Source organism: Flavobacterium cheongpyeongense (assembly GCF_003202435.1).
In the GTDB taxonomy this organism is placed as follows: Bacteria; Bacteroidota; Bacteroidia; order Flavobacteriales; family Flavobacteriaceae; genus Flavobacterium; species Flavobacterium cheongpyeongense.
Map to the genome: position 1 here is coordinate 1 of NZ_QJHK01000026.1, position 57,671 is coordinate 57,671.

The 57,671-nt window shown below is 33.0% G+C and carries 50 protein-coding genes and 2 tRNA genes (1 of these 52 running past the window's edge); 21 read left to right on the top strand and 31 right to left on the bottom strand.

Annotation, left to right across the window (positions count from 1 at the left end):
• Together DMB65_RS19720 and DMB65_RS19725 are read left to right on the top strand one after the other, a co-directional pair.
• Positions 1–873: T9SS type A sorting domain-containing protein (locus tag DMB65_RS19720; protein WP_133249521.1), on the top strand; the 873-nt coding region annotated here is incomplete at its 5' end.
• A gap of 166 nt (positions 874–1,039) precedes the next feature.
• Positions 1,040–1,873, top strand: coding sequence for an outer membrane beta-barrel protein (locus tag DMB65_RS19725; protein ID WP_110308353.1), 834 nt, complete (start codon positions 1,040–1,042; stop codon positions 1,871–1,873).
• A 252-nt stretch (positions 1,874–2,125) separates the two neighbouring features.
• Here the strand turns inward: DMB65_RS19725 and DMB65_RS19730 are convergent, their stop codons facing one another.
• The 3 genes from DMB65_RS19730 to DMB65_RS19740 all read right to left on the bottom strand — a co-directional run bounded on the left by DMB65_RS19730 (position 2,126) and on the right by DMB65_RS19740 (position 3,241).
• Positions 2,126–2,833 (bottom strand): transposase, encoded by a 708-nt coding sequence (locus DMB65_RS19730; RefSeq protein ID WP_123955369.1) that lies wholly within the window; start codon positions 2,831–2,833, stop codon positions 2,126–2,128.
• A gap of 170 nt (positions 2,834–3,003) precedes the next feature.
• A tRNA-Tyr gene (locus DMB65_RS19735) sits at positions 3,004–3,084 on the bottom strand.
• Between the two features lie 79 nt (positions 3,085–3,163).
• A tRNA-Val gene (locus tag DMB65_RS19740) sits at positions 3,164–3,241 on the bottom strand.
• A 265-nt stretch (positions 3,242–3,506) separates the two neighbouring features.
• Between DMB65_RS19740 and DMB65_RS19745 the strand changes: the two genes are divergently transcribed.
• The 6 genes from DMB65_RS19745 (at position 3,507) to pheT (ending at position 14,998) form a co-directional block, all read left to right on the top strand.
• On the top strand, positions 3,507–5,297 hold the full coding sequence (locus DMB65_RS19745) for an ABC transporter ATP-binding protein (protein ID WP_110308355.1): 1,791 nt from the start codon (positions 3,507–3,509) through the stop codon (positions 5,295–5,297).
• A gap of 401 nt (positions 5,298–5,698) precedes the next feature.
• Positions 5,699–6,757: an efflux RND transporter periplasmic adaptor subunit gene (locus DMB65_RS19750; protein WP_110308356.1), complete on the top strand. Its 1,059-nt coding sequence runs from the start codon at positions 5,699–5,701 to the stop codon at positions 6,755–6,757.
• Positions 6,758–6,864: 107 nt separating this feature from the next.
• Positions 6,865–9,963 carry an efflux RND transporter permease subunit gene (locus tag DMB65_RS19755; protein WP_110308357.1) on the top strand — a complete coding sequence of 1,033 codons (3,099 nt, stop codon included), beginning with the start codon at positions 6,865–6,867 and terminating at the stop codon, positions 9,961–9,963.
• Positions 9,964–10,042: 79 nt separating this feature from the next.
• Positions 10,043–11,353: a TolC family protein gene (locus DMB65_RS19760; RefSeq protein ID WP_110308358.1), complete on the top strand. Its 1,311-nt coding sequence runs from the start codon at positions 10,043–10,045 to the stop codon at positions 11,351–11,353.
• Between the two features lie 25 nt (positions 11,354–11,378).
• Positions 11,379–12,242, top strand: coding sequence for a bestrophin family protein (locus tag DMB65_RS19765; RefSeq protein ID WP_110308359.1), 864 nt, complete (start codon positions 11,379–11,381; stop codon positions 12,240–12,242).
• Positions 12,243–12,577: 335 nt separating this feature from the next.
• Positions 12,578–14,998: a phenylalanine--tRNA ligase subunit beta gene (gene pheT / locus DMB65_RS19770; RefSeq protein WP_110308360.1), complete on the top strand. Its 2,421-nt coding sequence runs from the start codon at positions 12,578–12,580 to the stop codon at positions 14,996–14,998.
• 58 nt (positions 14,999–15,056) lie between these two features.
• Here the strand turns inward: pheT and DMB65_RS19775 are convergent, their stop codons facing one another.
• The 4 genes from DMB65_RS19775 to clpB form a co-directional block, all read right to left on the bottom strand.
• Positions 15,057–15,938 carry a DUF808 domain-containing protein gene (locus DMB65_RS19775; protein ID WP_110308361.1) on the bottom strand — a complete coding sequence of 294 codons (882 nt, stop codon included), beginning with the start codon at positions 15,936–15,938 and terminating at the stop codon, positions 15,057–15,059.
• A 379-nt stretch (positions 15,939–16,317) separates the two neighbouring features.
• Complete coding sequence (locus DMB65_RS19780) at positions 16,318–17,352, bottom strand: hypothetical protein (RefSeq protein WP_110308362.1); 1,035 nt, start codon at positions 17,350–17,352, stop codon at positions 16,318–16,320.
• A gap of 21 nt (positions 17,353–17,373) precedes the next feature.
• Complete coding sequence (locus DMB65_RS19785) at positions 17,374–17,862, bottom strand: T9SS type A sorting domain-containing protein (protein ID WP_110308363.1); 489 nt, start codon at positions 17,860–17,862, stop codon at positions 17,374–17,376.
• A gap of 192 nt (positions 17,863–18,054) precedes the next feature.
• Positions 18,055–20,661 (bottom strand): ATP-dependent chaperone ClpB, encoded by a 2,607-nt coding sequence (gene clpB / locus DMB65_RS19790; protein WP_110308364.1) that lies wholly within the window; start codon positions 20,659–20,661, stop codon positions 18,055–18,057.
• A 204-nt stretch (positions 20,662–20,865) separates the two neighbouring features.
• Here clpB and ytxJ point away from each other — a divergent pair, with 204 nt between their 5' ends.
• The 7 genes from ytxJ to DMB65_RS19825 all read left to right on the top strand — a co-directional run bounded on the left by ytxJ (position 20,866) and on the right by DMB65_RS19825 (position 29,701).
• The gene (ytxJ, locus tag DMB65_RS19795) at positions 20,866–21,255 is read left to right on the top strand and encodes a bacillithiol system redox-active protein YtxJ (protein ID WP_110308365.1); all 390 of its coding nucleotides are present in this window, start codon (positions 20,866–20,868) and stop codon (positions 21,253–21,255) included.
• 233 nt (positions 21,256–21,488) lie between these two features.
• The gene (locus DMB65_RS19800; RefSeq protein ID WP_110308366.1) at positions 21,489–23,156 is read left to right on the top strand and encodes an OstA-like protein; all 1,668 of its coding nucleotides are present in this window, start codon (positions 21,489–21,491) and stop codon (positions 23,154–23,156) included.
• Between the two features lie 77 nt (positions 23,157–23,233).
• On the top strand, positions 23,234–24,433 hold the full coding sequence (locus tag DMB65_RS19805; RefSeq protein ID WP_110308367.1) for an aspartate aminotransferase family protein: 1,200 nt from the start codon (positions 23,234–23,236) through the stop codon (positions 24,431–24,433).
• Positions 24,434–24,701: 268 nt separating this feature from the next.
• Positions 24,702–26,099, top strand: coding sequence for a tetratricopeptide repeat protein (locus DMB65_RS19810; protein WP_110308368.1), 1,398 nt, complete (start codon positions 24,702–24,704; stop codon positions 26,097–26,099).
• Complete coding sequence (locus tag DMB65_RS19815) at positions 26,099–26,848, top strand: shikimate dehydrogenase family protein (RefSeq protein ID WP_110308369.1); 750 nt, start codon at positions 26,099–26,101, stop codon at positions 26,846–26,848. Before DMB65_RS19810 ends, DMB65_RS19815 begins: the two co-directional genes overlap by 1 nt.
• A gap of 259 nt (positions 26,849–27,107) precedes the next feature.
• Entirely contained in the window at positions 27,108–29,096 is a 1,989-nt protein-coding gene (locus DMB65_RS19820) for a DUF349 domain-containing protein (protein WP_110308370.1), read from the top strand.
• Positions 29,097–29,284: 188 nt separating this feature from the next.
• The gene (locus DMB65_RS19825) at positions 29,285–29,701 is read left to right on the top strand and encodes an OsmC family peroxiredoxin (protein ID WP_110308371.1); all 417 of its coding nucleotides are present in this window, start codon (positions 29,285–29,287) and stop codon (positions 29,699–29,701) included.
• 60 nt (positions 29,702–29,761) lie between these two features.
• Here DMB65_RS19825 and DMB65_RS19830 read toward each other — a convergent pair whose 3' ends face one another.
• From DMB65_RS19830 to DMB65_RS19890, 13 genes are all read right to left on the bottom strand, one after another.
• Positions 29,762–30,481, bottom strand: a complete 720-nt coding sequence (locus DMB65_RS19830) for a response regulator transcription factor (RefSeq protein ID WP_110308372.1) — start codon at positions 30,479–30,481, stop codon at positions 29,762–29,764.
• A 3-nt stretch (positions 30,482–30,484) separates the two neighbouring features.
• Positions 30,485–32,074: a sensor histidine kinase gene (locus DMB65_RS19835; protein ID WP_110308373.1), complete on the bottom strand. Its 1,590-nt coding sequence runs from the start codon at positions 32,072–32,074 to the stop codon at positions 30,485–30,487.
• A 59-nt stretch (positions 32,075–32,133) separates the two neighbouring features.
• The gene (gene coaE / locus DMB65_RS19840) at positions 32,134–32,730 is read right to left on the bottom strand and encodes a dephospho-CoA kinase (protein ID WP_110308374.1); all 597 of its coding nucleotides are present in this window, start codon (positions 32,728–32,730) and stop codon (positions 32,134–32,136) included.
• A gap of 1 nt (position 32,731) precedes the next feature.
• The gene (locus DMB65_RS19845; protein ID WP_110308375.1) at positions 32,732–33,730 is read right to left on the bottom strand and encodes a glycosyltransferase; all 999 of its coding nucleotides are present in this window, start codon (positions 33,728–33,730) and stop codon (positions 32,732–32,734) included.
• Positions 33,731–33,853: 123 nt separating this feature from the next.
• Positions 33,854–35,044: an enoyl-ACP reductase FabV gene (fabV, locus tag DMB65_RS19850; protein WP_110308376.1), complete on the bottom strand. Its 1,191-nt coding sequence runs from the start codon at positions 35,042–35,044 to the stop codon at positions 33,854–33,856.
• Positions 35,045–35,065: 21 nt separating this feature from the next.
• The gene (locus DMB65_RS19855) at positions 35,066–35,587 is read right to left on the bottom strand and encodes a hypothetical protein (protein ID WP_110308377.1); all 522 of its coding nucleotides are present in this window, start codon (positions 35,585–35,587) and stop codon (positions 35,066–35,068) included.
• Between the two features lie 8 nt (positions 35,588–35,595).
• Positions 35,596–37,248 carry a DNA repair protein RecN gene (recN, locus tag DMB65_RS19860; protein ID WP_110308378.1) on the bottom strand — a complete coding sequence of 551 codons (1,653 nt, stop codon included), beginning with the start codon at positions 37,246–37,248 and terminating at the stop codon, positions 35,596–35,598.
• A 51-nt stretch (positions 37,249–37,299) separates the two neighbouring features.
• The gene (porD, locus tag DMB65_RS19865) at positions 37,300–38,184 is read right to left on the bottom strand and encodes a type IX secretion system protein PorD (protein ID WP_110308379.1); all 885 of its coding nucleotides are present in this window, start codon (positions 38,182–38,184) and stop codon (positions 37,300–37,302) included.
• The gene (gene coaBC / locus DMB65_RS19870) at positions 38,177–39,388 is read right to left on the bottom strand and encodes a bifunctional phosphopantothenoylcysteine decarboxylase/phosphopantothenate--cysteine ligase CoaBC (RefSeq protein WP_110308380.1); all 1,212 of its coding nucleotides are present in this window, start codon (positions 39,386–39,388) and stop codon (positions 38,177–38,179) included. The genes porD and coaBC overlap by 8 nt, the downstream gene beginning before the upstream one ends.
• Before the next feature lie 7 nt (positions 39,389–39,395).
• Positions 39,396–39,713: a DNA-directed RNA polymerase subunit omega gene (locus DMB65_RS19875; RefSeq protein ID WP_007807938.1), complete on the bottom strand. Its 318-nt coding sequence runs from the start codon at positions 39,711–39,713 to the stop codon at positions 39,396–39,398.
• An 8-nt stretch (positions 39,714–39,721) separates the two neighbouring features.
• Positions 39,722–40,516, bottom strand: a complete 795-nt coding sequence (locus tag DMB65_RS19880) for an outer membrane protein assembly factor BamD (RefSeq protein ID WP_110308381.1) — start codon at positions 40,514–40,516, stop codon at positions 39,722–39,724.
• Positions 40,517–40,651: 135 nt separating this feature from the next.
• Positions 40,652–41,533 (bottom strand): 4-hydroxy-tetrahydrodipicolinate synthase, encoded by an 882-nt coding sequence (gene dapA, locus DMB65_RS19885; protein WP_110308382.1) that lies wholly within the window; start codon positions 41,531–41,533, stop codon positions 40,652–40,654.
• Between the two features lie 15 nt (positions 41,534–41,548).
• Complete coding sequence (locus tag DMB65_RS19890) at positions 41,549–42,061, bottom strand: DUF6913 domain-containing protein (RefSeq protein ID WP_110308383.1); 513 nt, start codon at positions 42,059–42,061, stop codon at positions 41,549–41,551.
• A 47-nt stretch (positions 42,062–42,108) separates the two neighbouring features.
• Between DMB65_RS19890 and DMB65_RS19895 the strand changes: the two genes are divergently transcribed.
• Entirely contained in the window at positions 42,109–42,885 is a 777-nt protein-coding gene (locus DMB65_RS19895) for a 5'-nucleotidase C-terminal domain-containing protein (protein WP_110308384.1), read from the top strand.
• A gap of 54 nt (positions 42,886–42,939) precedes the next feature.
• Complete coding sequence (locus DMB65_RS19900; protein WP_110308385.1) at positions 42,940–43,851, top strand: bifunctional metallophosphatase/5'-nucleotidase; 912 nt, start codon at positions 42,940–42,942, stop codon at positions 43,849–43,851.
• Positions 43,852–43,894: 43 nt separating this feature from the next.
• Here the strand turns inward: DMB65_RS19900 and ligA are convergent, their stop codons facing one another.
• The 6 genes from ligA to rpsF all read right to left on the bottom strand — a co-directional run bounded on the left by ligA (position 43,895) and on the right by rpsF (position 48,869).
• Positions 43,895–45,901 (bottom strand): NAD-dependent DNA ligase LigA, encoded by a 2,007-nt coding sequence (gene ligA, locus DMB65_RS19905; RefSeq protein WP_110308386.1) that lies wholly within the window; start codon positions 45,899–45,901, stop codon positions 43,895–43,897.
• A 194-nt stretch (positions 45,902–46,095) separates the two neighbouring features.
• Positions 46,096–46,569: a DUF6495 family protein gene (locus DMB65_RS19910; RefSeq protein WP_110308387.1), complete on the bottom strand. Its 474-nt coding sequence runs from the start codon at positions 46,567–46,569 to the stop codon at positions 46,096–46,098.
• A gap of 56 nt (positions 46,570–46,625) precedes the next feature.
• Complete coding sequence (locus DMB65_RS19915) at positions 46,626–47,597, bottom strand: hypothetical protein (protein ID WP_123955370.1); 972 nt, start codon at positions 47,595–47,597, stop codon at positions 46,626–46,628.
• A gap of 118 nt (positions 47,598–47,715) precedes the next feature.
• Entirely contained in the window at positions 47,716–48,159 is a 444-nt protein-coding gene (gene rplI, locus DMB65_RS19920; protein ID WP_110308389.1) for a 50S ribosomal protein L9, read from the bottom strand.
• Between the two features lie 66 nt (positions 48,160–48,225).
• Positions 48,226–48,522, bottom strand: a complete 297-nt coding sequence (gene rpsR, locus DMB65_RS19925; protein WP_007138295.1) for a 30S ribosomal protein S18 — start codon at positions 48,520–48,522, stop codon at positions 48,226–48,228.
• A gap of 5 nt (positions 48,523–48,527) precedes the next feature.
• Positions 48,528–48,869 (bottom strand): 30S ribosomal protein S6, encoded by a 342-nt coding sequence (rpsF, locus tag DMB65_RS19930; RefSeq protein ID WP_007810575.1) that lies wholly within the window; start codon positions 48,867–48,869, stop codon positions 48,528–48,530.
• A gap of 174 nt (positions 48,870–49,043) precedes the next feature.
• Here rpsF and DMB65_RS19935 point away from each other — a divergent pair, with 174 nt between their 5' ends.
• A complete protein-coding gene (locus tag DMB65_RS19935) occupies positions 49,044–49,742 on the top strand; it encodes a LytR/AlgR family response regulator transcription factor (protein WP_110308390.1) in 699 nt (232 codons plus the stop codon).
• Here the strand turns inward: DMB65_RS19935 and priA are convergent, their stop codons facing one another.
• From priA to nadC, 5 genes are read right to left on the bottom strand one after another with little or no spacing between them, the layout of a single operon-like run.
• Positions 49,743–52,193, bottom strand: coding sequence for a replication restart helicase PriA (gene priA, locus DMB65_RS19940; RefSeq protein ID WP_110308391.1), 2,451 nt, complete (start codon positions 52,191–52,193; stop codon positions 49,743–49,745).
• A gap of 23 nt (positions 52,194–52,216) precedes the next feature.
• Positions 52,217–52,963 carry a subclass B1 metallo-beta-lactamase gene (gene bla-B1-FLAV / locus DMB65_RS19945; protein ID WP_110308392.1) on the bottom strand — a complete coding sequence of 249 codons (747 nt, stop codon included), beginning with the start codon at positions 52,961–52,963 and terminating at the stop codon, positions 52,217–52,219.
• A gap of 14 nt (positions 52,964–52,977) precedes the next feature.
• Positions 52,978–53,409 (bottom strand): DUF2147 domain-containing protein, encoded by a 432-nt coding sequence (locus tag DMB65_RS19950; protein WP_110308393.1) that lies wholly within the window; start codon positions 53,407–53,409, stop codon positions 52,978–52,980.
• Positions 53,406–54,332 carry a YihY/virulence factor BrkB family protein gene (locus tag DMB65_RS19955; protein WP_110308394.1) on the bottom strand — a complete coding sequence of 309 codons (927 nt, stop codon included), beginning with the start codon at positions 54,330–54,332 and terminating at the stop codon, positions 53,406–53,408. Before DMB65_RS19955 ends, DMB65_RS19950 begins: the two co-directional genes overlap by 4 nt.
• A gap of 60 nt (positions 54,333–54,392) precedes the next feature.
• Complete coding sequence (nadC, locus tag DMB65_RS19960) at positions 54,393–55,250, bottom strand: carboxylating nicotinate-nucleotide diphosphorylase (protein WP_110308395.1); 858 nt, start codon at positions 55,248–55,250, stop codon at positions 54,393–54,395.
• A 156-nt stretch (positions 55,251–55,406) separates the two neighbouring features.
• On the opposite strand from nadC, the gene DMB65_RS19965 reads away from it, so the two are divergent.
• The 3 genes from DMB65_RS19965 to DMB65_RS19975 form a co-directional block, all read left to right on the top strand.
• Positions 55,407–56,507 (top strand): DNA alkylation repair protein, encoded by a 1,101-nt coding sequence (locus DMB65_RS19965; protein WP_110308396.1) that lies wholly within the window; start codon positions 55,407–55,409, stop codon positions 56,505–56,507.
• 165 nt (positions 56,508–56,672) lie between these two features.
• Positions 56,673–57,554, top strand: coding sequence for a pirin family protein (locus tag DMB65_RS19970; RefSeq protein WP_110308397.1), 882 nt, complete (start codon positions 56,673–56,675; stop codon positions 57,552–57,554).
• A gap of 2 nt (positions 57,555–57,556) precedes the next feature.
• Positions 57,557–57,671, top strand: the 5' portion of a protein-coding gene (locus tag DMB65_RS19975) for an OsmC family protein (RefSeq protein WP_110308398.1). The gene runs 281 nt beyond the window's last position; the window shows 115 of its 396 coding nt (coding positions 1–115); it begins with the start codon at positions 57,557–57,559; its stop codon lies beyond the right edge, outside the window.

Genomic DNA, 57,671 nt, shown 5'->3' on the forward strand with positions numbered 1-57,671 from the left:
AGTGGTGATTCTTTCACAGGAGCTTTAAGCAGAACTGCTGGAGAGAATGTGGGTGTTTACGCTATCACACAAGGTAATTTAAGTGCCGGTGGAAATTATACCATTATGTATAATGGCTCTAATTTTATTATTACAAAAGCAGATCAGGTAATTACCTGGAATGAGACTTTGGAATTAGGTTGTAATGGAGAGACTAGTATTGTTTTGAATGCTGTTGCTAATAGTGGTTTAGCAGTAAATTATACTTCTTCTAATACTAACATTGCTACTGTTTCAAATAATTCATTAATTTTTCAAAATTATGGGTCGGCGACTATAACAGCATCACAACCAGGCAACATGAATTACAACGCAGCTCCGGCTGTAGTTTTACCAGTAGTATCTAGTCAGCCTAACCTGATTAGAAAACAGTTTGAAGATGTTATCTTCTTTGACAATAGTTCTAAGAGTTTTAAATCGTATAGCTGGTATAAAAATGGGGTTTTAGTTCCGGGACAAACTTTACAATATTTCAAAGAAAGTGGTCCCTTGAATGGAACTTATTATGCAGTAGCAACAAAACTAGACGGAACATTAATTACAACCTGTACCTTGACTTTATCTCCAACAATAGAAGAAGAGTACATAAGAATTGTTCCAAACCCTGTTAGAAGTAATGCGACTTTCCAATTGATAACGAATGTTAGTTCAGGCAGATTACAAAATGCACGTGTTGAACTTTATAATTTAACAGGTAACTTGCTGACTACTATTACAAACCCAAGTCAAAATACTATTGACATGAGTGCTCCGAGCGTTGAAGGAATTTATATTGTAAAAATGACCTTAGCAAATGGTAAATATTTTACAAAAAACCTTCTCGTTAAAAATTAAAAATAATTTACAGAATATGACATCCTCATTTTTAATGAATGAGGATGGATTATTCTAATTTAAAAACAAGTATGAAATCGTCATTAACAACAAATTTGTGTGAACAAAAAGCAAGGAGTAAAAAGGCGATAACGTATAGGGACACTAAAAAATAAATTTTACATCTATGAAACTCAATATTAAAAACATAATTGGAACTATAGCTTTCTTAATTTCCCAAGGAATAGCTGCACAGTTTTATGTAGGTATACAGTCGGGAATAGGAAATATTCAGAGTGATATTACTGGTATACAAACAGCTAATCGCCTTGGCGGAGCCGTAAAAGCAGGTTATATCTACTCTTTAAATACTCATTTTGGTATCGGTTCAGGGCTAGAGTTCTCACAATACAAACAAGAAGTTTCTTTGTCTCAGCCTTCTGCAACACTCACTAGTTTTGAAGTTGATGCTTCCACTTCGGCATTTGTTTATAACGTTACAACCAACAATTATAGAGAAAAACAAACTTTACATGCTCTGCAAATCCCTCTTTTTGTCCAGTATAAAACAAATATTAATAAGGGGATTGATTTTAATTTTAGAGCCGGAGCTAAATATTTTTTACCTGTAAACTATAAAATTAAAGCAACAGCCGATTACGTAAATGGTAGCGCTTATTATCCAGATGTAAACCTGACTATTGATGATTTACCAGAATATGGTTTTGGTAGCCAGGATAATTATTCCTCATCAGGAGAGTATAAAACCAAAGGAATTATAATGAGTTCTTTTGAGTTAGGATTTACATTTGATGTAGGCAGAAAGAATTCGTTATATGCGGCAATGTTTCTGGAAAATGGATATGGTTCAATTTTAGACCAAAACAAGAATGAATCCTATATTGGTTATAACCCAACATCTGCATCTGATAGGGAAACTAATGGATTGTATAGTACGGATAAAGATGCTGAAATTAAACCTGTAGCTTTTGGTGTAACACTAGGATGGAATTTTAAATAATCTGTATAGTTTTTTTAGGACGGCACATTATAGTTATTTTATGACGACACACCCTTGAATTTCATGTATAGATAAGGCATAGATAAAGCATGGATAGTGCATGAATAATACATGAAAAAAAATTGTGCTTCTCTAATTGTATTTTAAGGTTTGCCGGTAATGCTTTTTCAGCAGCAATAGTAGTATATTTATAATCCGGCTTTTGTAATTGCCCAACGAATTGTTCTACTAAAATTTCTTCGGATTACTTAATCATTTCTTATGGTTTAATTTATCATTTTCCCACACGATCGGATTTTGTATAATGTAATTCGCTATTCTTTGATATTCAAAATCATTTCTGACAATATGGTCGTGGTAATTGGGTTGAAAAAAATGATTTTGTTTATTGTATTTTGGTATTGGTAAATGATGTTCGTCAATATAATCATCAATTTTGGTATTTACCGCCGATTTGAATCCGGCAATAAACGATGAAATGGATTTGGGTAATCGGACAGGACGATTCGGTTTTATGGATTGCAATTGTTGAACCACACCGTTGGGGTGTAGAACCGCACGGCCGTGCGGTTCTACAACGTACCCGTGCGGTTTTACGTTGTCGCCGTGCGATTTTACATTATCAATCAGATCGTTTGATTCATTGCCGGAATCACATATTTCCACAATCATATGTAAATGGTTAGGCATTATGATACATTCGTGCAAAAACAATTCATTACGAATTTCAAATGATTTCAAAAATTCATTTTCTACAATTTTGCCCATTTCGGATAATTGTATTTCCCCGGCGATAATATCACCCAAAACACATTCCCTGTTTTGGGTCACAATGGTAAGAAAATACAAGGCATTTGAAGAATAATCCCAATGACGTAATCGGTGTGATCCTATTCTATATTTATTCCTGAATTTAGCCATTTCAAAATGATAGTCTGCGAAAATAAATAAATTATACAAATTCTATAATCATTTATCTTACAAATCCTGATTGAAGTACTATCTAAAGTGGATTAATTGAAAGTGGAGGATTCGTAAAAAGAGTAGATAATCTGAGAAAATCTTAATCCATAAGTTTAGGAAATAAAAAAACTCCAAAATCGCAAGACTTTGGAGTTTTTGGTACTTTGTGGGGAGAGCAGGATTCGAACCTGCGAAGTTCACACAGCAGATTTACAGTCTGCCCTCGTTGGCCGCTTGAGTATCTCCCCAAATTTGAGTGTGAATCTACAATCTTTCAACACTCTGAAAATCGTAAAAAAAAACTCCTCAATTTCTTAAGGAGTTTCTTGGTGGGCGATGAGGGGTTCGAACCCCCGACCCCCTCGGTGTAAACGAGGTGCTCTGAACCAGCTGAGCTAATCGCCCTATTTTACTAGGCTGCTATCATTTTGTGATTGCGAGTGCAAATATACACCTAGAATTTGTATTTGCAAGCCTTTTTGATAAAAAATATAAAATAAAATTCACGAATACTTTTAGAAAGCTATTATTCAGCTCTTTAAAAACGAAATAAAATTGCGCCTTGTCTTAGCATTTAGTTAAAAACGAAATCCGAAAAGCTAATTTTAATTATTCCTTTTGTATTCACTTACTATAGTCATACATTTGCATACCTTAATTGTATACTCAAATGGCAAGATTTCAGGAAAATGATTTACCGAAAGCTAAATTAGACGCTAACTCCCTTCAAAAAGCAATCCGAATTTTTAAATATGCTAAAAACCACAAATGGAAATTTTTCCTCGGTCTGGTTTTTTTACTCTTAACCAGTGCTACTGCCCTCGCCTTTCCGAAATTAATGGGAATGCTGGTCGATTGTGTAACCAATAAAGATCTCGATAAAGCAAATGAAATTGCAATCGCCCTAATGGGAATTCTGGTTTTACAGGCCATATTTTCGTTTTTCAGAATTTCTCTTTTCGTCAATTTTACTGAAAATTCTCTATCCAATATTCGGTTTGCACTGTATGAAAATCTGGTCAAACTTCCCATGTCTTTTTATGCTCAAAAACGAGTGGGAGAATTGAACAGCCGGATCAGTGCTGATATTTCGCAATTGCAGGATACTTTTACTACAACAATAGCCGAGTTTCTTCGCCAGTTTATTTTAATTATTGGCGGGTTTGTTATTTTAGGAAATATTAGCCCAAAACTAACACTGATGATGTTGGCCATTGTTCCCGTTGTTGCTGTTGCTGCTGTTATATTTGGAAGGTTTATTCGCAAATACGGGAAAAAAACGCAGGACAAAGTAGCCGAAAGCCAGGTCATTGTGGAAGAAACGTTACAGGGAATCACCAATGTAAAAGCTTTTGCTAATGAATGGTACGAAATTCAGCGTTATAAAAACAAAATCAAAGAAATTGTAAAAATCGCAATCAAAGGCGGTCAGTACAGAGGTTATTTTGCTTCGTTTATTATCTTATGCCTTTTTGGATGTGTGGTTGCTGTTGTCTGGTACGGCATTACCTTAACGATAAAAGGTGAAGTTGAAGGCGTTGGTGATTTAATTTCGTTTGTACTTTATACCACATTCATTGGTGCTTCTTTTGGCGGAATAGCCGAAATGTATGCACAGATTCAAAAAGCGGTGGGAGCCACTGAACGTGTTTTTGAATTACTGGAAGAAACTCCTGAAGCGATTAATGCTAATCCAAAAGCATTTCCTATAGAAAAAATCAAAGGCAATGTAACTTTCAAAAATGTAGCTTTCAGTTATCCGTCAAGAAAAGAAGTTGAAGTTCTTAAAAATGTAAGCTTCACAGCTGGTTTTGGTCAGAAGATTGCGCTTGTAGGGCCAAGTGGCGCCGGAAAATCGACTATCTCCTCATTATTACTACGTTTCCATGATATTACTTCCGGAGAAATTTTAGTAGATGAGAAAAATATTTATGATTATGATCTGGAAAACCTTCGCGGCAATATGAGCATCGTTCCGCAGGATGTGATTTTATTTGGAGGAACCATCCGGGAAAATATTGCCTACGGAAAACCGGATGCTTCTGATGAAGAAATAATGCTGGCAGCGAAACAAGCCAATGCACTGAACTTTGTGGAAGGCTTTCCAGAAAAATTTGAAACCCTGGTGGGTGAACGTGGTGTAAAATTATCAGGTGGTCAACGTCAGCGTATTGCAATCGCAAGGGCTTTATTAAAAAACCCAAGTATTTTAATTTTGGACGAAGCTACTTCTTCTTTAGACAGTGAAAGCGAAAAATTAGTACAGGAAGCCTTAGAGGTTTTAATGGAAGGAAGAACTAGTATTATTATCGCGCACCGTCTTTCGACCATTAGAAACGCTGACAAAATTTTAGTTCTGGATAATGGAAGAATCACCGAAGAAGGAACACATCAGGAGCTGATAAATCTTGAAAACGGCATTTATAAAAACCTGAGCAATCTGCAGTTTAGCAATTCTTAGCAGGTTTCGAAAATCAGTAATTCAAATGCAACAGAACATCGACCGTTTTGTTGCATTTTTTTTCAGTTACACAAACGAAATATCAATAATAATGGCAAAACGGTAAAGGAAACAAAATCTTTTTTTGCCCCAAAAGCCCTAGCCCTGAAAGCGACATCCTTTTGTGCCGGGGTTCGGCATAAAAGATACAGCGTACAACAGGATTAGCTTTTTAAAATGATTTAAAAAAAACGATATTTCAATTAAACTTTTTTTCAAAACTTAAGTCATAAACTTTCATGTCCAAAAAACACTTGTACGTACAAGTGTTAAATAAACAGTAAGCCCTTTTGTTTTGCTACCAAAAAACTAAATTTGTAATTTCCAATTCAATACCTAAAACATATTTACCATAAATTTTCATGAAAGTAAAAAATCTAATTTACGCCTTTATAATTATAGTCCTGGGAGGATTTATCGCCTACCGTGTGATCTCTAACAAAAAGAAAAACGACGAATCTAAAAAATTTGGGGATAAAGACAAACCAACAACCGTTACCGGAGTCGTAGTTAAAACCTCTATTTTTGATAATACTTTATCTTTATCAGGATCTATCGAAGCGAATGAGCAGGTAGAAATTCACAGTGAAATTTCTGGAATTGTTGAAGGCATTTATTTTACCGAAGGTAGTTATGTAACCAAAGGTCAGGTTCTTTTTAAGGTAAATGATACTGAGTTGCGTGCACAACTCAGACAGGCTCAGACAAAAGAAGGTCTGGCGGGTGAAAATAAAAGAAGAGCCAAATTATTATTAGAAAAAGAAGCTATCAGCCAGGAAGAATTTGATGTTGCCAACGCCGATTATGCTTCCGCAAAAGCGCAGACCCAGTTAATCAGGGCTCAAATTGCCAAAACTGCTGTTAAAGCGCCTTTTTCAGGAAAAATAGGTTTACGTTCAATTTCTCCTGGAACTTATATAACTCCTACAGTTTTAGTAGCAAAACTGGTCAATACCGGCAAATTAAAAATTACCTTTTCTATTCCTGAAAAATATGCTGCTCAGGTTACATCAGGTTCTGTTATTGATTTTACAGTTTCAGGATCAGATAAAATTTATAAAGCAAAAATATATGCAATCGAACCAGAAGTAGAAGTGGCAACCCGTACTTTGAAAATACGTGCCATTGCAGAGAATACTGATGGTAAACTGTTCCCGGGAACATTTGCAGACGTAAAATTACCTTTAAATATCATTAAGGATGCAATCCTAATTCCTTCGGAAGCTATAGTTCCAATTCAGGATGGCAAAAAAGTTTATATTGCCAATATGGGCAAAGCCAAAGAAATTAAAGTGGATGCAACTACCAGAACAGATGCTTCAGTTTTAATTTTATCCGGATTAAAAGCAGGCGACACTTTAATCACAAGTGGTGTTATGTCCTTAAAAGATGAAGCTCCGATAAAAGTTAAAGTTAAGTAATTTTAAGTTATGAGTTTGGAGTTATAAGTTTTGAAATTGATATTATCATTTCAGGACTAATAATTCGTAATTCATAATTCATAACTAATATTTTATAATTCAACAAAATGAGTTTATCAACTACAAGTATAAAGAGGCCTGTTTTAACGATTGTACTGAACCTTCTGATCATTTTATTCGGTTTCATCGGGTATACTTTTTTGGGGGTTCGTGAATTTCCGTCAATTGATCCGGCGCAGGTTTCGATCAGAACCAATTATACGGGGGCTAATTCTGATATTATTGAGTCCCAAATTACTGAACCATTAGAAAAAGCTGTAAATGCAATCGACGGAATTCGAAATATTACATCATCGAGTAATCAGGGAAGCAGTACTATTACAATCGAATTTAATTTAGACAAAAATCTTGAAGAGGCTGCAAATGATGTTCGCGACAAGGTTTCGCAGGCTGTTAGAAATTTACCTCAGGATATTGATGCACCACCGGTTGTATCAAAAGCTGATGCCGATAGTGAATCTATTATTTCGATGACAGTCCAGAGTGATACCCGAAACTCATTAGAATTAAGTGATTATGCCGAAAATGTAATTTCCCAGCGTTTAGAAACTATTCCGGGAGTAAGCGGTGTTCAGATTTGGGGACAAAAACGCTACGCCATGCGTTTGTGGATAGACCCTGTAAAATTAACCGCTTATAAATGCACCGTTGCAGACGTACGTAATGCTCTGAATGCACAAAATGTAGAACTGCCTTCAGGAAAACTAACCGGTAACAATACCGAATTAACCGTAAAAACGATTGGAAACTTATCCAGTGCCGAAGCATTCAATAATATTATAGTTCGTACAGACGGAGATAAAATTGTTCGTTTAAGTGATGTTGGGGGTGCCGAATTAGGGCCTGAAAACATTGAGACGTCATTAAAATCATCAGGACTTCCGATGATTGGTATGGCCATTGTACCTATGCCGGGAGCCAATTACCTTGATATTTCATCTGAATTTTATAAAAAATACGAAACCCTTAAAAAAGACTTACCAAAAGACATCAAACTAAATATCGCTCTAGATAATACTCAGTTTGTAAAAAAATCAGTATTAGAGGTTGTCGAAACTTTGGGCATTTCTATCCTGTTAGTAATCATTATTATTTATCTTTTTTTTAGAGATTGGGCAATTGCTTTCAGACCCTTAATTGATATTCCCGTATCCCTGATTGCCACATTTTTCATTATGTGGATGCTCGGATTTTCTATAAATGTATTAACCTTGCTGGCGATTGTATTAGCAACTGGTCTTGTGGTTGATGACGGAATTGTGGTAACCGAGAATATCTTCAAAAAGGTAGAAGAGGGAATGTCACCAATTGAAGCGGCAATTAAAGGTTCTAACGAGATTTTTTATGCTGTAATCTCTATTTCTGTAACGCTGGCAGCTGTATTTTTACCTGTAATTTTTTTAGAAGGCTTCGTAGGAAGGCTTTTTAGGGAATTTGGTGTTGTCATTGGTTCTGCTGTTTTAATTTCTGCCTTTGTATCCCTCACTTTAACGCCAATGCTAAATGCTTATCTGATGAAAGGCGGTGAACAGAAAAAATCTAAATTCTACGTTAGGACTGAGCCTTTCTTTGAAAAAATGAATAGCACTTATGCAGAAAGCCTTTCTAAATTTATGGATCGAAAATGGATCAGCTTCCCAATCCTGATTGTTTGTTTCGGATTGATTTATCTGTTTTTTACCATCCTTCCAAAAGAAACAGCACCTTATGACGACCGAAGTTCTGTAACGATGCGAATGACAACTCCAGAAGGTTCTTCGTATGAATATACAGATCGTTTTATGCAGGAAATTTCAAAGCTGGCAGATGATTCTGTCCCTGAGAAAAAAGTAAGTCTGGTTGTTACGGCACCTAGCTTTGGAGCTTCTGCAACAAATACAGGGTTTATCAGACTTTCTCTTAAAGAACCTGATCAGAGAGAACGTTCTCAAAAAGACATTGCAGACAAATTAACAAAATGGACAAAACAATATCCGAATGCCAAAACATCTGTAATCCAACAACCCACAATTGCTGTTAACAGACGTGGAGGACTGCCTATTCAGTACATCATTCAGGCTCCGACTTTTGAAAAGTTACGAGAAAAAATTCCTGTTTTCATGGAGGAGGTCGGTAAAAGCGACTTATTCTCAATTACCGATGTAAATCTTAAATTTAACAAACCGGAAATAAATGTCAGTATTGATCGTGAAAAAGCAGAAAGTTTAGGGATTTCTATCATTGATATAGCCCAGACTTTACAGCTTTCCTTAAGCGGTCAGCGCTTTGGCTATTTCATTAAAAACGGAAAACAATATCAGGTTATTGGTCAGTTCGATCAAAAAGACCGTTCGAAACCATTGGATTTAACCTCTATGTTTGTAAAAAATAAAAGCGGAGAATTGATTCAGATGGATAATGTTGTAAAAATAGAGGAACAAAGTAATCCTCCGCAGCTCTACCACAATAACCGATACATGTCGGCAACTGTTTCGGCAGGTTTGGCACCCGGCAAAAGCATCAGCGACGGTATTGAAGAAATGGACAGAATTAAAGCTAAAGTCCTGGATCAGAGTTTTACCACGGATTTAAGTGGGGAATCGAGGGATTTTGTGGAAAGTAGTTCTAATACTTCATTCGCCTTTGGGTTGGCTTTACTGCTTATCTTCCTGATTTTAGCGGCTCAGTTTGAAAGTTTTATTGATCCTTTTATCATCATCCTGACAGTACCAATGGCAGTTGCGGGAGCGCTGTTCTCCTTGTGGCTCTTTGGTCAGACCTGGAATATTTTCAGTCAGATTGGTACTGTAATGCTTATTGGTCTGGTTACCAAAAATGGTATTTTGATCGTAGAATTTGCCAATCAGCTCCGCGAGCAGGGAAAATCAAAATATGATGCGATTATGGAAGCTTCGGAGGCGCGTTTGCGTCCTATTCTAATGACGAGTCTGGCTATTGCATTAGGAGCTTTACCAATCGCAATGTCGCTGGGAGCTGCTTCTACAAGCCGAATCGGAATGGGAGTTGTTATCGTAGGGGGCACCATTTTTTCTTTGGCACTGACACTTTTTGTAATTCCGGCCATTTATCTGATGTGGTCGAAAGCCCGTAAGCATTATCCGGAATTTGACCATATTGAAGCATACGAAAGAGAAAGCAAGGTATAGATTCTTAATTTTTGAAATAAAATATCAAGAGTTTTGAATTGTAGAGTTTACAATACAATTCAAAACCAAAATTTATAATATGAAAACTAAAACAATATTAAAAAGCCTTATTTTATTTTTGTTTTGTATAGCAAAAAGTAATGCTCAGGAACTCCTGACTATTGAAGAAGCGATGAAAATAGCTTTAGAAAATAATTTTGAAATTAAAATTGCCAAAAACAATTTAAAGATCAGCGAAACGAATGTTACCCTCGGAAATGCCGGAATGTTGCCAGTCGCCACTGCTTCGGTTACAGACAACAACAGTATTCAAAATTCATCCCAAACCCGTCAGGACGGAACATCTGTCTCTTTGGATAATGCTAAAAACAACAATTTAAACTATGGAGTAAGCCTTGGCTGGACTGTTTTTGACGGAATGAAAATGTTTGCCCGTTTAGATCAGCTGAAAGAGCTGCAAAAGTTAGGCGATTCAGAATTAAAAAGAACAATTTTAATTAAAATCGGTCAGGTTAATTCGGCTTATTTTGATCTAGTTCAACAGCAGCAACAACTGGCAGCCTTAGATACCACCATTGTAATTTCAAAGCAAAGATTAGAATTGGCACAAAACCGTTTCACTATTGGAAAAGCTTCAAAATTAGAAGTTCTAAATGCTCAGGTGGACTTAAATACGGATCAGGTTACTTTATTAAAACAAAAAGAAGCATACGCAAATTCTAAAATTTTACTGAACCAATATCTGGCACGTGATCCAAAAACAGTTTTTACTGTTTCTAATGTCATTACAGTTGATCATAGTCTGGTTTTAGCTGATTTGATGGATTTGGCACAAAAACAAAATCCTGCATTAGAAGCTCAGGTCATTAATAAACGAATTGCCGAATTAGAGCTAAAACAAATAAAAGCAGACCGATACCCTGTAGTAAACCTAACCTCCGGTTATAATTTTGCCGAAAGTCAGTCGAGTTTAGGATTTACAAGTCAAACCTCAGCAAGGGGTTTAAATTATGGTTTTAATGCAACTTTAAATATTTTTGACGGTTTTAATCAGCATCGAAATGAAAAAGTGGCAAAATTGGAAATTGAAAACTCACAAATCGCTATTGAACAACAAAACATGATTTTAAATACACAAATCAGCACTGCTTTTCAAACCTATCTGACCCATCTTGAATTAATTGATCTGGAAGAGGACAACGAAGCAATAGCAAAACAAAACCTGCAGATTACGCTGGATAAATTTAGAATAGGAACCATTACTACACTTGATTTCAGAGCGGCTCAATTAAATTATGTCAATGCAAAAGTGCGGTACAGCAATGCGCAATATCAGGCAAAATTATCTGAAATTGCTTTGAAAGAATTAGCAGGAAATATTCGTTTTTGACCTCAACTTAATTTAAAATTTTCATATGACTTCGTACAACCCAAAAGACTGGTTTAGTTTTATTTTTCATTTAAGTAAAGCAGATACATTTCGCAAATTAATTCCTGTAATGTTTTTTATAGGGATCTACTGTAGCGGAATTGCGTATCTCGAAATAGAATATTGGGCTTTACCAGAAGACAGTCATGTTAAAAACATCTCAATAATGCACGGAATGTTAGGTTTTGTAATTTCATTATTGTTGGCATATCGAACTAATACGGCATACGATCGATGGTGGGAAGGGAGACGTATGTGGGGAAATCTGGTAAACAGCAGCCGCAATCTGGCGATTAAACTTTCTGCCGTTTTAACAGATGAAAAAGACAGGACTTTTTTTAGAAAAATAATCCCTGGCTATGCCTCTATCTTAAATAAACATTTGAAAGACGAAGAAACAGGTAAACAACTTTTCGATGATGTTGATTTAGAAATTGATCATCATAAACACAGACCCAATCAGATAGCTAAAATAATGTACCAAAAAATACAGGATCTTTATTCTGCCAAAAAAATTTCAGGTGATCAATTAATAATCCTTAATAATGAATTAACCTCTTTTACAGATATTTGTGGTGCATGTGAACGAATCAAAAACACACCTATACCCTACTCTTACAGTGCCTTTATCAAAAAATTCATTTTTATTTATGTCCTTACATTGCCCTTTGCATATGTTTTTACCTTAGGCTATTATGTAATTCCTGTTGTGGTTTTTATTTTTTATGTTTTGGCTAGTTTAGAATTAATTGCCGAAGAAATTGAAGATCCGTTTGGTATGGATGCCAATGACTTGCCTACGCAAAAAATATCGGAAAACATCAAAAAACATGTAGAAGAATTAATTTAATCTCAAAGCAAAAAAAGACAAGACTATAAAAACAAATTTTATAAGAATCGGTACAACTTGTAACACCCCTTAAAATGCACTTGCTTAAAAGTTGGCTCTACTTTTCTATAAATTTTAATTTGGATTGTACATGACAGAATTTGTACATCCAAATAATTCAAAACCAATAAAAGTGACCATTTTGTTACTGCCTTTTTTATTAGAATTTTGAAAAACGATCTTAATCCTATTTGATTTTTAAAAAATAATACCTGCTCAAAAAACAAAAAAATAGTTTCCAACTCCCGCAATCTATCCTTATATTTACACCTTTATTTAAGAACAATAAAGTTAACATGAAAATATCTTATAACTGGTTAAAACAATTTATCAAAACAGACTGGACATCAGAACAGACATCTGAATTATTAACAGATTTAGGTTTAGAGGTTGAAATTGTCGAAAAATACCAATCAGTAAAAGGAGGCTTAGAAGGAGTTGTTGTAGGACACGTGCTTACTTGTGAAAAACATCCTGATGCTGACAGATTAAAAGTAACAACCCTAAACATTGGTTTAGAAACTCCTATACAGGTTGTTTGTGGTGCAGCAAATGTTGCGGCAGGTCAAAAAGTACCGGTAGCAACAATAGGAACCGTTTTATATGATAAAGAAGGCTCAGAATTTACTATAAAAAAGGGAAAAATTCGTGGACAGGAAAGCCATGGAATGATTTGCGCTGAAGACGAATTAGGTCTTGGTACAGGGCATGATGGGATTATGGTTCTGGATGATGCTTTTGTTCCCGGGACTCCCGCTTCTGAGGTTTTTAAAATAGCAAATGATGAAGTTTTCGAAATTGGGTTAACTCCAAATCGTGCTGATGCAATGAGCCATTTTGGTACAGCTCGTGATTTAAGAGCCGGAATGCTGCAACGTGGTGTAAATGTAGAATTAATTACGCCCTCTGTAAGCAATTTCAGAGTTGATATGCGTACCCTGAAAATTGACGTAAATGTCGAAGAGCCTCTTTTGGCACCAAGATATTGCGGCGTAACAATTTCAGGTATTACCGTAGAAGAATCCCCAGCCTGGCTGAAAGACCGCTTAAAAGCCATTGGATTAACACCAAAAAATAATATTGTTGATGTTACCAATTATGTCCTACACGAATTAGGTCAGCCTCTACATGCATTTGATGCGGCAAAAATCAACGGAAAAGTAATTGTAAAAACACTTCCGGAGGGAACTAAGTTTGTTACTTTAGATGATGTTGAAAGAACATTACACGCCGAAGATTTAATGATTTGCGATGAAAAAGGACCACTTTGTATCGCAGGTGTTTTTGGAGGAAAAAAATCAGGCGTTACTGAAGGAACTACTGCTGTATTTTTAGAAAGTGCCTATTTTGATGCCGTTAGTATTCGTAAAACAGCCAAAAGACATCAATTAAATACAGATGCTTCTTTTAGATTTGAAAGAGGCATTGATCCAACTATTACTGAATATGCATTAAAACGTGCTGCACTTTTAATTCAGGAAGTCGCAGGAGGAAAAATAACCTCTGATGTAATTGAAGTGTATCCTAAAAAGGTAGAAGACTTTTCTGTTTTCTTAAACTTTAGCCATGTGTCAAAAATCATCGGACAGGAAATCCCAAAAGATACCATTAAGAAAATACTGGTTTCTTTAGATATTAAAGTAAATAGTGTTTCTGATTCCGGTTTAGGATTGACAATTCCGGCCTATAGGGTCGATGTTCAGCGTGAAATAGATGTTATTGAAGAAATTTTAAGAGTATACGGATATAATAATATTGATTTCTCTAAAAAATTTAATGCAACAGTATCCAATTCACCAAGAACGGAAGATTATAAAGTACAAAATGTAATTGCATCACAGTTAAACTCACAAGGTTTTCATGAGATGATGGCAAATTCATTAACAACAGCTGCCTATGTAAAATTGTCAACATCGTTAAAAGAAGAACATAATGTTACGATGCTGAATCCTCTGAGCAGCGATTTGTCTACTATGCGACAATCTTTATTATTCTCTGGTTTAGAAGCGATATCATACAATATCAACCGAAGAAATTCAGATTTAAAACTGTTTGAGTTTGGAAAAACATATCATAAATACCTGAATGGTTACGAAGAACATAAACACTTGAGTTTGTTAATTTCAGGAAACAGAAACAAAGAAAGCTGGACAAGTCCACAAAAAAGCACTGATTTCTTTTTATTGAAAGGGTATGTAGCCGGTATTTTAAATCGTTTAGGAATAGACAAAATTTCAAATATCCCTGTGAAAACTGATATTTTTTCAGAAGGAATTTCAATTTGCTACAACAATGATACGCTGGTTGAACTGGGAAGTGTAAAAAAATCAATTTTAAAACATTTCGGAATAAAACAAGAGGTTTATTATGCCGATTTTAACTGGGATTTGGTTCTGAGAATAATCACCGGAAAAATTAAATATTCTGAAATCCCAAAATATCCTGAAGTTCGCAGAGATTTAGCTCTTTTGATTGATCAGCATACAACTTACGAAAGTATTTATAATTTAGCCAGACAAACAGAGAAATATCTTTTGAAAGACATCAATTTATTTGATGTTTATGAAGGTAATAAACTCCCTCAAGGCAAAAAATCGTACGCTATGAGTTTTACCATTCAGGATAATACAAAAACACTAACAGACTCGCAGATTGACAAGATTATGACCAAACTGCAACAGACTTTTGAAACTGAACTTGGAGCGACTTTAAGATAATCGGATAAAAAAAACACCAGTGATTCTGGTGTTTTTTTTATATATTACTAGATATAGCTTACGCTTTTTTTTCAAAAATCTTTTTAAAGATATTTACGATTACTAAAACGATAAGCCCTAAAACCAGTCCAATAACAAACTCTTTTATTACAGAAGGAAGTTGAATTGCGGGTACATAATGATGAAAAAACGGGATATAATGAACAAAAATCCCTCCGGCTACTAAGAGCAATGCAATTGTACCAATAACAGTTAGACTCCTGATTATTAACGGAAGTGCTTTTACCAAAATATTACCTATAAATTTTGACACACTTTTTTCTCTTTTACTAAATTTAATAAGTCTGTAACCTGCTTCATCCATTCGAACAATAAGAGCTACAATACCGTAAACACCAATTGTGGCAATTACTGCAATTATTGAAGTGACAATAATCTGCTGCATTAAAGGTTCTTCAATGACGGTACCCAAAGCAATTATTACAATTTCAACAGATAATATAAAATCAGTTATGATAGCTGATTTTATTTTTCCTTTTTCCATTTCCAAAATTTCTTCCTCCGTAAAGGTTTCCTCCGATATTCCTTCTGATTCTTCATGTGAATGCGGAAATATAAATTCATATATTTTTTCGGCACCTTCGTAGGCCAAAAATAATCCTCCCAAAACTAGAATCACAATAATAGCAACTGGTAAAAAAGCACTCAACAAAAATGCTATTGGAAGAATAATAGCTTTATTAAGTAGCGACCCTTTGCTGATTGCCCAAAGTACAGGAAGCTCTCTGGAAGATGCAAACCCAGAAGCTTTTTCAGCATTTACTGCTAAATCATCCCCTAAAATACCCGCAGTTTTCTTTGCTGCAATTTTACTCATTACTGCAACATCATCCATAATTGCTGCAATATCATCTAATAGTACGAAAAACCCTGATGCCATTATAATTTACTTTTAGTATATAAATCCATTTTTTAGTTGTGCGAATCTAATACTTTTGATTTAATTTTCCTCGAAAAATCAACTGCATTGCCCAAGAAGAAGCCAAATAATGATAAAACCAAAATAGTTTCAAAACAACCTCCATCAATTTTTTTGGCACCATAGCCTGCGATTAATCCTCTGAATATATTGTTTCATAATCTTATGTTTTTAAATTATTTTTTTTTCTAGTAATGTAAAGTTGAGAACTAAATTGAAAATAGTTTTTATATTACTTTAAAAAAAAATTGCATGATTTACGTTTTATGAATCTTCCATAAATAAAAAAACCAGCCTTATTTATGACTGGTAATTTCTAAATTTATCAATAGTTTAAATTTTAATCAGTTATAACGTTATTACCTGTATTAATTAAAGTTGTCTTATTAACAATTCCTTGTCCTGTAGGAGGAGCTGGGGGGATTTGACCTCCTATATTAATATTTTTTCCGGTCGCAGGAGTAATATTTAATATTCTGCTTAAGATCAAATTAACCTGGGAACTTGATAGTGCATTTTTATCAAAACTAATACTTCCCAATCTATAAAGGGAAGCTAATAATGGCATATCAATAGAAGAAAGAATAGAATTATTTCTAAAAAAAATCACTTGAGCTTTAGTTAATAAAGGCAAAGAAATTGATTGTAACGATGAATTACCAATAATATGAGAATCACCATTTACAGTCTTCAAAACAGGAAATAAAATTGTGTTCAGTTTTTCATTATTTCCTATGCTTAGATCGTTATAAACCTCGGTAAGACCATTTAAATTTATAGAAACTAATTTTAAATTATCACTTATATTTATATCAATTAAACTTTTAACTACACTTAAATCTAAAGTTGTCAAATTTGTTGTATTAATAACATAGACATTTTCTGTATTTGGTCCATACTCAGTTGCTATTTTTACTGTTGCTTCTGCATCTGTAATATCACCCGTTATTACAATACTTGTCTTCCCTTGGTTCTTACTACTTCCGGCATATAGTGCATAAGGCACACTTAAAAGCTGGCTTGTACCACTAATAGTATAATTACTCCCTCCTGCTGGATCAATTTCAGTCTTAATAAAATGTGATCCAGCACCCCAATCGACACCTTCAAAAGTACCTGTAACAGGTGTTCCGCCTCCTATTTCTATAGTTGCTAATCCGTTATTGTTCGTGGTGGTTGTTTGCGTTTCAACATAAGACGCTGTGCCGCTTGCTGAACCTAATAAAATACTGCTTTTTATACTTACTAAAGTATTTACAACCAATGTTCCGTCTGTTTTACGAATAACCGATTGGTAACTCATTTTCTGTGGAGCCTGAGCAAATAAAATACTAAAAGAACTTAATAATAGTAATGCAAGAGTAATTTTTTTCATATATTTTCTACGATTTAATTGTTATTTTTTTATGATTTTAAAAGTTTTTATTGTTTTGTTACCATTATTTATTGCCAGAAAATAAATTCCCTGATTCAATCCTTGCATGGATACACTTGTTTCTGAACTTGTTATTTTTAAATTTTTAGATACTATTTTTCCACTAATATCAAATAAATTATACGATAATTCATTCCATTTATCAGCTGCTACAACTAAATTAAATACATCAATAGCAGGATTTGGATAAGCAGTCATTATTAGATTAATATCAGTAAATTCATTGTTTCCTAAGGTAATGATTTCATAAGGCTGTTGAATACCTTGTAGAACATACCCATCAGCTCCGGCTAAAGTTGTATAAACTGTTTGCCCAATTGAATAACTCGAGGTACCTCCCGCACCAGTGGCACTTCCTCCGGCAACTACTACGCTCTCTTGCGAATAACTACTGAGAAATGAAATACCGGTAATAAATAAAATAAAAAAAGTTTGTTGGTTTCCTTTCATATAATTGATTTAATAGTGAATTATTTTATGTGACTCAAGATTTAATTTTATTCATTAACTTAAATCTAAAATCTAAATTTGGTCGTTCAAATATACACTAATTCTTACAGTAAAATTTTACGATAAAGAAAAGAAACATAAAAAAACACCAGCTTTACAACTGGTGTTTTCAAACTATTAAAAACCAAATATTTAGTTTTCTAATTCACCTGTCTGATTCCTGAAGACCAGTTTACCATCAAAAGCATCAATTAAAATAATACTGTCTGTTGTTATATTTCCTGCCAGAATTTCTTTAGACAATTGATTCAAAACTTCTCTCTGAATTACTCGTTTTACAGGTCTTGCACCAAACTCTGGATCATATCCTTTATCTGAAAGATATTGGATTCCCTCAGGAGTTGCATCCATCGTAATACCTTGCAATGCCAGCATTTTACTAACACTTTTAAGCTGTAAACTCACAATTCTGGATATATTGTCGACTGTTAAAGGCGTAAACATTACAATTTCATCGATACGGTTTATAAACTCTGGACGAACGGTCTGTTTCAACAAACCTAATACCTCCACTTTTGCAGCCTCAGTGGCGGCTTCGACACTTCCTTTTAGATTTTGAAACTTCTCTTGTATGATATGACTTCCCATATTAGATGTCATAATGATAATTGTATTTTTAAAATCTGCCAAACGTCCTTTGTTATCTGTCAACCGCCCTTCATCCAAAACCTGTAACAGAATATTGAATGTATCTGGATGCGCCTTTTCGATCTCGTCTAATAAAATCACAGAATACGGTTTTCTGCGCACCGCTTCTGTCAGTTGACCTCCTTCGTCATATCCAACATATCCTGGAGGTGCACCAACCAAACGACTCACACTGTGGCGTTCCTGATACTCACTCATATCGATACGTGTCATGGCATTTTCATCATCAAAAAGATATTCGGCCAATGCTTTTGCTAACTCAGTTTTACCCACTCCGGTGGTTCCCAGAAATAAAAACGTTCCAACTGGTTTTTTCATATCCTGTAACCCCGCACGGCTTCTTCGTACAGCATCACTAACAGCCTCAATAGCTTCTTCCTGCCCTACTACTCTTCTGTGCAATTCTTCTTCAAGATGCAGTAATTTTTCTCTTTCGGTCTGAAGCATTTTCATCACCGGAATTCCAGTCCATTTAGCAACAACCTCTGCAATATCTTCACGGGTCACTTCTTCTTTAATTAATGAATTCCCAGATTGATATTCCTGTAGTTGCTTTTGTAAAACATCAAGACGTTCCTGCGCCTCCTTAATTTTTCCGTAACGGATTTCGGCTACTTTTCCGTAATCCCCATCGCGTTCTGCACGTTCTGCTTCATATTTAAAGTCTTCAATTTCAAGTTTTACTGCCTGAATTCCATCTACAATATCTTTTTCAGATTTCCATTTGGTATAGATTTCGTTACGCTCTTCTTTTAAATTTGCCAAATCCATACGAAGGATTTTAAGCTTGCTTTCTTCTTTTTCTCGTTTAATAGCTTCAATTTCTATTTCCAATTGCATGATTTTACGATCCAAGACATCCAGTTCTTCTGGTTTTGAATTAATTTCCATACGTAACTTAGAAGCAGCTTCATCCATTAAGTCAATAGCTTTATCCGGCAAAAAACGATTCGTAATATAACGCTGTGAAAGCTCTACTGCAGCAATAATTGCCTCATCTTTTATCTGGACTTTGTGGTGTGTTTCATATTTTTCTTTAATTCCGCGTAAAATAGAAATCGCACTTTCAGTATCCGGCTCATCTACCAGAACTTTCTGAAAACGACGTTCCAAAGCTTTATCTTTTTCAAAGTATTTTTGATATTCATCTAAAGTGGTAGCTCCAATCGCCCTCAATTCTCCACGAGCCAAAGCCGGCTTAAGGATATTTGCTGCATCCATGGCTCCTTCGCCTCCACCTGCGCCAACTAAAGTATGAATCTCGTCAATAAATAAAACAATATCACCTTCAGCAGCCGTAACCTCTTTAACCACTGATTTTAATCGCTCTTCAAATTCTCCTTTGTATTTTGCACCAGCAATCAATGCCCCCATATCCAAAGAAAAAACAATTTTGTCTTTCAGATTTTCAGGCACATCACCATCAACAATTCGGTGCGCCAAACCTTCTGCTATCGCCGTTTTACCAACTCCTGGTTCTCCAACCAGCATTGGATTGTTTTTTGTTCTTCGTGTCAGAATCTGTAACACACGGCGAATTTCCTCATCACGTCCAATAACAGGATCCAGTTTTCCTGTACTTGCTAATTCGTTTAAATTTTTAGCATATTTATTCAGGGCATTGTAAGTTTCCTCCGCCGAAGCCGAGGTTACTCTCTCACCTTTTCTAAGTTCTTCAATAGTAGCTTTCAGACCTTTTCCGGTAACACCCTGATCTTTTAAAATTTGAGCTACTTTACTTTTCGAATCAAAAATTGCTAGTATTAAATGTTCGATCGAAACATATTCGTCATTCATTTTTTTTGCAATAATTTCAGCTTCATTCAAAGTTTTATTTGTTTCTCTGGAAAGCAAAATATCGCCTCCTGAAACTTTTGGAAAACTCTGAATAGTTGAGTCTAAAATTTGCAAAAACAAGGGCACGTTTACATTGAGTTTTTTCAAAATAAAAGGCACTACATTTTCATCGACTTCAAAAATAGCCTTAAAAATGTGTTCGTTTTCAATTTGTTGCTGTCCGTATGTTTGCGCCAGTTGCTGAGAAAGCTGGATAGCTTCCTGTGATTTCGTTGTAAATTTATTAATATTCATAGCTGTTCGATTTAGGATTGAATTTTACATTTTTTGTTTTGATACCACCAAAATTAGAATCTATTGCATTTAATTATAACTTTAAATACGATACCTTTGTACTTAATTCAAAATACATTCCATACTAAAATTACAGACAAAATGACACTTAAAACTGGCTTTAGCTATTTTTTAAACGTCAAAAAGTCATAAAACAAGCCAATTATGAGTTTTTTAAATTCAATCTTCGGAAATTCAGAGAATACAAATTCTCCCAAAAGCAATGTAAACTGGACTGAATTAACTGATATTTTACAGTTAATGGAAATTGAAGCAATATCGAACGAAAAACCGGTTATAATTTTCAAACACAGTACCAGATGCAGTATTAGCAGGATGGCCTTGAAACAATTTGAACGTGAGTTTGATTTAAACGATACTGTCGATGCGTATTTTCTCGATTTGATTGCACACCGTGACGTTTCAAATGAAATCGCCAAAAAGTTTAATGTTTATCATGAGTCACCTCAATTAATTTTGATCAAAAACGGAAAAGCTGTTTATGATGTTTCACATAGCAGCATTGATGCCGAAACTCTAAAAAACAAACTTTAATTATAGAAATATGCCCTCTTCTAAATTTACATAGTACTCAAGGTGGTTTGCCTATATTTGACTTTTTTTACAAAAAAATGATACAATTAAATTAAAAGAGTCAAAGCAGCTATTTTTCTATTATCGATTTATAAATTTGAAATAACAAATATCCCTTAACCAGGATTATAAATAAATCTTAATATGAACTAAGGTTCTTCGCTTTTTCATAAATTTGACAAAAATTAAATCAATTGAATAAATTATTCTTTTTCATATCTTATTGTTTGCTTTTGGTAAGTGTACAAGGCGTATTTGCACAGGCACCTAAAAAAATAATAGTCGAGAACTCAGACTTTTCAGATGTCAACGAAGTAGAAATTCCCGGGGCACTTTTACTTACGGGAAATGTAAAAATAAATCACGATGGCGTAGTCCTTACTTGTAATAAAGCTTATTTTTTTCAAAAAGAAAATTATATTAAAGCTTTCGGAAACGTACAACTTGTTCAGGGCGATACCTTATTTTTAAACAGCAAATATGCCGAATACAGCGGTAATGTAAAAAAAGCTTTTGCAACCGGAAATGCAGTAATGACCTCTCCAGACGCAACCTTGCAAACAGACACTATCAATTTTGACAGAAATGTACAGGAAGTTTTTTACAATACAAAGGGTACTATTGTCAACAAAGACAATACCTTAGTGAGTAAATCCGGAAGATATTATGTAGCGCAGAAAAAATTTCAGTTTTTAACCGAAGTAACGCTCACAAACCCGAAATATGTCATAAAATCTAATCACTTAGATTTTTACAGTAACTCTGGACACTCTTATTTATTTGGACCGTCAACTATTACAAGCAAAACAAATTATATCTACACCGAAAATGGTTTTTACGATACCAAGAAAAACCTCGCACACTTTCTGCGAAAATCATACATAAAATACGATGACAGGAGAATAGAAGGTGATAGTCTGTTTTACAATCGAAATACCGAATTTGCTTCAGCAACCAGAAACGTAAAAATTACCGATTCTATAAACAAAGGAATCGTAAAAGGTCATTATGCCGAATTATACAAACTAAAGGATTCTATGTTTGTAACAAAAAGGGCAGTTGCTATAAATTTGGTCGAAAAAGATTCTGTATATATTCATGGTAAAAAACTAATGGTTACCGGGAAAGAAGGAGAAAGAATCATCAGAGCTTTTAATAATGTCCGCTTTTACAAAATCGATATGAGTGGAAAATGTGATTCCCTTCATTCAAACAGTAAAACAGCATTAACAAAACTAATAGGCAATCCAATTTTATGGAATGCAGAAAGCCAGATTACCGGCGACCTCATGCATTTAATTGGAGATAATAAGACCCGGAAAATAGACTCGCTTAAAGTTTTTAACAATACCTTTCTAATATCAAAGGACACGCTCGGCACAGGATATAATCAGGTCAAAGGCCTCAACCTGTTTGGGAAATTCAGGGACGGAAAACTACATGATGTCGATATAATAAAAAATACAGAAGCGATATATTATGCACGAAATTCAGCAAACGAACTTGTGGGTATCGACAAAAGTGTAAGCAGCAGAATTAACCTTATTATAGAGAATAATAGAGTGGAAAACATCACTCTTTTTAAAAATGTTCAAAGTGATAGCTATCCTGAAGACGAATTAGCAGAAAATGACAGGAAATTAAAAGGCTTTGTCTGGCGAGGAGATGAACGCATAAAATCAAAAGATGCTATTTTCCCTGCTGAAGAAAACGAACTCAACGATAAATTAATCAAAGAAGGTAAAACGGCAGATGCCAAACCAAATGTTCCAATGAAAGTCAGGAAGGAAACGTTAAATTACGGTAAGAAGAAACCTGTAGCAAAAGCCAGCATATCGACTAAGACAAAAGCTAAAAAATAGTTTTTGGCAACAGTGGTTTTTAAGCAACCGAAAATAACTCCGAATATCAAATCTTAGTTTCTTAAAAACTCAGAAAAATGAATCCAGATTTTATAAAATACCAGGCACAAACTTCTCCTTACCCACTCGGAATGGAAGTTTCGCATGCAATCGGCTCTTACATTTACGATACTACTAATAAAAAATATTTAGATTTTGTAGCCGGCGTATCAGCCTGTACACTAGGTCACCAGCATCTTAGAGTAAATCAGGCAATAAAAGATCAGCTGGACAAATATTCACACGTAATGGTTTATGGCGAATATTCACAAAGTCCGGCCGTAGAATATTGCAAATTATTAGCTTCACTCCTACCAGATTCGTTAAACAAAACTTATTTAGTAAATTCAGGAACAGAAGCAATCGAAGGGGCACTTAAATTAGCAAAACGAACAACAGGCCGCAGTCAGCTCATTTCATGCAACAATGCCTATCACGGAAATACGATGGGCTCTATGAGTGTTATGGGATTCGAAGAACGCAAACAAGCCTTTCGCCCATTGCTACCGGATGTTGATTTTATTACATTTAACAACGAAGACGATTTACAAAAAATAACGACCAGAACAGCAGCCATTTTACTCGAAACGATTCAGGGCGGCGCTGGTTTTATTCAGCCAGAAAACAACTTTCTGCAAAAAGTACGAATACGCTGTAACGAAGTTGGTGCGATGATGATCGTAGATGAAATTCAGCCTGGATTTGGCCGGACCGGAAAATTATTCGGTTTTCAAAACTACGATGTTATTCCTGATATTGTTGTAATGGGAAAAGGCATGGGTGGCGGAATGCCGGTAGGTGCTTTTACGGCAGCTGCTGAAAAAATGGATCTTTTAATGGCGAACCCAAAATTAGGACATATCACCACTTTTGGAGGTCATCCTGTCATTGCGGCAGCCTGTCTGGCAACTTTGAAAGAATTAACTGAGACTAATCTGATGCAGGAAACTTTAGCCAAAGAAAAACTCTTCAGATCACTTTTGGTACACCCTTTGATAACAGAAATCAGAGGAAAAGGATTAATGCTTGCCGCGATGACTGAAACTGCCGAAATAACCAATGAGGTAATTTTAAACTGTAAGGACAAAGGACTCATTTTATTCTGGCTGCTGTTTGAAGGATGTGCCATACGGATAACACCTCCATTAACCATTTCTGAAGAAGAAATAAAAGAAGGCTGCTCCATAATTCTAGAAGTTATGGATGAAATTTTAAAAAAGGACAAAAAGTATAATTAGGAGCCATTTCCAGCTATCCACTTTATCTTTTGTTTTTTAAAGAAAAAAATAAAAGGATATCGTTTCTATCTGGGCTAACAGATGAATTTTAAAAAAAAAATCAGAATAACAGACAAATCATCTTTTATATCAGAAGATTATAATTTAAAAACAGCATCAAATTCTGTCCATATTGTTAATTAAATTGTTCAAAACAATTCATTTCCTTTACTAACTAAATAATATGGTTACCTAAATTTATAACAGGCTAATTTCAAAAACACAAAGTATGCAATTAAGCAACGAAGAAGAAGATTATAACCTATCCCTATCCAAATTTGAGTCGATGTTAAAAACTAACAAAGTACTCTTTTTTGATTCTGAAGAGTTCGAAGAAATTATTCTTCATTATTTAGACATAGGCAAGGCTAATTTAGCAAAAAAAGCCTTAAAACTTGCATTAGACCAACACCCAAAATCTACAGGCTTAAAATTAGTACAAGTAGAAATGCTGGTTTACGACGACAAATTAGAAATCGCCGAAAAACTTTTAAACGAGTTATATGCAATCGAACCCAATAACGAGGAAATTTACATCCAGAAAGCCAATATCTGCTCTAAAAGAGACCAGCACGAAAAAGCAGTAGAATTACTTAAAATTGCCTTAAAATATACTGACGATTTCGCTGATGTGTACAACTTAATCGGAATGGAGTATCTTTTTATGGACAATCTGGAGATGGCCAAAGACAGCTTTATCAAATGCCTTGAAGAAGATTTAGAAGACCAGTCAGCTTTATATAATGTGGTTTATTGTTTTGAATTTTTAGATCAAAATCAGCAAGCCATTGTATACCTTCAGGATTATATCAATAAAAACCCATATAGTGAAATTGCCTGGCACCAGCTGGGACGCTTACATTACGGCATAAAAGAATACGAAAATGCCATTCGCGCTTTTGACTATGCAACCCTGATTGACGAAGAATTTTTAGGGGCATTCATGGAAAAAGCAAAAGCTTATGAACGACTCAAAAAATATACTGAAGCAATAGAAAGTTATAACCGTACTATCGAATTAGATGATGCAACTTCCTATGCTTTATTGCGTATTGGTAAATGTTATGAAAAATTAGGAAATACCGTTTTAGCCCTTAAATATTATAACCAAACCGTTCATGAAGACCCTCTTCTGGACAAAGGCTGGATTGCTATTACCGACTTTTATGTTCGTCAGAAAAACTTTCAGAAAGCTTTATTTTTTGTCAATAAAGCACTAGCAATAGATAATCAAAATCGTTTGTACTGGAAACGTTATGCTACTATAAATAAACAAATGAATTTTTTTGAAGAAGCTGAGTTTGGTTATAGAAAAGCAGTAGAATTTGGCGATTATGCATTAGATACCTGGTTATTCTGGGTAGATATTTTGCAATTTTTAGGAGAATTTGACAGTGCCGTTCAAACTTTACTGCAGGCTTCTGAATATTTCCCGGAAGAAAATGAAATCGAGTATCGTCTTGCCGGATTGTATTTTATGATTCAGGACAATACAAAAGCTAAATTCCATTTAAGTAACGCATTACGTTTAAACTTTGATAATTACATTTTAATTGAAGATTTATTCCCTGTAGTCTGGACAAAAAAAACAGTAAAAAATTATATTGAAAAACACAGAAAACAATAATGATTCATAATATAAGAAGACGATTTGGTTTATTAGGCCGTAACATTAGCTATTCATTTTCAAAAGGATATTTTACAGAAAAATTTAATGATGAAGTTTTCGCAGGCAACAGTTATGAAAATTTCGATATTTCGGAAATTAATTATTTTACTGAATTAGTAAAAAACAACCCCGATCTAAAAGGTCTTAATGTTACGATTCCCTACAAAGAACAGGTAATACCATTTTTAGATAAACTTTCAAAAAAAGCAACTTTAATTGGTGCAGTAAACACTATTAAGTTTACCAAAAAAGGAAAATTAAAAGGATACAATACAGACTATTACGGTTTCAAAAAATCATTAAAACCATTATTAGAACCACATCATAAAAAAGCACTTATTTTAGGAACTGGTGGAGCTTCAAAAGGTGTTGCTTTTGCTTTAGATGAACTGGATATTCCTTATACTTTTGTTTCCAGGGAAGCCAAAGAAAATATTATTGACTATAGTTTAATTAATGCAACTACTTTTGATAATTTTCAAATCATAATTAATTGTACTCCTGTCGGAACCAGCCCAAATACTGAAGCCTGCCCAGATCTTCCGTACGATTTTTTTACCGAAAAACATATTGCCTATGACTTAATTTACAATCCTGCTGAAACTCAATTTTTAAAAAATGCCAAAGAAAGAGGTGCAGTAATAAAAAATGGTCTTGATATGCTTATTTTCCAGGCAGAAAAAGCATGGAAAATCTGGAATAAATAATTCTTCGTAAAACAATTATAATTTGAGGCTGTCCGAAAAGTATGGACAGCCTCTTTTTTATACTAAAATAGTTGGACTCCTTCAGAAAACCAAGCCCAACATTTACTAAAAAATGAATTCATTAGATTTAAATAAGTTTAAAGATTAAATAATGTAAGATTTTAAATCAAAAAAACATATAAACAAACGATTTATTTTGTATTTAGAAACACCTTTACTATCTTTCGCAATCTTTAAATAAAAACCTTATACATTTAAAATGTTAGAAGAAAAGAATGATAACCTGCAGGAAGCAGATGGAAAATCAGGAATCGACGTAAATGATTCTTTACAAAATAATGAAATAGAAACATCTATTTCTGAAACGACAACAGAAGATAAAATTTCTCTTCCTGAGAATGGAACAGAAAATATTCAGGTCGAACAAACAAGTCATCAGGAAGCATTAGATGCAATAACAAATTCTAATGCTGAAGAAAGCGAGGACGAAACATTAAAAGAGCGTCATGATATTCCTATGCAGGATTATGATACATTCTCATTAGACACACTTGTCGATGAATTAAGAAAACTTGTAAATACAGACAAAGTGATGTCTGTAAAAGATCATATTGAAGAAATTAAAAAATCTTTTTTAATCCAGTTTAATCATCTCATTGAGGAGAAAAAGGAAGAATTTAATGCAACAAATCAGGACCCAAATGAAGATTTTCAATACCATTCTCCTTTAAAGTCAAAATTCGATGAATATTATAACATTTTTCGAGAAAAGAGAAATGCTCATTTTAAAAATCTGCAAAGCAATTTAAAATCAAATTTAGAAAACCGACTTGCTATCGTTGACGAGCTAAAAGAACTTATAAATCCGCAGGAAAACATCAAAGACACACTTAAACATTTTAATGAATTAAGAGAAAGATGGAAAAATGCCGGAGCAATTCCAAAAGATAAATACAATCACGTTTGGAATAATTACCACTTTCATGTTGAAAATTTCTATGATTATCTGCATTTAGACCGTGAAGCAAGAGATTTGGATTTCAAATATAATCTGGAACAAAAACAAAAAATAATTACCCGTGTTGAAGAATTAGTAAATGAAACCGACATTAGTAAAGCATTTCGCGAATTACAGGATTTACACAGAATCTGGAAAGAGGATATCGGCCCTGTATCTAAAGAATATCGGGATGTAATCTGGAATAAATTTAGCGAGCTAACAAAAAAGATTCATGATAAGAGAGAACTTTTATTTGAAAGCCAAAGAGCGAACGAAGAACAAAATCTTGAAATTAAAAAAGGGATTATCGCTACTATTGAACTTTTAGCTACAGAAAAAGTGGGTTCTCATTCGCAATGGCTGGTACAAATACAAAAAGTTGAAGCACTTAGAAATGATTTTTTTGCTGCTGGAAAAGTTCCAAGTGATGTTAACGAACAGACTTGGGCAGCATTTAAAACTGCAGTGAGAAACTTTAATTCTTTTAAAAATTCTTTTTATAAAGACATTAAAAAAGACCAAAACGAGAATTTAAATAAAAAAATAGCTTTAGTTGCAAAGGCTAAAGAACTACAGGAAAACACAGATTTTGCTGCTACTACTCCAATAATGAAACAAATTCAGGAAGAGTGGAAACAAATTGGTCATGTTCCTAAAAAATACTCAGACAAAATCTGGAAAGAGTTTAAAGATGCCTGCAACCATTATTTTGACAAATTAAAAGAACACAAATCTGAAGAAAACGAAGAAGAAGTTGCTGCATTTGACAATAAAAAAGCATACTTAGACACCTTAAGAGCATTCGAACTTACAGGAGATCATAAAACAGATTTGGACGCTATTAAATTACATATTGAAACATGGAAAGGATTTGGAAAAGTTCCTTTTTCAAGACGTCATATTGAAGGTAAATTCAACAAAATCTTAGACGCTCTTTTTGAAAAATTAAGCCTGAGTAAAAAGGACACTGAAATGATGCGTTTTTCGAACAGAATAGATTCTTTATCTGAAAGTAATGATACGCGAAAATTAGATAATGAAAAGATTTTCATAATTCGTAAAATCGAAGAAGTTCAAAATGAAATATTCCAATTAGAAAATAATATCCAGTTTTTTACTAATACAAAAAATGCAAAAAAAGAAAACTCTATAGTGCTTGAAGTTCGTAAAAATATTGCTATTCATAAAGAAAGTCTGGAAGTATGGAAAGACAAACTGAAACAATTGCGTAATTTAAACCAGGAATAAGGCTTTAAAAGCCATAATTTAAGAAAGGGTGTAATGATAATTTCCATTACACCCTTTTTTATTTATTTTTTATTTCAGGACAAATTGATACAACAAAACCACAAAATAATAACTATATTTGAGCAACACATTACCAACTGATAATCAACAATATATCAGTTCAATTATAAATTTTAATAACAACGAAAATGAAATTCACAAGAAAAGCCAACGCCAACTGGAAAGGAACAGGTATGGAAGGAACAGGAACTATAACGACACAAAGTACAACCTTAAATAATGCACAATTATCTTTTAAAACAAGATTTGCAGACGGAGTAGGAACCAATCCGGAAGAACTTATTGCTGCGGCTCATTCCGGCTGCTTTACCATGCAATTAAGTTTCCTATTAAACGAAGGCGGATTTGTTGCTGATGATTTGTCTACAGAAGCCACAGTTACTTTTGAAGATGGTTCTATCACTTTAATCCACTTAGAACTCAAAGGAAAGGTGCCTTCAATAACAGCCGAAAAATTTGTAGAAATTGCAACAAAAGCAAAAGAAATTTGTCCAATTTCAAAGTTATTGAAAACCGAAATTACATTGGGAATTAATTTAGTTTAGAAATCCTTTTAACCCTCATCCATAAAAAAAGCTCCGATATGACTCGGAGCTTTTTGTTATTTATTCTGATACAGATTTGCTTTTTACTACTAGTCTAAAACCTTCTCCGTGAATGTTTAAAATCTCAACATCCTCATCAGCTTTCAGATATTTTCTAAGTTTTGCAATGTAAACATCCATACTTCTTGAAGTAAAGTAGTTGTCATCTCTCCAAATTTTTGTCAACGCCAATTCTCTGGGCATCAGATCATTTTCATGTAGAATTAACATTTTAAGCAATTCATTCTCTTTTGGAGATAATTTTATTGGTTCATCATTTTCAAATGTCAAAAATCTTAGTTTTGAATTTAAATGAAATTTACCAATATTGAATTCAAACTGAATCTGTTCTGCTTTTGTATCAGATGATTTTCTTTGAATGATCGCCTTGATTTTCATCAATAATACTTCAGAATCAAAAGGTTTGTTCAGATAATCATCAGCACCTGCTTTGTATCCTTTCAAAACATCCTCTTTCATTGATTTAGCTGTCAAAAAAATAATAGGAACTTCACTATTCTTTTCTCTGATTTCTTTTGCTAAAGTATACCCATCTTTATAAGGCATCATCACATCAAGAATGCATAAATCATAAACATCCTTTTTGAACTTTTCGAAACCTTCCATTCCATTTTTTGCCAAAGTGACATCAAAGTCGTTAAGCATCAAATAATCTTTAAGAACTGCACCAAAATTAAGGTCATCTTCTACTAAAAGTATTCTTTTATTAATATTTTCCATATTTTAATTTATTAGTGGTATTTTTATTATGAAGGTACTACCTTTTCCCTTTTCGCTTTCTACATAAACCTGACCATTGTGATCTTCTACAATTCTTTTTACATAAGCAAGACCTAAACCATGTCCTTTTACATTATGTAAGTCTCCGGTATGTTCTCTGTAAAATTTCTCAAAAACTCTTTTTTGAGCCACTTTACTCATTCCTAATCCATTATCTTTTATTTTTATAAGAATCATGTCCTTTACATTCTCCGTAAACACCTCTATTTCAGGAATATCCGGCGAATATTTTATAGCATTTTCTAATATATTAACCAAAACATTTGTAAAATGCACTTCATTAATTAGAGAAGTAGTTCTTGCTGCATTCAAATGTTTTACAATAGTACCCTTTTTATCTTCTAAAATCAGGTTTACATGTTCTATAGCATCTTCAATTACATCATGAATTACACTTGGTTCCTTACTGATATCAAGTTCTTTTTTCTCTAGTTTTGAAATTCTTAGTACATTTTCAACCTGAGCATGCATTCTTTTGTTCTCATCTCTAATCATTTGCAGATAACGAAATACTTTCTCCTTATCTTCAATAATTTTGGGGTTTCTAATTGCATCAAGAGCTAAATTTATTGTCGCAATTGGTGTTTTAAACTCATGCGTCATATTGTTTATAAAATCGGTTTTAATTTCAGATATTTGTTTCTGACGTATTAACTGATTTAGAGCACTTGTATAAGCAATAATTATGATAAGCGTAAAAATTATCGAAAGGATAGTAATACTAACCAGTTGGGATAATAGAAATTTCTTTTTGTGCGGAAAAGTAACTAATAATTCATATTTACTATTTCCCTCAATATCTTTAAAAACCGGAATATTATAAGTGGCTTCCTTATCATACAGAAAACCATCAGATTTTATTTTCGTAGGAACGTTATTACTGTATATACCAAATTCAAATTTAGTTTTTATCCCATGTTCAGCAAGTTCCTTTTTCAGGAGGCCTCTTAATTTCTCTTGTGTAACCCTTTCGTCAATAGGCAATATAGCAGCTATATCTTTATATGAAATTTTTAATTGTGCCTCATTCAAAATATCAAGGTTCCCGTCTTTTTCAATTTTGATGTCAGGAATACTACTCTGCGTTAAGGATGAATTATCAATGATATTGTTATTGTTGTAAATCTCTGTTAGCCTTTTTGAACTAAACCTTTTAAATCCATCCGAGTTAAATTTTTTATTAAAAAGTGACGAATTATTTATATCGTATTTTTCAGAGGTTATACTATTTTTATAAACAATAGTTTTGTTTGTTTTCGTATTTCTTTGCACAAATAAAATCTCCAGTAAATCTTCCTTTTGAGGAATCTTACCCGTACTATCTTTTATACGATTAATTTTATCCGAATAGAGATACTCTTCTTGTTTTTCAAGCTTATCTGAAACATCGCTAATTACCTGGGTAACATGATATTTAAACTGCTCATCATTATTTTCCAAAGAAGAATTGAACCAATACACCTGAACAAGAATTATCCCTATTAAGGACAAACTCATTAGCAAAACAAGTATTCTAAAAAATAATTTATTCATCGAAACAAAATTAATATTTTAACAATATACTGAATAATACATTAACCAAATATTAACATTTAAGACTGATTTTGTTTAATATTTAAAATTTTAAGAATTTTAACAACCTCCTCTTTTGCTTTTTCAATATGTTCATTATTTATAATAAAATTACTCTTATGAATGCGTTCTTCGTCTTTCCACTGCATTTTTATCCTGTTTAAGACTTCTTTTCTACTTGTGTTATCACGTTTAATAACTCTTTCAATTCTTACTTCTTCAGGTGCTGTTACTGTTATAACAATATCACAATCTTTATATCTGCCGCTTTCAAACAAAATTGCAGCTTCATAAATGACATAATTATACTTTTTATTTTCCTGCAGCCATAATTCAAAATCTTTTTTAACTGCCGGATGTATGATTGTATTTAACTGATTTAATTTATCACTATTTGTAAAAACAATTTCTGCCAACTTCGATCTGTTAAGAACTTCATTTTCAAACACATCTTTTCCAAAAACTGATTTAATATCTTCAATTATAGACTTTGACTGCATTATTTTTTTTGCCTCATCATCAGCAATATAAACAGGAACCCCCATTTCCTTAAAATACTTTGCTATTGTTGTTTTACCGCTTCCTATTCCGCCGGTCAGTCCAATAATCTTTGCCATATTATATTTTAAAAAACATTTGAGGAAAAACTTCCTGAGGTTTTTTCTTTAAAAGAATAATTTTCACAAATGATTCTAAGAAACCTGTTCCGTAACCATAAAATTGTTTCCAAACAGCAATTACAGAAAGATATCCAATTTTAACACTCTTATTCCCAATGCTGGATGTAAGAAAAATTATAACGAAATATACAAAATATATTTGTAATAAAAGATCAAAATTAAAAATTAACAATAAAAAAGCTAATAATAACCCCAACATAAAGAATGTAGGGAAGAAATAAGTCAATTTATTATACTCTGGATACCAGCTATTTAATATCGGTCTTGCTTTACCAAATTTATTAACCTGAACAGAAAATTTTTCCCAATCTATCCGACGTTTATGATAAACATAAGCATTAGGAAACAATCTTGTTTCAAAACCCAAATTCCATAGTCTGATAGATAAATCAGGATCTTCACCAGGATGAATATTTCCGAAACCTTTGGATGCTTCAAAAGCTTTTTTTGAAATCCCCATATTAAAACTTCTGGGCTGAAATTTATCAATTTTCTCAGATCCTCCCCGAATTCCGCCTGTTGTTAAAAAGGAAGTCATTGCAAAATTAATTGCCTTCTGTATATTCGAAAAACTATCCAAAGCTTTATCCGGACCACCAAAACAATCCACATATTGTCTGTCTAATTCTTTCCTGACTTCTGTTAAATAATTTGAAGGAATTATACAATCTGAATCAAAAATAATAAAGTAATTGCCTACCGCATTTATCATTCCAAAATTCCTTGAATCTCCTGGTCCGGAGTTTGGTTTAAAGTAATAGGATATATTTAGTTTTCCCTGATAGCTCTTCACGACTTCTTTACATGGAATTGATGACCCATCTTCAACAAGAACAATCTCAAAAGCTTCATTATAATCAGATTTTGACAAACTTTCCAAAAGTTCATCAACTTCATCAGGGCGATTATACACGGGTATAATTAAAGAAAAAACCATAATAGAATATGTGGTATTAAGAAGGTAATTTTGTGAATTTCAAATTTCGTGCAAAGATATGTTATATTCATAAAAAAACCATCAACTTTTGGTTGATGGTTTTGATTTATAATGATTCAGTTATTAGCTGATACTTTCTATTTCAACCACTTCATTTGCTTCTGCATTATAATCAACTCCTGAGAATTCAAATCCGAAAAGGTTCAAAAAATCATTTCTATATCCTGCTAAATCTCCGATTTCCGATAAGTTTTCTGTAGTTGCTTCCATCCACAATTCAGCTACTTTTGCCTGTACATCTTCACGCATCTCCCAGTCATCAATCCTGATTCTTCCTTTTTCATCTACAGGAACCTCAGAACCTATGTATAATCTATCCTTGAATAAACGCTGAATTTGCTCAATACAACCTTCATGAATTCCTTTTTCTTTCATAATTTTATATAAAAGTGATATATACAACGGAATAACCGGAATTGCTGAACTCGCCTGTGTAACAAGTGCCTTATTTACAGAAACATAAGCTTTTCCTCCTATTGATTTTAAACTATCCGTAATTGTAAATGCAGTAGCCTCTAAATCATCTTTTGCACGGCCAATTGTACCTTTACGGTAAACTGCTTCTGTCAATGATGGGCCAATGTATGAATACGCCACCGTTGTTGCTCCATCTGCCAATAAATTTTCAGATTTAAGAGCTTCAATCCACATAGCCCAGTCTTCTCCACCCATAACGGCAACTGTGTTATCAATATCTTCATCATTAGCAGGAGCTATTGAAACCTCAGAGACTTTTCCTGTATGAAAATCAACTGTTTTATTTGTAAAAGTCTGACCGATTGGTTTTAGAACAGAACGATGAGTCACTCCGGTATTAGGATTTGTACGCACTGGAGAGGCTAAACTGTAAATCACAAGATCAACCTGACCTAAGTCAGCTTTAATCAAATCTAAAGTTTCTCTTTTTATTTCGTTTGAAAAAGCATCACCGTTGATACTTTTTGCATATAAACCTGCTGTGTGCGCCTCATTTTCAAAAGCTGCTGAATTGTACCAGCCCGGAGAAGCTGTTTTTCCCTCAACTGGTGGTTTTTCAAAAAACACTCCAATTGTTGCCGCATCAGACCCAAAAGCACTGGTAATTCTTGAAGCCAAGCCAAAACCTGTTGATGCACCAATTACCAAAACTTTTTTTGCTCCCTCGATAGGACCTTTTGATTTTATATATTCAATTTGATTTTTAACATTTTGCTCTGCTCCTTTTGGGTGGGCTGTCAAACAAATAAATCCTCTCATTCTAGGTTCTATAATCATCTTGTAATTATTTTTTTTGTATTATTTCAATTTCAGTTTTAATTTTTCAAAAATAGACATTTTATCTTTAACCCTTTTCATATTGGCCTTCATATTGTCAATAAAATTTGGGTTTAAAGCATTCTTTTTTGCTAAATTATAATATTTGTAAGCAGCTATATAGTTATTCTCATACTCCGCCATCCTTCCTAATTCACTATTATAAGATGAGGAATCAAAATTTTCCAGCGTCTGCATGGTAAAGCTAATATGCTCTTTCGCTTCTTCATACCTTCCAATATCAATAAGAAGGTAAGTATAATTTAAATAAGGTGCAGGATATTTAGGTTCAAATTTCATCGCTAATTTATAGTGATAAATGCCTTTTTCGTAATCACTTAATTTATTGTAGTAAATCCACCCTAAATGGTTATGGGCCTTACCAAAATCAGGATATTGCGACAAAATTTCTTCCAAAAGTTCTTTTGCATCTGCAGAATTACCTTCAGAAATTAATGAATCTGCTTTTATAAACTGATTCTCATAAAAACTCAAACTCTCCATAAATATATTTAATTCAACAATTGTTTTGCGTGGTTTAATGCTGAATCAGAAATATTAGCTCCGGAAAGCATCTGAGCAATTTCTATAACCCTTTCATCCTGAGCCAAAAGCTTTAATTCTGATTGTGTATCATCATTGGTTGTAGACTTAAATACCTTAAAATGTGAATCACCTTTAGCGGCGATCTGAGGTAAATGCGTAATAGCAAATATTTGCATTTTTGTACTCATCTCTTTCATAATTTCTCCCATTCTAATGGCAATTTCACCGGAAACCCCTGTATCAATCTCATCAAAAATTAGCGTTGGCAATTTAGAATATTGCGCCAAAATAGCTTTAACTGCAAGCATTATGCGTGACATTTCTCCACCTGAGGCTACTTTTTTAAGCAATCCAAAATCAGTTCCTTTATTGGCAGAAAATAAAAATTGTAATTCGTCTTTCCCGTTTATAAAATAGGTTTCTGATTGTAACAGTTCCATTTTAAACCGAACATTTGGCATTCCTAAAGTTTCTAATATAGAAATTAACTGACCTGATAAAACTGGAATTGCTTCTTGTCTGTTTTGATGAATTTTTGCTGAAAGAGTGTCTAACTCTTTTGTTTTTTCTTCAATTGATTTTGATAAAACAGTAATTTCTTCTTCGATGTTACCTAATTCTAAAACTGAATTTTCCAGATTAACCTGAATTTGTAACAATTCATCTACTGTAGTAACCTGATGTTTTTTCTGTAGATTATAAATAAGCTGCAATTTCTGATTGGTCAACTCTAATTTTTCAGGATCGTTTAATAATTTTTCAGAAGCATTTTGTAACTCTCTTGAAATATCATCAAATTCAATTGTCACACTTGTAATCCTCTCAAACAAACTTTGGTATTCTGATGAAAAAGTCGCGATTTTTTGCAATGAAGTCTTAATTTCATTCAAGTTATGAAAAACACCAAATTGCTCTTCATTGCCAATTAACAATGCTTTATCAATTGATTCTTTTATAATTTCAACATTATTTAACTTCTCAAAATCTGCTTCAAGTTCTTCTTGTTCTCCAGTTTTTAATTTAGCGGCAAACAGTTCGTTTAATAAAAAACTGTTATACTCCTGCTCTTTTCCTGCATCACTTTGTTTTTTAAGTAATACATTTAATTTTGACTTATCTGATTTGTATCGTTTCAGAACATTTTGATAAGAATCAATAATGGCTGTGTTTTGGGCAATTGCATCAATTATTTTAAACTGTACAACTTCATCTGATAGTTCCTGAGTTTGCTGCTGTGAATGAATATCTATCAAAAAGAAACTTAAATCTTGTAATTCCTGAAGATTTACAGGACTGTCATTAATAAAAGCGCGCGATTTTCCTGAAGGAAGTATTTCACGTCTAATTATCGTTTCATCCTCATAATCCAGATCATTTGCTTCAAAAAAAGCAGCCAAATTGTATTTAGAAATTTCAAATTGTGCCTCAATTATGCATTTTTCTTCTTTATTTTTGAGAGATGTTAAATCAGCCCTTTTTCCTAAAACCAATCCTAAAGCACCTAAAATTATTGATTTACCAGCACCGGTTTCTCCTGTAATTATAGAAAAACCTTTAGAAAAATCTATAGTTAGTTTTTCAATTAATGCGTAGTTTTTAATTGATAATGAAGTAATCATATAGCTTTAAAAGTAAATTATTTGGAGTAGTAAAATTGGTCAAAAATCGAATTAATATTTAATCTGCGACCATTTTGTTGAATTTATAGGCGAAACTTTATTTAAATTTTCCGCTAAATCTGTAATTGTAATACTTGGTCCGCCAGAAAAAACAGATATTATTTCATCTGATTTCGCATCAAAGAATACTCTTGTCAAAAAAGCATTTGGCTTAACGGAATTTAATTTTCCTATCAGCATTAATGAAGCTTTTATTTGCTCTTTTGCTGCTTTCAAATCCTGACTCATTATATCCAAACCTGTATGGTATAAAAAAATTGTTTTTCGCAAATCAGAATACGTTGGAGCCAGCATATCATTTATAAAAAAATAACGATTCTGAAGACCATCAGACTGAGTCCAGCCTTTAGAACCTCCTTGCTGTGCCACATTTGAAATATTTAGTGCAGTTTCAAAATAAGAATTCCCTCCTGCAAACTGAAAAGTATCCGCATCCATACCTAAAATCATATAACTGTAAAATGATATTACCGATATTAAGTTAGATTCAAAAGTAGCAGGATTGTATAATAAAGGCTCAAATTCTGTATATCTGAAATTAAAATCCTTATCATTAAAATTTAAAACTGGTGAAGAATAAGTTGAATTATAAATCAATCTTGATGATTGTATTTGTATTGTCCCCGAAAACTGATCCGAATTATTGGACAAAAGTGTAATATACATTGAGCAATTAATTCGTTCATTTTGCTTTAGAACAGATCCTGTCCAGTCCGTTTTATTTACAAACTCCGACAATGATGTCTGAAGTGTTTTATAAACCTGCTGATTTGGATTTGGTAATCTCTCGGTATTGATTGTTACTGTACAATTTAACTGTTGTGCCTGAGCAAAACCAAAAAACAAAAACGTTAAAAAAGTAACTAATTTACACATAAAAATGTTCTATAACTTTGTTTAAAATATCAACTGCAACAGATTCTTTTGACTTTAAGTCCATTGGTTCAATTTTAAATCCTTTATCAATAAAAGTCACTTTATTAGTGGGTTGCTGAAAGCCTGCACCTTTATCCTGCAATGAATTTAAAACAATCAAATCTAAGTTTTTTTTCTGAATTTTCAACTTAGCATTTTCAATTTCATTTTCAGTTTCCAACGCAAATCCAATTAAAAACTGTTTTTTCTTGATTTTGCCTAACGATAATAATATATCTTTTGTCTTTTCGAGTTCTATTGAAAAGTCTTCAGCATTTTTTTTTATTTTTTGATCAGCAACAACTTTAGGTTTATAATCTGCAACTGCCGCTGCTGCAATCGCAACATCAACATCATTAAAATGCAAATGACAGGCATCAAACATTTCCCGGGCTGAAACTACATTTATTATTTCGATCGAGGAATTTTTGACTTTTAGATTTGTTGGTCCTGAAACCAATATAACAGAAGCTCCCAAAGCAGCTGCTGCGTTTGCAATATCAAATCCCATTTTTCCTGAAGAATGATTCCCTATAAAACGTACAGGATCTATAGCTTCGTATGTCGGCCCTGCTGTTATTAGGATTTTTTTTCCTTTTAAAGGCAATTTACTTTCCAAATCGGCTTCTAAGAAAGCAATAATATTTTCAGGCTCAGCCATTCTTCCCTCGCCTGATAGGCCACTTGCTAATTCTCCATTTTCTGCCGGAATCATTATGTTTCCAAATTGTCTTAAGGCAGTAAAACTTGATATTGACGAAGGATGCTTATACATATCTAAGTCCATTGCCGGAGCAAAATAAACTTGACATTTTGCCGATAAATAAGTTGCAACAAGAAGATTATCACAATTGCCGGTAGCCATTTTTGATAATGTATTGGCAGTTGCCGGAGCAATCAACATTAAATCGGCCCAAAGCCCTAATTCAACATGATTATTCCAGACAGCATCCTGATCATCCTGATTAAAAAAAGCGGAGTGTACAGGATTTTTTGATAAAGTAGATAAAGTAAGTGGGGTTACAAAATCCTTAGAAGCAGGTGTCATGACCACCTGGACATGTGCACCTGCTTTTATAAAAAGTCGTACTAATGAGGCTGTTTTATAGGCTGCAATTCCACCGGAAACACCCAGTAGAATTTTTTTTCCTTTTAAAACTGACATTATACTATTATTTGTTTGAACCTCTGTGGTATGTTTTACCGTCTAACCATTCCTGAACGGCTAAAGCGTGTGGTTTAGGTAATTTTTCGTAAAATTTAGAAACTTCAATTTGCTCTTTATTTTCAAAAACTTCCTCAAGACTGTCATTGTAAGTAGCAAATTCCTCTAATTTTTCAGTTAATTCTTTTTTTATTTCAGAATTAATCTGGTTTGCTCTTTTAGCCATAATGGTGATTGCTTCATACACATTTCCTGTTGGCTCTTCAATAACTGTTTTATTATAAGTTATTGTATTGACAGGAGCATTCGTCTTTTTTAAATCCATGACTTTATTTATTTAGTAAATTTTTGTAAATCTGTTTCAACTCTTGCATTCATTTCTTCTGCCTTCAATTTGTATTTTGTATCGCTTTTAAACTTCAATAAATTATTGTAAGCTACTTTAGCAACATTCAAACGTTCCTCCATTTTTTGAGGAATACTATTTATAGCCAATTGATATGCTGAATCGTATTTATAAAACAAGGCATCTTCTTTAAAAGGAGTGCCCGGATAATCTGCAATAAAATTATCAAAAGCAATTAAAGCTGATTTATAATCCGAAATAGTGTTGTATCCTTTAGCATTTTCATATGCTTTTTTCTCAAGTTTTCCTGTTAGTATCTTCACAGCCTCATTTGCCTGAGCTATGTATTCTGAATTTGGATAATTATCAATAAATGCCTGCAATTTATCCAATGCCTTAACTGTGTCTGTTTGATCTAAACTATAAACAGGAGCCAATTTAGAATAACTGTAAGCACCTAAAAAAGCAGCTTCCTGAACTTTTTCACTTCGTGGATAGCCCGAAACAAAGCTTTCAAACTGATATCCTGCCAAATAATATTGTTTTGTTTTATAGTAGGACTGGGAAAACATATAAAACAGTTTTTCTGCCTGAGGTTTACCTCTGTATGTTGGTGCTAACTGTTCAAAAAGTCTGATTGCTTTATTGTACTTGCCTGCCTCGTACATTTTGGTTGCAATTTCGAACTTTGCTGCAACATCTTCATTTTTTAATGCCTTTTGATAATCACTACAAGAACAAAAAAGGGCAACAACAATTAAAAGCGATACTATTTTTTTCATTTTCTTACTTTTATTATGATTCCTTAGACAATTATGCCTAAGCAAAATCACACCGAAGTTTCGGTGGCAAATTTAGTTATTAATTTAGCTACTACAAAATATTTTTTGGTATAATAAAATACGTGTTTTTTTATTCTATTTTAATGCTGCTTTTACAAATTTATTTAATCGGTCCGCTAATGATTGATCTACTGACACCAATGGCAAACGGACTGTATTATCTGCAATTCCAAGTGATTGAAACACATGTTTGATTCCGGCAGGATTTCCTTGCTCAAAAATCATATCGATACAATCTGATAAAAAATATTGTGTTTTGAAAGCCTCATTTACTTTTCGGTTCAGGCCTAAACGGATCATTTCTGAAAATTCTTTTGGAAAACCTTGCCCTATAACTGATATAACTCCGGCTCCGCCAGCTAAAACGACAGGTAGAGCAATCATATCGTCCCCAGAAATTATTAAAAAATCTTTTGGCGCATTTTTGATCAATTGTAAAGCCTGAGCCATATCACCTGCTGCTTCTTTTATAGCCACGACATTATCAAATTCATTTGCTAAACGAATTACTGTTGATGGCAACATATTACTTGATGTCCTGCCAGGAACATTATATAAAATTACCGGAATCGGAGAAGCTTCAGCAATAGCTTTAAAATGCTGATAAATCCCTTCTTGTGTAGGCTTATTATAATAGGGAGAAACTGAAAGAATGGCTTCAAATGCTGAAAAATCCCTGGTTTTTAATTCTTCTACAACCTGCATTGTATTGTTGCCTCCAACTCCAAGAACTAATGGTAATCTTCCATTATTAACTTCTATTACTGTCGAAATAACTAATTCTTTTTCTTCTTTTGTTAAAGTTGCGTTTTCTGCAGTCGTTCCCATTACAACCAAATACTCCACTCCGCCATCAATTGAAAAATTAACAATTCGCTGTAAGGCTTCTATATCAATTGAAAAATCTTTTTTAAATGGAGTGACAAGGGCAACACCGGTTCCTATTAATGATTGCATATTCTAATTTATATTTTATTTTATACTTTTTAAATATTTAAACAATTCGAAAACGAAAAGTTTATAATTATCTAAAGAAGTATTTATCATCCAACGATTTATACTCTTATCGATTGATGCAAATCCAACTTTAAATTTAGCTTTTGATTGATTCGTAATCAGCTTCAAAATGGGTTTTTGAACATCATAATAACTAATCAAAAGATCAAATTCTGCTCCAATAAATTCAGTTAAAAAACTTACTTTACTATCCCCTTTCCAATCTATATGTTTTTTTGAAAAAGTTGGAAAATGATACAATTTCTTTTCCTTGAATTTATTTCTGTACACAACGGCTTTTATATTTTCAGTATCAATGCCATAAGAAATCAATTCTTCAATAAGTGCTTTCGAATGCCTGAATTTACTCTCGTCAATCAACAGGCCTATTGTTTGTACATTACTGGTAAAGGCTTCATTTTTTACATTGAATACATTATTTTTTAATGTTTTTTTTATAAAAAAATCCTTTAGATAATTTAAAAACATACTACTTTTACCAGATTACAAAATTAATTATTTAAGTCGCATTTAAGATGGTAAAACTAAAAAAGTATAACGGATTTTTAAAACTTTTTGTTATATTCTTAACACTTTTTTTTGTGTTTTCATGCAGTAAGAAAAATTACAACTTAGTTAAGATAGAAGGAAAACAACTTCCTGTTACCGAAAAAAATCAGGTACCTGAGATTGAAAATTTTATCAAGCCTTTTCGAAATCATATCAACAAAGATTTAGACAGCGTATTAGCTTATTGTCCTGAAACGCTTGATAAGAGCATTGGTGAATGGCAAACTACTATCGGTAACTTATTGACTGATATTTGTTTACAAAAAGGGAATCTGATTTTTAAAGCCCGTGAAAAAAAAGACATCGATTTATGCTTTTTAAATCATGGAGGAATAAGAGCCCTATTACCAAAAGGAAATGTGACAACAAGAACGGCTTTTGAAATTATGCCTTTTGAAAACAATTTGGTTGTCCTCGCTTTAAAAGGTGAACAGATTCTTGAAATGACATCTTATATAATTAAAGAAAAAAAAGCTCATCCTTTATCAGGAATGACTTTTACAATTACAAAAAACAATACCGCTACAAATATTCAAATTCAGAAAAAACCTCTTGATATCAACAAATTGTATTATGTTGCTACAAATGATTATCTCGCAAATGGAGGTGACAACATGAATTTCTTTCTAAAAAATGCTCAAAAATTTGATTTAGATTATAAACTTAGAAATGTGTTGATTGATTACTTTAAAGATGTAGATACGATTCCGTTACCAAAAGACATCCGAATTACTGAAGAATAATCAAAAAAAATGAATCTAAATTAAAACACCAACTTTTCTCAAAAAACAGACCCAATGAAAAGAAGAGAATTTATCGAAAAAACAGCTGCCAGTACCACCTTGTTAGGTCTAGGCCTATCATTAAACAGTTTTAAAACAAACGATGTAAAACAGCTAACCGTTCTGCATACCAATGATGTGCATAGCCACATAGATCCTTTTCCGGCTGATGATCCCCGTAATCCAAATAAAGGCGGTGTAGCCCGAAGAGCTGCTCTTATTGAAACTATCCGTAAAGAAAATCCAAATGTACTTTTATTAGATGCAGGAGATATTTTTCAGGGAACTCCTTATTTTAATTATTATGGCGGAGAACTTGAATTCAAGTTAATGAGCATGATGAAATATGATGCTTCTACTATTGGAAACCATGATTTTGATAATGGACTTGATGGATTGTATGCGCAAATGCCACATGCCAGTTTTGAATTTATCTGTTCAAATTATGACTTCAAAAATACAGTCATGAACGGACTTGTAAAACCATACAAGATCTTCAATAAAAACGGAATTAAGGTTGGCGTTTTTGGATTAGGAATAGAACTTGAAGGACTGGTTGATAAAAAAATGTACAAAGAAACTATTTATAATAACCCTGTAGAAATTGCAGAGGATATGAGTCAATTGTTAAAGAAAGAAGAAAAATGCGACGTTGTTATTTGCCTTTCGCATTTGGGTTATAAATACAAAGATGATACGACAAAAATTTGCGATTTAAAATTAGCCGAATTAACTCAGGATATTGATTTAATCATTGGCGGACATACCCATACTTTTTTAGACAAACCTACGATTGTAAAAAATAAAGCTGGAAAAGATGTCCTTGTAAATCAGGTGGGATGCTACGGAATAAATTTAGGCAGAATCGATTTTTATTTTGATAAGAATAAGTCACATACAAATGAAGGAAAATCAATTATCGTGTAATTTCCGATAATTGATTTTCCTTTGATTTTTCAGCATCAACAATTTATTCGCTTTGATTAAGTTTAGCGATGAAATCTTCTTCAGACAATATTGGAATATTTAGTTTGGTGGCTTTTTCTAATTTAGCCGGCCCCATATTATCTCCGGCTACTACAAAATCTGTTTTGGCTGAAATGGAGCTTCCTACTTTACCACCGTTATCTTCAATAGTCTTCTTTAATTCATCTCTTGAAAACTGAGCAAAAACACCTGAAACCACAAATGTTTTTCCAATGAATTTTTCAGTAGCATTAGGGTTTATTTTTTGGATAATTTCAAACTGTACTCCATAACTTTTTAAGCGTTCAATTATTTTCTTATTTTCTTCATTCTCAAAAAATTCAATTACGCTTTTGGCAATTCTTTCTCCAATTTCATCCACTAAAATCAAATCCATTAAAGAAGCTTGGCTTAATACATCAATATTTTTGTAATGTTTGGCTAATTTTTTTGCAACTGTTTCTCCCACAAAACGAATTCCTAAGGCAAATAAAACACTCTCAAACGGAATTTCTTTCGATTTTTGAACTCCATTTACCAAATTCTCAGCTGATTTTTGTGCCATTCTCTCTAAAGGCAAAATTTGTTCAACAGTTAATTCATAAAGATCCGCATAATTATGAACCAATCCGTTATTAAAAAGCAAAGCAACTGTTTCTCCTCCAAGTCCTTCAATATCCATAGCTTTTCTTGAAATATAATGCTGGATTCTGCCAATAATCTGGGGCGGACAACCATAAAAATTTGGACAATAATGATTCGCTTCTCCTTCGTTTCGAACCAATTCCGAATCACATTCCGGACAATGAGTAATATAGTGCGTTTTTTGTGAATTTTCTGGACGTTGTTCTAAATCAACAGCAATAATTTTTGGAATAATTTCGCCTCCTTTTTCTACAAAAACCGTATCATTTATTCGAATATCTAATTTTTCAATTTGGTCGGCGTTATGTAAAGAAGCTCTTTTTACAATTGTCCCTGCCAATTGTACAGGTTCTAAATTTGCAACCGGAGTAATTGCCCCTGTGCGTCCTACCTGATAGGAAATAGACTTCAATTTAGTCGAAACCTGTTCTGCTTTAAATTTATATGCGATGGCCCAGCGAGGTGATTTTGCAGTATAACCTAATTCTTCCTGATGTTGGAAACTGTTTACTTTTATAACCACACCATCAGTTTCGTAAGGCAGTTTATGACGATGCTCATCCCAATAATCAATGAAATCGAACACTTTGTTCATATCATTAACTAATTTGGCTTCCATTGGAACCTTAAACCCCCAGTCTCTTGCTGATTGCAATCCTTCAATTTGTGAAGAAAAAGGCAAATTATTACTTGTTACCGAATACAATAAACATTCTAAAGGGCGTTTGGCAACCTCTGCACTATCCTGTAGTTTTAAACTCCCTGAAGCTGTATTTCTTGGATTTGAATAGGGTGTCTCACCAATTTCAATTAAGTCCTGGTTCATTTTTTCGAAACCTTTAAATGGTAAAATGATTTCTCCTCTAATATCAAATTTCTCAGGATAATTCCCTTTTAATTGTAACGGAATTGATTTAATTGTTTTGATGTTATTTGTAACTTCATCCCCCTGAAAACCGTCCCCACGGGTTAAAGCCTGAACCAATTTTCCTTTTTCGTATGAAATACTGATGGAAGCTCCATCGTATTTTAATTCACAGGTATATTCTAAATCAACATTTCCCAAAACTCTCTGGATTCTGTTTTCCCAATCTAATAGATCATCTTTGGAATAGGAATTATCCAAAGAATACATTCTGAACTGGTGCGGAATGGTTTTAAAATTTTTCGTAACAGTTCCACCAACTCGCTGTGTTGGAGAATGCTCGTCAAAAAAATCAGGGTGTTTGTTTTCTAAATCCTGAAGTTCTTTTAGTTTAATATCAAAATCATAATCAGAAATTGTAGCATTATCAAGTACATAATAATTGTAGTTATGCTGATTAAGTTCGTTTCGTAAAGCCTGAATTGTTTCTTGAATACTCATAAAATAGTAAAATGGTGCAGATTATAATTTAGAAAAACTGAGTCTTAAAATTAGGATTATTTTATTGAAAAATATTAAAGCCAAAAAGTTTTAAAATCAAGATGCAGAATATTTAAAGTTTCATTTCTGATTATGCCAATATTCCAAATAAGAATCAAAGAAAAAGAAATGCACCTATTTCAAAAAATAATACACTATGATTCTATGATCGAATTAATTTGCTTAAACAATTGTCCATCACTCAAAAATGCGCCTTGCTGAATTAATTCAAAAATAGAAGAATTTCGATCTTCAGTAAAAAGCTTCTTCCCGGTTTTCATTTCAATCGTATCTGTAAACATATTATCACTTAACCATTGTAAACCGTCTTTAGTCAAAAAATCAGTTTCCGGAACTAAAGATTTCAAAACAATAGACTGCACATGAGTTTCAAAACACTGAAATAAAAATATATGATTTTTAGAAAAATGCTCTAAAAATTCTGCTCTGCCCAAAACACCTTCCCAAATCAAATCCGAAAAAACATCCAATTCCTGTTCGGCAACTTCCGGTTTTTCTATTTTTATCTTATCCCATTCAGCCTTATCTATCGACTGAGTTGCTAAAAATTTGGTAAATTCCGGATGCAATTCCTCGAACTGTTCTTTTGTTAATCTATTATATTTCATTTTGTGGATATAAAACGCTTCACTTTTTAAGCTTGCAAATTTAGACTTTTTAGAAGTTAATCAAATGCCTTTCTTAAAAAAAAGACTTCTCTTATTGAAATAATATTTAATGGGAATTCAATAATAACATGAAGCATACTTAAAAAATATAAAACCATAACTCCTATCTTATAACTATAAATATACAAAGCCACAGATGCTAGCCATAAAATCAAAATGCATACTAAATATGATCTAGGCATGTTTCTATCCCATCCAATTATTGATGTTTTAGAAAACCAATTTAAATAATGATAGGTATATGAAAAAGCAATAAAAGTTTGAATTTTTATAATTACAACAGCATTAAAATCAAAGTATGAAATTGAAATATTGTTTAAGATTTGATTTAAAGATACAATAACATTTTTAAAACCAGTCTCTAAAAAAATATCTTTCACTAATTCAGATGTATGAAATACAAACTGAAAAGGATTATACGAAATAAACAAAGGAATCAAAATCAAAATAACAATTGTAATTACACTATAAACAGAACGCCCTTTTAGAGTTCCAAGAATCATAAATAATAGCGTAAAAAAATACACATGAATAATAGTTGGCAAAAAAATACTGATAATAAAAAAAGAAAAGGGAAAAAATTTCAGGAACAATAACCCAAAACTAAAAGCGAAAATTAAAGTCAAAAAAATCTTTTTAGACTCTTTAAACAATACTAATCCGATAGAAAACAAGAAACTAGTAACAAGAAAAACACCAAACAACAACATGAAATAGTTACTTAAATAACCAGAAAACAAAGCCTCTAATTTTAAATATTTAAAAAGTACAAGAAAAGTTATTGCTATGGCAAGCACTATTAAAATTGAGATATATTTTCTTTCTTGAACAAAATAACTCTTTTGATGAAGCCAATTAATTTCAGTCAGGTAATGTAATGGCCCTAAAACCGCATAAGAAAAAAGAAAAAGCTCAAATGGGATCATTAGAGACAAAAACAAAGATATTAGAATCAAAATAATATTCAATACCTCAATTTTATTTGCTTTAGTCATATTAAATATTTTCTGAAATATAAATATAAAAAAAATCCCGAACTCATTTTTTAGAACGAATCGGGATTTAATTTATGGTAAACTTAAAAAATTATGCTTTTTCAGCAACAATTTCGTATGGTAAGTCAACGATAACATCTCTGTGTAAACGGATGCTAGCAGAATATTTTCCAGTACGTTTTACGATACCGCTTGTGATGAATTTTCTATCAATAGCGTTACCTGATTTCTCTAAAGCTTCAGCAATATCGATGTTTGTGATAGAACCAAAAAGTTTTTCTCCACCCGCTTTTGCCGAAAGTTTAATTTCAAGAGCTTTTAATGTTTCAGCTAATGCTTTTGCATCAGCAACTACTTTAGCTTCTTTATGTGCTCTTTGTTTTAGGTTTTCAGCTAAAACTTTTTTAGCAGAAGGAGTTGCTAATGTAGCAAACCCCTGAGGAATCAAAAAGTTACGACCATAACCAGGTTTTACAGATACTACATCATCTTTAAATCCTACGTTTTGCACGTCTTGTTTTAAAATAATTTCCATGTTGTTGTCCTTATAAGTTAGAAGTTAGGTTCCATTTGACCGGAAACCAACAACTTTGTTTTAATACTATTTTAATAAATCGGCCACGTATGGCATTAAAGCTAAGTGACGAGCTCTTTTTACAGCTACAGAAACTTTTCTTTGGTATTTTAATGAAGTTCCTGTTAAACGACGAGGAAGAATTTTTCCTTGCTCATTTACGAATTTCAATAAGAAATCAGCATCTTTATAATCAATATATTTGATACCTGATTTTTTGAAACGACAATACTTTTTAGTTTTGTTAGTTTCAATGTTCAAAGGCGTAAGATATCTGATATCCCCGTCTTTTTTTCCTGAAGCAGATTGTTGTAATGTTGCCATAATAATTAAGCTTTTGTAGATTTAAGTTTCGCTCTTCTTCTTTCAGCCCAAGAAATAGCATGTTTATCCAAACTTACTGTAAGGAAACGCATAACTCTTTCGTCACGTCTGAATTCAGTTTCAAAAGCAATTAGAACTTCTCCAGCTACTTTGAATTCGAATAAGTGATAAAAACCACTTTTTTTGTTTTGGATTTCGTAAGCCATTTTTTTCAGGCCCCAATCCTCTTTCGATACCATTTCAGCTCCTCTACTAGTAAGAAATTCTTCAAATTTCGTTACTGTTTCCTTCACCTGAACTTCAGATAAAACGGGATTTAAAATGAAAACAGTTTCATAATGATTCATAAATACAATATTTATTTGTTAAAATTGGGTGCAAAAGTAACTATTATATTTTAATTACCAACATTTTTTTTCTTTTATTCGTTGAAATGCAAAAAACAGACCTTCATCTTAGTTTTTTTTCCAAAAAAATAATACATTTACTATTGTAACCTGAATTTATTAAATTTAACTCTTATGAAACTAAACTGTGTTGTTGTAGATGATAGTTCTATACAGAGGGCAATTATTGCAAAATTAGTTAACAATCATCCTGGTTTACATTTGGTTGGTGACTTTTCTAACGCAATTGAAGCAAAGAGTTGTATCTCTTTAAATAATATCGATTTGATATTTTTAGATATTGAAATGCCTGTTATTAATGGTTTTGACTTTCTTGATGGTTTAAAATCAAAACCTCAAATAATATTTATTACTTCTAAAGCTGAATATGCTTTAAAAGCCTTCGATTATGATGCCACAGACTACCTTCAAAAACCTATAGCTGTTGATCGTTTTAATGCTTCAGTAAAAAGAGCAATTGACTTATACATCCTCAAAAAAGAGGTGAAAGAAGAAGAAGGTGAACATATTTTCATTAAAAGCAACTTAAAAAAGCTTAAAATTTTTACATCAAAAATTAAATGGATTGAAGCTTTTGGAGATTATGTAAGAGTTGTTACAGAAGATGACAGCAACTTAGTTTTATCAACAATGAAATCTTTTGAAAATGATTTATCAAAAGATAAATTCATTCGGGTCCATAAATCTTACATTATTAATATTGATAAGGTGGAACGCTTTAACAGTAAATTTGCAGAAATTGGCATTACGAAGATTCCTCTTAGCCGAAACAAAAAAGAAGATTTAGTAAGAGCATTATCAACATCATCATAATTAATAAAAGTCGACATTCACAATTAACTTTATAGCTCTGTATTGAGCAACAGACTCAAAACTATTCAACATTTTCTGAATAGTTTTTTTTGTAACTACTAACGGTATGTTTTGCGGAATTTTAATCAAAATTGTCCTTATATATTCGTTTCTTATTCTGTTAATCGCAGGCTCTTCGGGTCCTAAAACAGGTATGTTTAAATTTTGACTCAAAACCTGATACATCCACATTGTACCTTCTTTTAATTTATCAAAATCACGGTGCTTTAAAGTCAGTTTTATAATTCTAAAATAAGGTGGATATTTATAGATCTGTCTGTCGTACAATTGTTCCTTATACATACCTGCATAATTATGCATTGTGACCTGTTGAATTGTATTATGATTAGGATTGTAGGTCTGAATCACAACTTTTCCTTGTTTTTCTGATCTTCCCGCTCTTCCTGCAACCTGTGTCATCATCTGAAAACTACGTTCAAAAGCTCTAAAATCGGGATGATACAACATGTTGTCTGCATTCATAATCCCGACCAGGTTCACATTATCAAAATCTAATCCTTTAGCCAGCATTTGTGTACCAACTAAAATATCTATTTCCCTATTTTTAAAAGCATCAATAATCTTTTCAAAACCAAATTTTCCCCTTGTCGTATCCTGATCCATTCTGCCGGTTTTAGCTTTGGGAAAAAGTAACATTAATTCCTGTTCGATCTGCTCTGTTCCAAAACCTTTTGTTGTCAAGTCAATACTCGAACAACTATGACAATGCGTTGGTTTTGCAATTGAATACCCACAGTAATGACAGCGCAAATGATTTTTGTGTTTATGGTAAGTCAAACTTACATTACATTGTTGGCAATGAGGCACATGACCGCAAGTTAAACACTCAATTACAGGCGAATACCCTCTTCTGTTTTGGAATAAAATTACTTGTTCTCCTAAAGACAAAGCTTCTGCAATTTCTTCTATTAAAAGATCACTAAAGTGTCCGGTCATCCTCTTTCTAAAGTGCTTGTCTTTTAAATCAACCAAAACGACTTCCGGCATTCGGACATTATTATAACGTTCTGTGATCGCAACTAAACCAAATTTCCCAATCTGAGTATTGAAATAAGTCTCAATACTTGGAGTAGCAGATCCTAAAAGTACTTTGGCACTATGAAAATTTGCCAAAACAATTGCCGCATCGCGTGCATGATATCGTGGAGCAGGGTCTGTCTGCTTGAAAGTCTGTTCATGCTCTTCATCAACAATTAACAAACCAAGATTATTAAAAGGCAAAAATAAAGCCGTTCTGGTTCCTATTATAATTTGAGCCTTATGCGAATTTTCGAGTGTTCGCTTCCAGACTTCTACCCTTTCATTGTTACTGTATTTAGAATGAAAAACAGCTACTTTATCCCCAAAATGAAGCCTCAAACGAGAAACTAACTGCGTTGTAAGTGCTATTTCAGGCAAAAGATATAAAACCTGTTTTCCTGTTTCTAAATATTCCTCAATTAACTTAATATATATTTCTGTTTTACCGCTTGAAGTAACACCATGAAGAAGACAAACTTCTTTTTCTAATAAAATGTTTTTAATTTCTTCGAAAGCCGTTTGCTGAGCCTGACTTAACAATAATCGCTTTTTCGAAGCCTTTCCATCAAAAGAAACCCTGTCATGCTGCAAGTAATATTCTTCAAAAACTTCTTTTTCAATTAATGCTTTTACAATTGCCGAAGTCGAATTTGAAACTTCAACCAATTTTTTAACTGTAATTGGCTTCTTTTCTGAAGCACTAATTTGAAAATAGGCCAAAACAATTTCTTTTTGTTTACTGGCATTTTTCAATACTTCTAATAATTCATTTAAACCGCTGTCTGATTCGTATTTCGAATGCAATCTCACATACCGGACCAATTTTGGTTTATAATTTTCTTTTATTTCTTCTTCTAAAACAATAATATCTTTGGCTATGAGTTTTTGAAGAACCGGAAGAATATTCTTTTTGTTTAAAATCGAAATAATTTCCAATACCTTTAATGAACTTTGCTGTTGTAAGGCTTCATAAATCAAAAACTCTTCATCTGAAAGTTCATCCGGATTCACAGCAGCATCTGCCTTGTGCGAGATAATCGTTTCGCTTTCCAATAATAATCCGCTGGGAAAAGCACCACGATAAACATCGCCAATGCCGCACATATAATAATTTGCCACCCAGACCCAATGTTTGATCTGAGTTTCGGTTGCTATTGGTTTTTCGTCTAATATCTGATGAATTTCTTTGGCTTCATACAAGTTTGGCTTATTCTGATGTATATCAATAACCAAGGCAGTATACATTTTGCTTTTACCGAAAGGCACAGCCACCCTCATCCCTTTTTTAATAAAATAGAATTCGGCCTCAGAAATACGATAGGTAAAAGTTTTGGCTAGAGAAAGTGGCAAAACAACTTCGACAAAAAACATGTAATTATTTTAAAATTGATGAATTATTTATTACCCGAAGTTTGCGCAGTATTGTATCTCTGAACCATTTTCAAAGTATGATTTAGAGATTCTAAATTTTCCCAATTATCATGGCCCGGTATAATATAAATTGGATTTGCAAATTTGTTTTGTACTTTTTGGATTGATTTCTCCCATTCTTTTACATCTGCATCACCTAAATATCCTAAATCTTTTGACTCTGTACTTTTTATAAAGCAGCCTCCATAAAGCACTTTTTCTTTGTCAAACCAAACTATAATATTGTCGGGAGCGTGTCCTTTTCCGGGATAATAAACTTCAAAGTTATGTTGTCCTACTGCAAATGTAGTATCATTTGGAATTATAAATTCAGATCTTTTTTCGTTTTTCGTTTTAAGAATTTGATCCGTCTCTTTTATAGTGTAAGTTTTAACTCCTTTTTGTTTGTAAAATTCCAGACCTCCTGCCCGATCTTCATGAAAATGGGTTGCCAAATACATTATAACATTTTTCTTGTGTTTTGCTTTTATGGAATCCAACAAAGGCTGATATTGAGTTTGATCCCAAGGTGCATCAAACAATACGACACCGTTATTTGTAACAAGATACATAGCATTGGCAGAAATTAATGTCCCATTATAATCATGAAAGGTTTTATAAACATAAAAGTCACCTGTAAGATGACTTATTTGTAATGGCAAATTCTTAGATTGTCCAAAACTAATTGAAAGCATGGTTAGGAATAAAATTATTGATGCTAATTTTCGCATTTTTATTTATGAAATTAATTTTTCAGCCGTGTCCAATATTGTGTCCTTCCTACAATAGAAATCCCAATATAGCCACGAAGTTTTAATTTATCAGGAGCATCTAATGCAATATAACATTTGTATTTTTTTCCGTTTGTTGGATCCAAGATAGTCCCTCCATTGTATTCAGAGCCCTCTTTTTTTAGACCGTTTATAATGATCATGCCCATAATCGGTTTATTTTTTTCGGCTCCTTCACATTTTGTACATATATCTTTTTTATGATCAGCACGAAGTATATCTACTACTTTTCCGTATATTTTTCCAGCTTTTTCATAAATTTCTATTATTGACTTGGCCTCACCAGTTTCATCATCAATTGTCTTCCATTTTCCTGTAACACTTTGGCTGTAAACAGCTCCAAATGTCAGAAAAAAAAATCCAATTATTAACATCAATTTTTTCATACTATTTTATTTTTGTGTCTTAATTTCTTAATAGTCGCATTAAGTTCGAATCCTAAAAGAAGAATCATACAGTTTATCCAAATGTAAAACATTAGTATTAATAATGTCCCAATAGAACCATAAAGTTCGTTGTATTTTGAGAATTTTATAACCCAAATCCCAAAAAAGAACGAAGATATAACAATTAGCACCGTAGTAAAAACAGATCCAATACTAATAAAAGGTGCTTTACTATACTGTTTTGTACCATATCGCAATAATAATGAAGAGGTTATCAAAATCATCAAAATAACAAATAGGTAACGTCCTAAAATAATCAGGGGAATTCGGTCACTTAATACATCCTGAATAATTGTTTTTTGAATAAAAACTTCAAAAACAACTATGGTAGCAACTGTTACGAATAATATCAGGGTCATCACAAGTGAAATAGCCAGCGCTACTAAATATTGATGAAAAAAACCACGTTTATCAAAAACATGTTTAGAAGATTCAAAACCACTCAGAATTCCGTTAATACCATTTGCCATTAAAACAATAGACAACAGAAAACCTGAAGACAGCAACCCCGAATGGCTATTATTTAAAATATCGCTAATAATTTTACTAATTGCATCATAAGTATTTGGCGGTACACTTTGCTGAACAAAAAGCAAGAAATCCTGTTGAAAATTTTCTATAGGAATAAATGGAATTAAGTTTAGAATAAATAATGCAAAAGGAAATAAAGCCATAAAAAAACTAAAAGACACCGCGCTTGCATGGTAGGAAAAAGCACCTTCAAGAATGCCCAAAATATACATTTCGAGCAAATCATACAATGAAAAGCCTTCTAGCCATGGTAATTTTATGTTCTTTAAAAAGCGGACTAACAAACGTACAATTGGTACTTTTTCAAGCCTGTTTTCTATCTCTTTGGACATATTTGTTTAGATTATTAGATATTAGATTATTAGACTCCTAAGCTTTCAAATTTTAACAATTTAAAAAGCTTTCAGACTCAGATCCATATTATACACAGAATGTGTCAAAGCGCCTGATGAAATATAATTTACACCACAAAGTCCATACCCGCGAATTGTTTTTTCACTGATATTTCCAGATGACTCTGTCTGGCATTTTTTACCAATTAATGCTACTGCAGTTTTGGTATCTTCGTAATTAAAATTATCAATCAGGATTCGATGAACACCATCACTTAATAAGATTTCACGAATCTCATCCAGATTTCTGGCTTCTACAATAATCTTTAAATCCAGATTTTGAGCTTTCAAATACTCTTTGGTTTTGTTTATTGCAAGTGTAATACCTCCGGCAAAATCAATATGATTATCTTTCAGCATTACCATATCGTACAAGGCATATCGATGATTTTCTCCTCCTCCTATTTTTACCGCCCATTTTTCTGCTGCCCTAAAATTAGGTGTTGTTTTACGAGTATCTAATATTTTAGCCCCTGTCCCCTCTAAAAGCTGCATCAACTGACTTGTTTTTGTAGCAATCGCCGACATTCTTTGCATAGTATTCAAAACCACTCTTTCTGCTTTTAAAATAGATTGTGAACTTCCGGAAACTTCAAAAACAACTTCCCCATATTCCACATAAGTTCCATCTTCAATAAAAGTCTTTACTTTTAGTTTTGGATCAACATATTCAAAAATCATTTTAGCTAATTCAACTCCTGCAATTATCCCCTGATCTTTTACCAACAATTTAGCCTGCCCATTTGCCGTATCAGGAATACAAGCCAACGAGCTATAATCTCCAGGTCCCACATCTTCCCGAATCGCATTACTGATTAATAATTGTAATTCGGTTTGAAATTGTATCTTGCTAATCATTTTCTCAAATTTTATAAGATGCTAAAATAGGACATATTTTGTGGATTTGAAAGTTTAAGCTCTGCCAAAAATAAAATTTCGAAAGAAAGTTCCTCTACTTAATTTAAAAAAAATCAAAGAACATTAAATATCTTTGAAATTCATTCAAATAAAATCATGGGCTTAATTAAAGATATTTACTCGCTTTCTTTTTACGAAAATTTTAGTCAGGCTGTCGCCGAAGTACATCCGGAATTCAATAAACAAAAATTTATCAAAGCCATTTATGAAGATGACTTTGAAAAAAAAGAGTGGAAAGAACGAATGAAACATACCACAGTTGTTTTTCGTCAGTTTATGCCTGAAAACTTTCGTGAAGCAGCTGTTTTGATTGATAAAATCATTAAAAATCTTAAAAAAAACAAATCTGTAAATGGCGGTTTAGAATATATCTTTTTTGCCGATTATATCGAAATGTACGGTTTAGATGATTTTGAAAATTCGGCGAAAGCATTTCTTATAATAACACAATTTATTAGTTGTGAATTTGCTGTTCGTCCTTTCATTTTAAAATACAAAGAAAAAATGATCGACGAAATTACAAAATGGTCTTTACACGAAAACCATCATGTGCGCCGATTGGCAAGTGAAGGTTCAAGACCTAGGTTACCATGGGCAATGGCGATTCCGTTCCTCAAAAAAGATCCTTCTTCTATTCTTCCAATTTTAGAGAACTTAAAAAATGATCCTTCAGAGTACGTCCGAAGAAGTGTCGCAAATAATTTAAATGATATTGCTAAGGATAATCCTCATGTCGTACTTGAAATTGCTTCAAAATGGAAAGGCCATACAAAAGAAACAGATGGAATTATCAAACACGGCTGTCGTACTTTGTTAAAACAAGGGCATCCTGAAATTCTTAGTTATTATGGTTTAAAAAACACGAATATTGAGCTTTCATCATTCGAAATCAAAACTCCGACTGTAAAAATTGGAGATTACCTTCAGTTTCATTTTCATTTAACTAATAAAAATGAAGAACCAAAAACGGTTCGTCTAGAATATGCTGTTTATTATAAAAAAGCAAAAGGACATCTGGCAAAAAAAGTTTTTAAAATTAGTGAAAAAATTTACCTTCCGAATCAATTAACAAAGATCGAAAGAAACCAGTCTTTTAAATTGATTACGACCCGGGTTTTTCATATCGGAACTCATCAATTGTCAATTATAATTAACGGAAAGGAAAGTGATCCTTTAGAATTCGAATTGATTAATTAAAACACAAATATTACAAATGGAATAAAATGATTTATTACATTTTACGCAATTCATCTTTCTTTTATTTCCTGTTTTATAAAGCAAATGCAAAACAATTTTTCTTAATCTAAATTAAGTTACAGATTAACACTACTGCTGTAATTTTGTTTTCAAATAAAAATAACCATGTCAAATATCAGTTTAATTATCGAAGAACGCGCTGCCAATATTGGCAATTTTATGGTAGGGAGATTATTGCCTTTCCGTGAAAAAAGAGCCGTTGGCCCATTTGTATTTATCGACCATATGGGACCTGCACATTTAAATCAGTACCAAAATATGGATGTTCCTCCTCATCCCCATATTGGACTCTCAACACTCACTTTTTTATTTGAAGGAAGCATCATGCATCGTGATAGTTTAGGAACCGAATTAGAGATAAAACCTGGTGCCGTAAACTGGATGACCGCCGGAAAAGGAATTGTACATTCTGAAAGAACGCCAGAATATTTAAGACATTCAGATAAAATGCTTCACGGGTTACAAATTTGGGTGGCACTCCCTAAAGAATTAGAAGGAATGAATCCCAACTTCACACATGTAGAGGCTCAGGATATTCCTGCCTGGGAAGAAAACGGGGTTTCATACAAATTGATTGCCGGTGAAGTTTTCGGAAAAAAATCTCCGGTTCCTGTTTATAGCCCGTTGTATTTTATTGAAATCAAAAGCCTGGACTCTCAAAAAATCAATATCGGAAAAGATTTATTTGGCGAAAGCGGTTTGTATATTTTAGAAGGAAGCATCAAAAGCGGAGAACATATTTACGATCCAAAACAAATTCTGATTACTAATGACAGTACGCTTTGCGAATTCGAAATTGCAGCAAATTCAACTGTTTATATTTTTGGAGGACAACCTTTTCCTGAAGAACATTTTATCTTTTGGAATTTTGTCTCATCTGATAAAAATCTTATCGAAAAAGCCAAACAAGACTGGATAGCACAAAACTTCCCAAAAGTTCCGGGAGAAACCGAATTTGTACCCTTACCAGAACCCAGAATTCAATAACTATGGAGACATTATCAGCTAAAATTGATACACGTTTGTATCGAACAGAAATAACATCAGCCAGCGGTAACATTGTAATCGCAGATGAACCACAGGAAGCCGGAGGAAAAAACCTAG

What these genes read in the sequence shown, in the direction of transcription:
- DMB65_RS19845 (WP_110308375.1), bottom strand. Translation starts at nt 33,730, where the DNA reads ATGGTTTTTTCTTTAATTATACCCGTGTATAATCGCCCTGATGAAGTT.
- DMB65_RS19910 (WP_110308387.1), bottom strand. Translation starts at nt 46,569, where the DNA reads ATGAAATATAATAGATTAACAAAAGAACAGTTCGAGGAATTGCATCCG.
- DMB65_RS19900 (WP_110308385.1), top strand. Translation starts at nt 42,940, where the DNA reads ATGAAAAGAAGAGAATTTATCGAAAAAACAGCTGCCAGTACCACCTTG.
- clpB (WP_110308364.1), bottom strand. Translation starts at nt 20,661, where the DNA reads ATGAATATTAATAAATTTACAACGAAATCACAGGAAGCTATCCAGCTT.
- DMB65_RS19970 (WP_110308397.1), top strand. Translation starts at nt 56,673, where the DNA reads ATGTCAAATATCAGTTTAATTATCGAAGAACGCGCTGCCAATATTGGC.
- DMB65_RS19950 (WP_110308393.1), bottom strand. Translation starts at nt 53,409, where the DNA reads ATGAAAAAATTGATGTTAATAATTGGATTTTTTTTTCTGACATTTGGA.
- DMB65_RS19825 (WP_110308371.1), top strand. Translation starts at nt 29,285, where the DNA reads ATGAAATTCACAAGAAAAGCCAACGCCAACTGGAAAGGAACAGGTATG.
- DMB65_RS19760 (WP_110308358.1), top strand. Translation starts at nt 10,043, where the DNA reads ATGAAAACTAAAACAATATTAAAAAGCCTTATTTTATTTTTGTTTTGT.
- DMB65_RS19775 (WP_110308361.1), bottom strand. Translation starts at nt 15,938, where the DNA reads ATGGCATCAGGGTTTTTCGTACTATTAGATGATATTGCAGCAATTATG.
- priA (WP_110308391.1), bottom strand. Translation starts at nt 52,193, where the DNA reads ATGTTTTTTGTCGAAGTTGTTTTGCCACTTTCTCTAGCCAAAACTTTT.
- recN (WP_110308378.1), bottom strand. Translation starts at nt 37,248, where the DNA reads ATGATTACTTCATTATCAATTAAAAACTACGCATTAATTGAAAAACTA.
- DMB65_RS19965 (WP_110308396.1), top strand. Translation starts at nt 55,407, where the DNA reads ATGGGCTTAATTAAAGATATTTACTCGCTTTCTTTTTACGAAAATTTT.
- DMB65_RS19785 (WP_110308363.1), bottom strand. Translation starts at nt 17,862, where the DNA reads ATGAAAGGAAACCAACAAACTTTTTTTATTTTATTTATTACCGGTATT.
- rpsF (WP_007810575.1), bottom strand. Translation starts at nt 48,869, where the DNA reads ATGAATCATTATGAAACTGTTTTCATTTTAAATCCCGTTTTATCTGAA.
- DMB65_RS19855 (WP_110308377.1), bottom strand. Translation starts at nt 35,587, where the DNA reads ATGGAGAGTTTGAGTTTTTATGAGAATCAGTTTATAAAAGCAGATTCA.
- DMB65_RS19880 (WP_110308381.1), bottom strand. Translation starts at nt 40,516, where the DNA reads ATGAAAAAAATAGTATCGCTTTTAATTGTTGTTGCCCTTTTTTGTTCT.
- DMB65_RS19875 (WP_007807938.1), bottom strand. Translation starts at nt 39,713, where the DNA reads ATGGATTTAAAAAAGACGAATGCTCCTGTCAATACAATAACTTATAAT.
- DMB65_RS19810 (WP_110308368.1), top strand. Translation starts at nt 24,702, where the DNA reads ATGCAATTAAGCAACGAAGAAGAAGATTATAACCTATCCCTATCCAAA.
- DMB65_RS19815 (WP_110308369.1), top strand. Translation starts at nt 26,099, where the DNA reads ATGATTCATAATATAAGAAGACGATTTGGTTTATTAGGCCGTAACATT.
- DMB65_RS19830 (WP_110308372.1), bottom strand. Translation starts at nt 30,481, where the DNA reads ATGGAAAATATTAATAAAAGAATACTTTTAGTAGAAGATGACCTTAAT.
- DMB65_RS19935 (WP_110308390.1), top strand. Translation starts at nt 49,044, where the DNA reads ATGAAACTAAACTGTGTTGTTGTAGATGATAGTTCTATACAGAGGGCA.
- DMB65_RS19835 (WP_110308373.1), bottom strand. Translation starts at nt 32,074, where the DNA reads ATGAATAAATTATTTTTTAGAATACTTGTTTTGCTAATGAGTTTGTCC.
- DMB65_RS19895 (WP_110308384.1), top strand. Translation starts at nt 42,109, where the DNA reads ATGGTAAAACTAAAAAAGTATAACGGATTTTTAAAACTTTTTGTTATA.
- DMB65_RS19820 (WP_110308370.1), top strand. Translation starts at nt 27,108, where the DNA reads ATGTTAGAAGAAAAGAATGATAACCTGCAGGAAGCAGATGGAAAATCA.
- DMB65_RS19805 (WP_110308367.1), top strand. Translation starts at nt 23,234, where the DNA reads ATGAATCCAGATTTTATAAAATACCAGGCACAAACTTCTCCTTACCCA.
- dapA (WP_110308382.1), bottom strand. Translation starts at nt 41,533, where the DNA reads ATGCAATCATTAATAGGAACCGGTGTTGCCCTTGTCACTCCATTTAAA.
- DMB65_RS19890 (WP_110308383.1), bottom strand. Translation starts at nt 42,061, where the DNA reads ATGTTTTTAAATTATCTAAAGGATTTTTTTATAAAAAAAACATTAAAA.
- porD (WP_110308379.1), bottom strand. Translation starts at nt 38,184, where the DNA reads ATGTGTAAATTAGTTACTTTTTTAACGTTTTTGTTTTTTGGTTTTGCT.
- DMB65_RS19765 (WP_110308359.1), top strand. Translation starts at nt 11,379, where the DNA reads ATGACTTCGTACAACCCAAAAGACTGGTTTAGTTTTATTTTTCATTTA.
- rplI (WP_110308389.1), bottom strand. Translation starts at nt 48,159, where the DNA reads ATGGAAATTATTTTAAAACAAGACGTGCAAAACGTAGGATTTAAAGAT.
- fabV (WP_110308376.1), bottom strand. Translation starts at nt 35,044, where the DNA reads ATGATTATAGAACCTAGAATGAGAGGATTTATTTGTTTGACAGCCCAC.
- DMB65_RS19955 (WP_110308394.1), bottom strand. Translation starts at nt 54,332, where the DNA reads ATGTCCAAAGAGATAGAAAACAGGCTTGAAAAAGTACCAATTGTACGT.
- DMB65_RS19745 (WP_110308355.1), top strand. Translation starts at nt 3,507, where the DNA reads ATGGCAAGATTTCAGGAAAATGATTTACCGAAAGCTAAATTAGACGCT.
- rpsR (WP_007138295.1), bottom strand. Translation starts at nt 48,522, where the DNA reads ATGGCAACATTACAACAATCTGCTTCAGGAAAAAAAGACGGGGATATC.
- bla-B1-FLAV (WP_110308392.1), bottom strand. Translation starts at nt 52,963, where the DNA reads ATGCGAAAATTAGCATCAATAATTTTATTCCTAACCATGCTTTCAATT.
- DMB65_RS19780 (WP_110308362.1), bottom strand. Translation starts at nt 17,352, where the DNA reads ATGAAAAAAATTACTCTTGCATTACTATTATTAAGTTCTTTTAGTATT.
- ytxJ (WP_110308365.1), top strand. Translation starts at nt 20,866, where the DNA reads ATGAGTTTTTTAAATTCAATCTTCGGAAATTCAGAGAATACAAATTCT.
- pheT (WP_110308360.1), top strand. Translation starts at nt 12,578, where the DNA reads ATGAAAATATCTTATAACTGGTTAAAACAATTTATCAAAACAGACTGG.
- coaBC (WP_110308380.1), bottom strand. Translation starts at nt 39,388, where the DNA reads ATGTCAGTTTTAAAAGGAAAAAAAATTCTACTGGGTGTTTCCGGTGGA.
- ligA (WP_110308386.1), bottom strand. Translation starts at nt 45,901, where the DNA reads ATGAGTATTCAAGAAACAATTCAGGCTTTACGAAACGAACTTAATCAG.
- DMB65_RS19750 (WP_110308356.1), top strand. Translation starts at nt 5,699, where the DNA reads ATGAAAGTAAAAAATCTAATTTACGCCTTTATAATTATAGTCCTGGGA.
- nadC (WP_110308395.1), bottom strand. Translation starts at nt 55,250, where the DNA reads ATGATTAGCAAGATACAATTTCAAACCGAATTACAATTATTAATCAGT.
- coaE (WP_110308374.1), bottom strand. Translation starts at nt 32,730, where the DNA reads ATGGCAAAGATTATTGGACTGACCGGCGGAATAGGAAGCGGTAAAACA.
- DMB65_RS19725 (WP_110308353.1), top strand. Translation starts at nt 1,040, where the DNA reads ATGAAACTCAATATTAAAAACATAATTGGAACTATAGCTTTCTTAATT.
- DMB65_RS19755 (WP_110308357.1), top strand. Translation starts at nt 6,865, where the DNA reads ATGAGTTTATCAACTACAAGTATAAAGAGGCCTGTTTTAACGATTGTA.